This window comes from Pseudomonas sp. B10(2017), assembly GCF_002113295.1.
Lineage (GTDB): Bacteria > Pseudomonadota > Gammaproteobacteria > Pseudomonadales > Pseudomonadaceae > Aquipseudomonas > Aquipseudomonas pudica.
This window is the reverse complement of sequence record NZ_NEJU01000009.1, coordinates 56848-112610: the sequence shown is the minus strand read 5'-3', so window position 1 is coordinate 112610 and position 55763 is coordinate 56848. Positions and strand designations below refer to the sequence as shown.

Below are 55763 nucleotides of genomic sequence, written 5' to 3'. Positions count from 1 at the left end.
GCTGCACCGCGTGGCGCCGCAAATGCCGCTGTACATCGAAGAGAACTTCACCCACGTACTGCGCGAAAAACTGCGCAACGGCGAACTGGACGCGGTGATCATAGCCCTGCCGTTCAACGAAGCCGACGTGCTCACCTTGCCGCTTTACGATGAACCGTTCTGCGCCCTGATGCCGGCCGACCACCCGTGGACCGCGAAAAAGACCATCGACACCGCCATGCTCAACGACAAGAGCCTGTTGCTGCTCGGTGAAGGCCACTGCTTCCGCGACCAGGTACTGGAAGCCTGCCCTACGCTGAACAAGGGCGGTGAAGGCTCCAAGCACACCACGGTGGAGTCCAGCTCGCTGGAAACCATCCGCCACATGGTGGCCTCGGGCCTGGGCGTGTCGATTTTGCCGCTGTCGGCGGTGCACAGCCACCACTATGCCCCCGGCGTCATCGAGGTCCGCCCACTGACTGCACCGGCACCATTCCGCACCGTGGCCATCGCCTGGCGCGCCAGCTTCCCGCGGCCGAAGGCCATCGAGATCCTCGCCGACTCGATCCGCCTGTGCTCGGTCGCCAAAGCCCCTGCGGAACAATCGGCCTGAGTCATGAGTGAGCTGTCGAAGGTCCCGGTCACGGTACTCAAGGGGGTAGGCGAGGCCATGGCGGAGAAACTCGCCAAGGTCGGCCTGGAGAACCTGCAGGACGTGCTGTTCCACCTGCCCCTGCGCTACCAGGACCGCACCCGCGTGGTGCCGATAGGCCAACTGCGCCCTGGCCAGGACGCGGTGATCGAGGGCGTGGTCAGCGGCGCCGACGTAACCATGGGCAAGCGCCGTAGCCTGGTGGTGCGCCTGGGTGACGGCAGTGGCGTGCTGAGCCTGCGCTTCTACCACTTCAGCAACGCGCAGAAGGAAGGCCTCAAGCGCGGTACCCACCTGCGCTGCTACGGCGAAGCCCGCCCCGGCGCTTCGGGCCTGGAAATCTACCACCCGGAATACCGTGCGCTGAACGGCGACGAGCCGCCGCCACCGGTCGAGCAGACCCTGACGCCGATCTACCCGTCCACCGAAGGCCTTACCCAGCAACGCCTGCGCCTGCTGTGCCAGCAGAGCCTGGGCCTGCTCGGCCCGCGCAGCCTGCCGGACTGGCTGCCCGAAGAGCTGGCCCGGGACTACCAGCTGGCGCCGCTGGACGATGCCATACGCTACCTGCACAACCCGCCGGCCGACGCCGACCTCGACGAACTTGCCGAAGGCCAGCACTGGGCCCAGCACCGCCTGGCCTTCGAAGAACTGCTGACCCACCAGCTGTCGCAGCAACGCCTGCGCGAAAGCCTGCGCAGCCTGCGCGCGCCGGTGCTGCCCAAGGCCCAGCGCCTGCAGGCGCAGTACCTGGCCAATCTGGGCTTCCAGCCGACCGGCGCGCAGCAGCGGGTGGCCAACGAAATTGCCTACGACCTCAGCCAGCACGAGCCGATGATGCGCCTGGTGCAGGGCGACGTGGGTGCCGGCAAGACCGTGGTCGCCGCCCTGGCTGCGCTGCAGGCGCTGGAAGCCGGCTACCAGGTGGCCTTGATGGCACCCACCGAGATCCTCGCCGAACAGCACTACATCACCTTCAAGCGCTGGCTCGAACCGTTGGGCATCGAAGTGGCCTGGCTGGCCGGCAAGCTCAAGGGCAAGGCCCGGGCAGGCGCGTTGGAGCAGATCGCCAACGGTGCGCCAATGGTAGTCGGCACCCACGCGCTGTTTCAGGAGGAGGTGAAGTTCAAGCACCTGGCTCTGGCGATCATCGATGAACAGCACCGTTTTGGCGTGCAGCAACGCCTGGCCCTGCGCAAGAAGGGCGTGGCCGGGGAATTATGCCCGCACCAGCTGATCATGACCGCCACGCCAATTCCTCGAACCCTGGCCATGAGCGCCTACGCCGACCTGGACACCTCGGTGCTCGACGAGCTGCCACCCGGGCGTACCCCGGTGAACACCGTGCTGGTGGCCGACAGCCGTCGCTTCGAAGTGGTCGAGCGGGTACGCGCCGCCTGCGCCGAAGGGCGCCAGGCCTATTGGGTGTGCACCCTGATCGAAGAATCCGAAGAGCTGACCTGCCAAGCCGCCGAAAGCACATACGAGGAGCTGGGCAGTGCCCTGGGTGAGCTGCGGGTGGGGTTGATCCACGGGCGCATGAAACCGGCGGAAAAGGCCGAGATCATGGCCGAATTCAAGGCTGGCAACCTGCAGTTGCTGGTCGCCACCACGGTCATCGAGGTGGGCGTGGATGTGCCCAACGCCAGTCTGATGATCATCGAGAACCCCGAGCGCCTGGGCCTGGCCCAGTTGCACCAGCTGCGCGGCCGCGTTGGCCGTGGCAGCGCCGTCAGCCATTGCGTGCTGCTGTACCATCCGCCGCTGTCGCAGATTGGCCGCGAGCGGCTAGGGATCATGCGGGAAACCAACGACGGCTTCATCATCGCCGAGAAAGACCTGGAACTGCGTGGCCCGGGCGAGATGCTCGGCACCCGCCAGACCGGCCTGTTGCAGTTCAAGGTCGCCGACCTGATGCGCGACGCCGACCTGCTGCCGGCCGTGCGCGACGCCGCCCAGGCCCTGATCGCTCGCTGGCCGGAACACGTCAGCCCACTGCTCGATCGCTGGCTGCGCCATGGCCAGCAATATGGCCAAGTGTGACGCTAGTCCCATAATGGATCCAGTTCTGCGCCCAGGCTGGTTATACTTCGCGTTTAAAAGAATCAGTGGATACGGACCATGACTGAAGTTGCCCTGGACACCGCAACCCCACACGCTCCCTCGGTCATCCGGCTACTGCTCGACAAACTCGGCGTGGCCTACCGCGAGGTGGTCGAACATCCGCACCTGCCGGCAACGTCGCGGGTACAGGCCGTGCTGCTCGACGACGAGGTCGGCGCCCTGATGGTGCTGTTCCCGCAGAGCCAGCTGCTGGACCTCAACCGCCTGGCCGAACTGACCGGGCGCAAGCTCACCGCGGTTTCGGTGCCACGCCTGAAGCAGATGCTGGACAAACACCAGCTCAAGGCCCTGCCAGGCATCCCGGCGCTGACCAGCTCGCCGTGCCAGTACGAAAAGAGCCTGCTCGACGATGAAACCGTGTTTATCCAGTCTGGCGAAGCCGGTCTGCTGCTGGAAATCGAGCGCGCGCACTTCAAGCGCATGCTGGCCAAGGCCAGCGCCAGCAGCTTCGGCCAGGAAGTGGAGGCCATCAGCCCCAACCTCGACCGCCCCGATGATGACACCCGTGAAATCACCAACGCCGTCCAGGCCTTCACTGCACGGCGCATCCAGAAGCGCCTGGAAGAAACCATCGAAATCCCGCCGCTGGCCGATACCGCGCAAAAGATCATCAAGCTGCGGGTAGACCCCAACGCCAGCATCGATGATATCACCGGCGTGGTCGAAACCGACCCGGCGCTGGCAGCACAGGTGGTGAGCTGGGCGGCATCGCCCTACTACGCCTCACCTGGCAAGATCCGCTCGGTGGAAGATGCCATCGTGCGTGTGCTGGGCTTCGACCTGGTGATCAACCTGGCCCTGGGGCTGGCGCTTGGCAAGACCCTGAGCCTGCCGAAGGACCACCCGCAACAGGCCACGCCGTACTGGCAGCAGTCGATCTACACTGCCGCGATCATCGAAGGCCTGACCCGCGCCATGCCACGGGCCGAGCGCCCCGAGGCCGGCCTGACCTACCTGGCCGGGCTGCTGCACAACTTTGGCTACCTGCTGTTGGCGCACGTTTTCCCGCCGCACTTCTCGCTGATCTGCCGCCACCTGGAGGTCAACCCGCACCTGTGTCACACCTACGTGGAGCAACACCTGCTGGGCATCAGCCGCGAGCAGATCGGTGCCTGGTTGATGAAGCTGTGGGACATGCCGGAAGAACTATCCACCGCGCTGCGCTTCCAGCACGACCCGGCCTATGAAGGCGAGTTTTCAGCGTTCCCCAACCTGGTGTGCCTGGCTACCCGCCTGCTGCGCTCGCGGGGGATTGGCTCGGGGCCGCAGCAAGAGATTCCAGACGAATTGCTGGAGCGGCTGGGGATTACCCGGGACAAGGCCGAGGATGTAGTGAACAAGGTGCTCGAGGCAGAGAGCCTGCTGCGTGAGCTGGCTTCGCAGTTCCACGCACCGCACTGATATCAAAAGGGGCCGCTTTGCAGCCCCTACAATTTCAGCCCTTCTTCTTCGGTTTCAGGTACTTCATCAACCCCTGGAACCACATCACCAGCGCCGGGTTGCCCTTGATCTGGATGTGCTTGTCCTGAATCCCCTGCATGAACGCCAACTGCTTGTTACCTGCCTGCATGGTGGCAAAGCCATAGGCGGCGTCCTTGAAAGCAATGGCGAACGCCGGCTGCGGGTGCGCGCCGCCCTTGCTGCTGATGCGTTCGTTGCTGACGATGAAGTGCCGGGCAACCTTGCCGTCCAGGGTCTGCATCTGGAACACCAGGTTCTTGCCCTTGAGCTGCTGCTGGAACGCCGGGTTGTTGCGGCTTGCCCTGGCCATCAACAGCCCCATGGCCCAGAGAAGAAAGCGGAACTTCATCAACGCGCCTCGAATTAAAAGTGACTAAAGCGCGCAGTCTATCCTTTTCCAGGACTATTTATGCAAGCTCGAAACATTTTGCCTGCAGAAAGCACAACGGGCGCCCTGGGGCGCCCGCTTGGCTGACACTGGTGTTGTCAGGGCGCGATCACTTGCCTTTCTTGGCCGGCTTGACGGGGGCGTTGACGCTGTCGCGCAGGTTCTTGCCTGGCTTGAAGGCCACGGTATTACTGGCCTTGATCTTGACCGGTTCACCGGTTTGCGGGTTCTTGCCGGTACGAGCACCGCGATGACGTTTTTCGAAAGTGCCGAATCCGACCAGGGTCACGGTGTCCTTGTCCAGGGCACCCGTGATGCTGTCGAGAATCGCGTTCAAAACCTGATTGGCCTTTTCCTTGGTCAGATCGGCCTTTTCGGCGATGACGGCGGCGAGTTCTGGTTTGCGCATAGTGAAGCCTCTTTGACGGAATTCTTGTTGTTATGCCGTGCTGCCCTGGGAGCAGCGCTCAAGGCACCGCAGGCTCTAATCTGCGGCAGACGGAAGTGAGGATGGCACGTGCACAGGGGCCGCGCCAGTATCTGGGCGGCCATTGTGCAAGCAACAACAGGATAAATCCGACAGAACACCAGCTATTTACGCCATCACGGCCGGCAGCTGGCGATTCAAGGCCAGCTTCTCCATCACGGCCGCACCTGTGAGGGCATAGCCCAGCAGCTTGCCCTCTGCATCAAGGCAGAGCACCTTGAGGTCACTGCCCTGCCCCTCTACCTGCCAGGTGCCTTCATGACCCTGGGGCGGCGGCGAGACCACCAGTGGGCAGGCCGGGGTTTTCACGGTGATCGGCATCGGCCCGTATGCGACCGTTGTCGGCTTGCCGGCCAGGGTTTGCGCCAGGGCCCGGGCACAACTCATCAGCGGCATTACATAGAGCAGGTTGATGCCATCGACTTCGGCACAGTCGCCAAGGGCAAAGATGTTGGCGTGGGACGTGCGCAACTGGCGGTCCACGCAAACGCCGCGGTTGGTCTGCAGCCCAGCGGCGGCGGCCAGGTCGGTACGCGGGCGCAGGCCAATGGCCGAAACCACCAGATCGCAGGCGATCATGCTGCCGTCGGACAGGTGCGCCTCCAGGCCCAGGGGCACCTGCTGCAGGCGGGTCAGTACCGGGCCAAGGTGAAAGCGCACGCCCAGACCTTCCAGCCCGGCCTGCACGGCAGTGGCAGCGGCCGGGTGCAGCAGGGTCGGCATGACTTGCTCGCACGGCGCCACCACATCGACCTCGAAGCCGCCCAGGCTCATGTCGTTGGCGAATTCGCAGCCGATCAGGCCGGCACCGAGGATCAACACACGCTGTTTGCCGACGGCGGCGGCACGGAAGCGCGCGTAGTCTTCCAGGTCGTTGATCGGGAACACCCGATCACCGCCATCACCTTCGATCGGCACCTGCACCGTCTGCGCGCCCCAGGCCAGCACCAGATCGCGGTATTCCACCGCCTCTTCACCTATCCACAAACGCTTGTGGCCCGGGTCGATGCCGCTGATGCGGGTATGGGTGCGAATCTCGGCATTCAGTTGCTCGGCCATGGCACCCGGCTCGGCCATGCACAGGCCGTCGGCGTCCTTCTGCTTGGCAAAGCCGGTGGACAGCATGGGCTTGGAGTAGGAACGACCGTCATCAGCGGTGATCAGCAGCAGCGGCGCCTGCGCATCGAGCTTGCGAAATTCACGGGCCAGGTTGTAGCCCGCAAGGCCGGTACCGATGATTACCACAGGGGACGTCATGTCGTGCTTTCCTCGATTAGCCGATGGAGATCATTTCAAAGTCGCTCTTGCCCACGCCACAGTCGGGGCACAGCCAGTCTTCAGGCACATCTTCCCAGCGGGTGCCGGGGGCGATGCCGTCGTCGGGCCAGCCTTCGGCTTCGTCGTAGATCAGGCCGCAGACTATACATTGCCACTTTTTCATGGGGGGTGGTTTCCTCGGTTCAGGCTGGGGCTTTGTGTTGCTGCTGATGGCCCTTTCGCGGCTGAAGCCGCGAAGAAGCCGGCGCGCAATGCGTGGGGCTTTGTAGCGGCCCTGTCGGCAGTATGCAAGCAGTTGGGGCAATCATGCTAAGCTCGCCGCCTCTCTGGTTGTAACAAGCAGACCGACGTGTCGTACGAATCCCCGCAAGCAGCCGCTGTCGCGTGGCTGCCGTATTCACAGCTGGCGACCGACATCGACCAGCCCACCCTTGACTGGCTGTTCGACGAAGGCTCGCTGACCCGCCGCCTGACCCGCCTGTCCGACGACCACTTCTCCGTCACCCCGCTGTTCGAAGGCTGGCAACCGCTGCGCGATGACGAATGCCAGGCACTGGGCATCGCCGCCGGTGCCGAAGGCTGGGTGCGCGAGGTGTACCTGCGCGGCCATGGCCAACCCTGGGTATTCGCCCGCAGCGTCGCCAGCCGCAGCGCCCTGGAGCGCGGCGGGCTGGACCTCGAAACCCTCGGCAGCCGCTCGCTGGGCGAGTTGCTGTTCTGCGACCAGGCGTTCATCCGCCACCCCATCGAGGTGTGCAGTTATCCACAGGCCTGGCTGCCCGACGAAGCCGCCCACGCATCGCTGTGGGGCCGCCGTTCGCGCTTCGAACGTGGCGGCCTGGACCTGCTGGTGGCGGAGGTGTTTCTGCCAGCATTGTGGCAAGCGGCCAAGGAGGAAAACCGCTGATGTACCTGCAACTGCTCAAGTCGCTCAACCGCCTGCACCCACGGGCTTGGGACTTCGTCCAGCTCAGCCGCATGGACCGGCCGATTGGAATCTACCTGCTGCTGTGGCCGACCTTGTCGGCGGTGTGGATTGCCGGCAACGGTTCACCAACCCTGGCCAACGTGCTGATCTTCGGCCTCGGTGTGGTGCTGATGCGCGCTGCAGGTTGCTGCATCAATGACTTTGCCGACCGCAAGGTGGACGGCCACGTCAAACGCACCGCCGACCGCCCCCTGGCCAGCGGCCGGGTCCGCCCGCGCGAAGCACTGGCGCTGTTCGCCATCCTGGTCGGAGTGAGCTTCCTGCTGGTGCTGTGTACCAACAGCCGCACGGTTTGGCTGTCGTTCGGTGCGGTGGCACTGGCGTTCTGCTACCCGTTCATGAAGCGCTACACCTATTACCCCCAGGTGGTGCTGGGGGCGGCGTATTCCTGGGGCATTCCCATGGCCTTCACCGCAGCGGGTGGCGAGCTGCCGGCCAGCGCCTGGCTGCTGTATATCGCCAACCTGCTGTGGACGGTGGGCTACGACACCTACTACGCCATGGTTGACCGTGATGACGACCTCAAGATAGGCGTGAAGTCGACCGCTATCCTGTTCGGCGACGCCGACCGCACCATCATCCTGACCTTGCAGCTGCTGTCGCTGGGGTGCCTGTTGCTGGCCGGCAGCCGCTTCGAGCTGGGTGGCTGGTTCCATCTGGGGCTGCTGGGCGCGGCGGCGTGCTTTGCCTGGGAATACTGGTCGACGCGCAAGCTGGACCGGGAGTCGTGCTTCAAGGCGTTTCTGCACAACCACTGGGCGGGGATGCTGGTGTTCATTGGTGTGGTGCTGGATTACGCATTGCGTTAAGGCTGATTGCCCTATCGCCGACAAGCCAGCTTCCACACGTACAGCGCTGCCTTTACAGCCTGCACATAACCTGTGGGAGCTGGCTTGCCGGCGATGGGCCGCAAAGCGGCCCCGGGACCTCAAGGCTTGGCAACGTGCCAGACATCCTTCACACCATCGCCGGTCTTGTCCCCGGCCTTCTTGTCCTTGATGAAGGTGTACAGCGGCTTGCCGTCATAGGCCCACTGCTTGCTGCCATCATCGCGCATCACCACTGTCCACTTATCCTTGGCCGGTTCGTCATTGGCCTTGACCATCAGCGGCGGCCAATTGGTGGCGCATTCGCCATTGCACATCGACTTGCCGCCCGCATCCTTGTCGAAGGTGTACAGGGTCATGCCGGCATGATCGACCAACATGCCGCCCTTCTCCATCGCATGGTCGGCCAAGGCCACCCCCGGGAGCGCCAGCGCAGTGAAAAGGGCCATCCAGCTCAGCGTTTGTCGTGTCATTGGATTCACCATTGTTTCGGGGGGTTTAAGTTCTGATTGCCACAACTACGGCCCTTTCAAGCCTAGTTCAGTCATGGAATGTCGCCAGAACGGCCAACACCCTGTCACACAGCTGCAATAATTCCGTTATCTAATGCGGGCCAAGACACCGTATCCAGGAGAGGTTTTGAGCATGGTTGGCAGGAACATTCTGATCGTCGACGACGAAGCACCGATTCGCGAGATGATCGCCGTTGCCCTGGAAATGGCCGGCTATGACTGCCTGGAAGCGGAAAACTCCCAACAGGCCCACGCGATCATCGTCGACCGCAAACCGGACCTGATCCTGCTCGACTGGATGCTGCCGGGCACCTCTGGCATCGAGTTGGCCCGCCGCCTCAAGCGCGACGAGTTGACCGGCGACATCCCGATCATCATGCTCACCGCCAAGGGTGAAGAGGACAACAAGATCCAAGGGCTGGAAGTGGGGGCCGACGACTACATCACCAAGCCGTTCTCGCCGCGTGAACTGGTCGCCCGTTTGAAAGCCGTTCTGCGCCGCACCGGCCCAAGCGATAGCGAGGCACCGATCGAAGTCGGCGGCCTGCTGCTCGACCCGATCAGCCACCGCGTGACCATCGACGGCAAGCCAGCCGAAATGGGCCCTACCGAATACCGCCTGCTGCAGTTCTTCATGACCCACCAGGAGCGCGCCTACACCCGTGGCCAGCTGCTGGACCAGGTGTGGGGCGGTAACGTCTATGTCGAAGAGCGCACCGTCGACGTACACATCCGCCGCCTGCGCAAGGCGCTGGGTGAAGCCTACGAAAATCTGGTACAAACCGTCCGGGGCACCGGCTACCGCTTCTCGACCAAGAGCTGATCGAGCTGAAAAGCGCCAAGCTGCACGTCGTTGTACAAGGACCGTCAATTGAACCAGAACTGGCACGCGACCCTGATTCGCCACCTGCTGCTGCTGATAACCGTCTGCCTGATCGGCGGGCTGGTCAGCGGCTACTATGGCTGGAGCCTGGCCATCGGCCTGGCGCTCTACCTGGGCTGGACCCTCAAGCAACTGCTGCGCCTGCATGACTGGCTGCGCAACCACCAACCCGACGAAGCACCGCCCGATGGCTACGGCCTGTGGGGCGAGGTGTTCGACAGCATCTACCACCTGCAACGCCGCGACCAGCGCGTGCGCGGCCGCCTGCAGGCGGTGATCGACCGGGTGCAGGAGTCTACCGCCGCGCTGCGTGACGCGGTGATCATGCTGGACAGCGACGGCAACCTGGAATGGTGGAACCGCGCCGCCGAAACCCTCTTGGGCTTCAAGACCCCACAGGACGGCGGCCAGCAGGTGACCAACCTGGTGCGCCACCCGCGCTTCAAGGAATATTTCGAGGCAGGGAACTACCTTGAGCCGCTGGAAATCCCCTCGCCGATCAACGACCGCATGCGCGTACAGCTGCACATCACCCGCTACGGCAACAACGAGCACCTGATGCTGGTGCGCGATGTGACACGCATCCACCAGCTGGAGCAGATGCGCAAGGACTTCGTCGCCAACGTATCCCACGAGCTGCGCACACCACTGACGGTGATCACCGGCTATCTGGAAACCTTGCTGGACAACGTCGAAGACGTGAACCCGCGCTGGAGCCGAGCCCTGCAGCAGATGAGCCAGCAAGGTTCGCGCATGCAGACGCTGCTAAACGACCTGCTGCTGCTGGCCAAGCTGGAGGCCACCGACTACCCGTCGGACAACCAGCCAGTGGCGGTCGATGCCTTGCTCGCCGCGATCAAGAACGACGCCCAGGCGCTGTCCGGGCCCCGCAACCAGCGCATCACCCTGGAAGCCGCGCCCGGCGTACAGCTGAAAGGCAGCGAGTCGGAGCTGCGCAGTGCTTTTTCCAACCTGGTGTTCAACGCGGTCAAGTACACCCAGGACGAAGGCAGCATCCGTATTCGCTGGTGGGCCGATGCTCAGGGCGCGCACCTGTCGGTGCAGGACTCGGGGGTGGGCATCGATGCCAAGCACCTGCCACGCCTGACCGAGCGCTTCTACCGGGTCGACTCCAGCCGTGCCTCGAATACCGGCGGCACCGGGCTGGGGCTGGCGATCGTCAAACATGTGCTTATGCGCCACCGCGGCAAGCTGGAGATCAGCAGCGTGCCGGGGCATGGCAGTACCTTTACCTGTCACTTCGCGCCGGCACAATTGGCTAACGGCAAGGCTTGAGATCGGGGCTGCTGCGCAGCCCTTCGCGGGCACGACCGCTCCCACAAGGACCGCAATAAGTCCGCCACCCTTTGCTTTTACGGCCCCAGCCGCTACATTGGACCCCCTGTGCCAGCAAGAGCTGGCACTTTTTTTCTCTCTATCTCGAAGACGGACCCCGTAAAAACTCCATCATGGACCCTTCCCCTGGTATCAGCCTCACCTCGTTATTCGCCGATTTCGGCATGATCATCTTTGCCTTGCTTCTTGTGCTGCTCAACGGCTTCTTTGTTGCCGCCGAGTTCGCCATGGTCAAGCTGCGCGCCACCCGCGTCGAGTCCATCGCCGAGCTGCATGGCTGGCGTGGCAGCATCCTGCGCAAGGTACACAACCAGCTCGACGCCTACCTGTCGGCCTGCCAGCTGGGCATCACCCTCGCCTCGCTGGGCCTGGGCTGGGTCGGTGAACCGGCGTTCGCCCACCTGCTCGAGCCGCTGCTGGCCTACCTGGGCGTGGACACGCCCGAGCTGATCAAGGCCATCTCGTTCTTCGTCGCCTTCTTCGTCATCTCGTACCTGCATATCGTGGTCGGCGAGCTGGCGCCTAAGTCCTGGGCCATCCGCAAGCCCGAACTGCTGTCGCTGTGGACCGCCGTGCCGCTGTACCTGTTCTACTGGGTGATGTACCCGGCCATCTACCTGCTCAATGCCAGCGCCAACACCATCCTGCGCATTGCCGGCCAGGGCGAGCCCGGCCCACACCACGAGCACCACTACAGCCGTGAAGAGCTCAAGCTGATCCTGCACTCCAGCCGTGGCCAGGACCCGAGCGACCAAGGCATGCGCGTGCTGGCCTCGGCCGTGGAAATGGGCGAGTTGGAAGTAGTCGACTGGGCCAACTCGCGCGAGGACATGGTCAGCATCGATGCCCATGCGCCGTTGAAGCAGATCCTGGCCCTGGTGCGCCGTCACAAATTCAGCCGCTACCCGGTGTACGACGCCGAGCGTGAGGAGTTCACCGGCCTGCTGCACATCAAGGACCTGCTGCTGGAGCTGGCCGAACTCGAGCACCTGCCCGAAACCATCGACCTCGACGACCTGGCTCGGCCACTGGAGCGCGTGTCGCGGCACATGCCGCTGGCGCAGTTGCTGGAGCAGTTCCGCAAGGGCGGTGCGCACTTCGTACTGGTGGAGGAAGCCGATGGCAAGGTGATTGGCTACCTGACCATGGAAGACGTGCTGGAAGTGCTGGTAGGCGACATCCAGGACGAACACCGCAAGACCGAGCGCGGCATCCTTGCCTACCAGCCGGGCAAGCTGCTGGTGCGCGGCGACACGCCGCTGTTCAAGGTCGAGCGTCTGCTGGGCGTCGACCTAGACCATATCGAGGCGGAAACCCTCGCCGGGCTGGTCTACGAGACCCTCAAGCGCGTGCCTGAAGAAGAGGAAGTGCTCGAGGTCGAAGGTCTGCGCATCATCATCAAGAAGATGAAAGGGCCGAAGATCGTGCTGGCCAAGGTACTCAAGCTGGATTGAGGATCCATGGGGCTGCTTTGCAGCCCCGGCAACCTCAAGGGTTACCCGCAGTGAAATCAGGCAACCCACTGATCGGTCTGTCGAACCGATAAGGTATCGACTCCAGCGCCAACCCCACGTTGCGCTGTACCACGAAATGCAGGTGCGGCCCGGTGCTGTTGCCGGTATTGCCCGACTTGGCCAGCATCTGCCCCTGCCGCACCCGTTGCCCCTCCGCCACCACCACCGAACCGCGCATCAGGTGCAGGTATACGCCCATGGTGCCGTCCGGGTGCAGGATCCTGACGAAATTGCCCGACGGGTTGGGGCCGCGCCCGCTCTGGCTGTTCTCCGTCTTCACCACCACCCCTTCCCGCGCCGCAACGATTGTGGTGCCTTCGGGCATGGCGATATCCATGGCATAACGCCCTTTGGGCCCAAAATGGCTGATCCGGCCATTGGGGCCCTGGGTCACGCGGAACGGCCCGCCGATCCAGGGGAATGCATAGCGGAAGCCTTGAGGCCGCTTGCCCGGGTCGCCCATGGCCTGCAGCAGGGTCGAGCGGTAGTTCAGCAGCATCCCGGGCCGCCCCCTGAGCACGCTTAGCATTTGCGTGGTGCGCGGCGGCAGTACCCGGCGCACGGTACGCGGGGCATTGCCACCTTGAGCGTTCACCAGGTTGTCCAGGCGCAGTTCCACCTCCACCGGCACATGCATCTGGTTGCGGGCCGAAAAGCTCACGCCGCCGTTGAAGGTTATCGCGTTCAGCAGCACCTGGCCTTCGGGCACCTCGACCATGGGCACGCGCCGCACAAAGGTTTTGGCACCGGGGCCGGGCCGATCGGAATAGGAGGTCACACGGCCGTCATCGGTGATCTCGTAGATGGTCATGCCCAGGCTCGACGCCGAGGCCATGAGCAATGCACAGAACAGCAGCAGGCGGGCGGGCATGATAGTGGCTTTTTGACAGTTATGATTTGTCGAAGCCTAGCAGGGGGATTTGTGGCGGGTATGACAGTTGGTCGGATGGCGTCAACAGGACTGGCCCCATCGCCGGCAAGCCAGCTCCCACAGGAAATGCACAAGGCCAAAGATTGACGCTGTACCTGTGGGTGCTGGCTTGCCGACGCTGGGGCCAGTAGTCATTACTCAGGCGCCCGGGGTGAAATGCTTCTGCGCCGTCCCGCGGGCAATCAGCCGCGACAGGTAGTCGAGCTTCTGGGCATCCTGGTCGACGAACTTGAAGGTCAGTTGCAACCAGTCACTGTCGGGTTTGGGTTCCAATGCCGCTACGGCATGCAGGTAGCCGTTCAGCCGCGCGACTTCGGCGTTCTCGCCCTGCTCCAGGTCCAGCACCGCGCCTTCCAGCACCTGGGGCAGCGCTTCGCCACGGCGCACCACCAGCAAGGCCTCTTTCAAGCTCAGCGCCTTGATCACGCACGGCTGCATGCCGCCGGCCAGCCGCAACTGGCCCTGGCCACGGCCGGTCGGCGCTGGAGCGGCGGGCCGGGGGGCACTGGCCACTGGCCTGGCGGGTGCAGGCGCCGGCGCTGGAGCCGTGACTTTCACCGCTTCAGGCTTGCCGGCTGTCAGCGCATTCAGCGAGTCATTGGCGAACGCCGAGTTGACCCGTGCCGGGCCGCTGGCCATCAGGCTGTCGAGCTTGCCGATCTTGGTCAGGGCCTTTTTCACCTTGGTCAGCAATTGCTCGTTGGTGAACGGCTTGCCGACAAAATCGGAAACGCCCGCCTGAATCGCCTGGATGACGTTTTCCTTGTCGCCTCGGCTGGTCACCATGATGAACTGCAGGCTCTTCAACTCCGGCTGCTGGCGGCACCAGGTGAGCAGCTCCAGACCGGACATTTCCGGCATTTCCCAGTCGCACAGGACCAGGTCGAACGCTTCCTTGCCCAGCATGGCCATGGCCTTGCGACCGTTGACGGCGTCGTCGATGGTCATGCCCGGGAAGGCATTGCGCAGGCATTTGCGGACCAGGTCACGGATAAACGGGGCGTCATCCACGACCAGCACATTCACTTTACTCATCGATACTCCTTCTGAATCCCGACTAGCCTACCGCCGAATAATGGCCACTTGCTACAACCTGGTCACGCCGGGACTTCTTCACATCGTTCGCGGGTGCCTGCCGGCTCCTCGACCGCAAACGAAAACGCCCGGCCAAGGCCGGGCGTCGATGCTCGGGAGCAACCTTACTTATCGTCAGGTTCGGCCGGAACATTAGCGTTTTCGCCGGCGGAAACAGCAGTGCCCTGCACTTCTGCCGTCATGCGCTTGAGGCCCATGTGACGCACGTCGGTGCCGCGCACCAGGTAGATCACCAGCTCGGAGATGTTGCGCGCATGGTCGCCGATACGCTCCAGTGAACGCAGCACCCAGATCACGCTCAGTACCCGCGAGATCGAGCGCGGGTCTTCCATCATGTAGGTCACCAGCTCACGCAGGGCGGTCTTGTATTCACGGTCGATGGTCTTGTCGTACTGGGCCACCGACAGCGCCAGGTCGGCGTCGAAGCGGGCAAAGGCGTCCAACGCGTCGCGGACCATGTTGCGCACCTGATCGCCGATGTGACGCACCTCGACATAGCCGCGCGGCGACTCGCCTTCCTCGCACAGCTGGATGGCGCGACGGGCGATCTTGGTCGACTCGTCACCGATACGCTCCAGGTCGATCACCGACTTGGAGATGCTGATGATCAGGCGCAGGTCGGAGGCCGCCGGCTGACGGCGGGCGAGGATGCGCAGGCACTCCTCGTCGATGTTGCGCTCCATCTGGTTGATCTGCTCGTCGACTTCGCGCACTTGCTGGGCCAGGCCCGAGTCGGCTTCGATCAGCGCAGTGACTGCGTCGTTGACCTGCTTTTCGACCAGGCCGCCCATGGCCAGCAGGTGGCTACGCACCTCTTCGAGCTCGGCGTTGAACTGCTGGGAAATGTGATGCGTAAGGCTTTCTTTGTTGATCATCGTTCGCTCCGCGAAGAAGCTGCAAGCTTCAAGTAGTTCGTGTCGTGCCCTGGCTGGCCAGGCTTAGCCGTAGCGACCGGTGATGTAGTCTTCGGTCTGTTTCTTCGCCGGGTTGGTGAACAGGGTGTCGGTATCCCCGAATTCGACCAGTTTGCCCATGTACATGAATGCGGTGTAGTCCGAAACACGGGCCGCCTGCTGCATGTTGTGGGTCACGATGACGATGGTGTACTTGGATTTCAGTTCGTAGATCAGTTCCTCGACTTTCAGGGTCGAGATCGGGTCCAGTGCCGAGCACGGCTCGTCGAGCAGCAGCACTTCCGGCTCCACGGCGATGGTGCGGGCAATGACCAGACGCTGCTGCTGGCCACCGGACAGGCCCAGTGCCGAGTCGTGCAGGCGGTCCTTGACCTCGTCCCACAGGGCCGCGCCCTTCAGCGCCCATTCGACCGCTTCGTCCAGCACGCGCTTCTTGTTGATGCCTTGGATGCGCAGGCCGTATACCACGTTTTCGTAAATGGTCTTGGGGAACGGGTTGGGCTTCTGGAACACCATGCCCACACGGCGGCGCAGCTCGGCCACATCCTCGCCCTTGCGGTAGATATTGTTGCCGTACAGGTTGATGGCACCCTCCACGCGGCAGCCGTCAACCAGGTCGTTCATGCGGTTGAAGGTGCGCAGCAGGGTCGACTTGCCGCAGCCGGACGGTCCGATGAAGGCGGTCACACGCTGCTTGGGGATGTTCATCTGCACATCGAACAGCGCTTGTTTTTCGCCGTAGAACAGGCTCAGGCCCGGCACTTCGATGGCTACGGTTTCTTCGGCCAGGCGCAGGCTCTGCTTGTCGCGGCCCAGGGCAGACATGTCGATGCCGTGGGCATGGGATTCTTGCTGCATGGTCAACTCCATACGCTAACAATTCGTTTCAAAGGGCCACCCGGCTCACGGGCGGCACGCTTGCAATCAGGATCAACTGTCGAGAGCCTTGTACTTCTCGCGCAAGTGGTTGCGGATCCACACGGCCGAGAGATTGAGGGCCGCGATCACCAGCACCAGCAGCAACGCGGTGGCGTATACCAACGGCCGCGCGGCTTCGACGTTGGGGCTCTGGAAGCCGACGTCATAGATGTGGAAGCCCAGGTGCATGATCTTCTGGTCCAGGTGCAGGTACGGGTAGTTCCCATCCACCGGCAGCGACGGGGCCAGCTTCACCACACCTACCAGCATCAGCGGTGCCACTTCACCGGCGGCGCGGGCCACGGCGAGGATCATGCCGGTCATCATCGCCGGGCTGGCCATCGGCAGAACGATCTTCCACAGGGTTTCGGCTTTGGTCGCGCCCAGGGCCAGCGAGCCTTCGCGCACGGTACGCGGGATACGCGCCAGGCCTTCCTCGGTTGCCACGATCACCACCGGCACGGCCAGCAGCGCCAGGGTCAGCGATGCCCACAGCAGGCCAGGAGTACCCAGGGTTGGAGCCGGCAGCGCTTCAGGGAAGAACAGGCGGTCGATCGAGCCACCCAGCACATAGACGAAGAAGCCCAGGCCGAACACGCCGTAGACGATCGCCGGTACACCGGCCAGGTTGTTCACCGCGATGCGGATCAGGCGGGTCACCGGGCCCTGTCTGGCGTATTCGCGCAGGTACACGGCAGCCAGTACACCGAACGGGGTGACGATAACAGCCATGATCAGGGTCATCATCACGGTACCGAAGATGGCCGGGAAGATACCGCCCTCGGTGTTGGCTTCACGCGGATCGTCGCTTAGGAACTCCCAGACCTTGGTGAAGTAGGTACCCAGCTTGGTGAACCCCGACATGGCGTTCGGCTGGATGGCGTGCACCACCTTGCTAAGGTTGATTTCCACTTCACGGCCGTTGCCATCGCGGGCCACCAGGCTGTCGCGGGCGAAGGCCTGGTGCAGGCCGGTCAGGCGGTCTTCAATGGCCTTGTAGCGGCTGTTCAGCTCGGCGCGTTCGGCGTCCATGTCAGCCTGAGCGGCGGCGTCCAGCTTGCCGTCAAGTTCCAGCTTGCGCGCCTGCAGGCGCAGGCGCTCGAGGCCATGGTTGATAGCACCGATGTCTTTCTTTTCGAGGCTTTGCAGCTCACTGTTGAGCTGGTTGGCACGCTTGAGGCGGGCCTGCAGTTCGGTCCAGGCGGCAGCACCTTCGGCGACCACGTGGCCTTCTTCCTTGACGCTGACCAGGTAGCCGTAGAAGTTGCCCCACTCGCGGCGCTCCAGGGCGATCAGGTCGGTCGGGTGCTTTTCGTCGACCAGCCAGTCGCCGACCACCCAGGTGAAGTCGCTGCCGTTGAGGTCGCGGTTGCCCACCTTGATCAGCTCACGGGTCATGAACTCCGGGCCTTGATCAGGCACTGGCAGGCCGGCGCCCTTCAGGCGGGCACGGGGTACTTCTTCCTTTTGCACCACTTCGCCAATGACGACGTGGTCGGCCTGGCCCGGCACCTTGTAGGTGGCCTGGACAAGATCGGCCGGCCAGAAGTGGCCCAGGCCGCGCACGGCAATTACCGCCAGCAGGCCAACGGTCATGATCACTGCCATGGCCACCGCGCCGCCGCTCATCCAGACGCCTGGGGCGCCGCTCTTGAACCAGCCTTTGAGGGAATCCTTTTTCACGGATCTCTACCTTTCTATCAAAGCGACGAGTATTTCTTGCGCAGACGCTGGCGAATCAGCTCGGCCAAGGTGTTCATGATGAAGGTGAACATCAGCAGCACCAGCGCGGCCAGGAACAGCACGCGATAGTGGCTGCCGCCGACTTCCGATTCCGGCATTTCCACGGCCACGTTGGCGGCCAGGGTGCGCATGCCCTCGAACAGGTTCAACTCCATCACCGGGGTGTTGCCGGTGGCCATAAGCACGATCATGGTCTCGCCCACCGCACGGCCCATGCCGATCATCAGCGCCGAGAAGATACCCGGGCTGGCGGTGAGGATGACCACGCGGGTCAGGGTCTGCCAGGGCGTCGCCCCCAAGGCCAGGGAACCCAAGGTAAGGCTGCGCGGTACGCTGAACACGGCGTCTTCGGCGATGGAGTAGATGTTCGGGATGACCGCGAAGCCCATGGCGATACCCACGACCAGGGCGTTGCGCTGGTCGTAGGTTATCCCCAGGTCATTGGTGATCCACAGGCGCATGTCGCCGCCGAAGAACCAGCTTTCGAGGTGCGGGCTCATGGTCAGGGCGAACCAGCCGGTGAACAGGATGACCGGGATCAGGATCGCCGCCTCCCAGCCATCCGGGATACGCAGGCGAATCGACTCGGGCAGGCGGGTCCAGGCGAAGCCGGCCAGCAGGATACCGAGCGGCATCAGCAGGAACAGGCTGAACACGCCCGGCAGGTGGCCTTCCAGGTACGGGGCGAGGAACAGACCGGCGAAGAAGCCGAGGATCACCGTCGGCATCGCTTCCATCAGTTCGATCACCGGCTTGACCTTGCGGCGCATGCCCGGGGCCATGAAATAGGCGGTGTAGATGGCCGCGGCAATCGCCAGCGGGGCCGCCAGGATCATGGCGTAGAACGCGGCCTTCAGGGTACCGAAGGTCAGCGGCGACAGGCTCAGCTTGGGCTCGAAGTCGGTGTTCGATGCGGTCGATTGCCAGACGTATTTCGGCTCGTCGTAGTTCTCGTACCACACCTTGCCCCACAGCGCGCTGAAGGAAATTTCCGGGTGCGGGTTGCGCAGGCTCAGCGGCAGCAGCTTGCCGCCTTCTTCGATGATGATTCGGTTGGCACGTGGCGACAGGGCCAGGATGCCAGGGCCTTCGGCGGCCGGCTCGACCAGCAAGGTACGGTGTGCGGTGCTGTGGAACACGCCCAGCTCGCCTGCGGCGTCGAGGGCGACGAAGCCCTTGCGGCGCTCTTCGGCGTCAATCTGCACGACCGCTGCCTTGCCCATCTGGAAGGTGCGGATCAGCTTGAAGCGCGATTCGCCATCCGGGTCACGGGCCATGAACCACTGGGCCAGGCCGCCCTTGGAATCGCCGATGATCAGCGAGATGCCGCCGACCAACTGGGCAGTGGCGGTAATTTCGGTGTCGGCGCTATCAGAAAGCTTGTAGCGGCCGTTCAGGCTCTTGTCGCGCAGGTTGAACACGTCCGCGGTGGCGCGACCGTTGATCACGTACAACCAATGCTGACGAGGGTCGATGAAGATGTTCTTCACCGTTTCGGTCATCTGCGGCAGTTCGATGCGGTTCTGCTCGGTGGTGACCTCTTCGGTCATCATGTTTTCGGTGCGGGTCAGCTCGACCACCTGCAGGTGCGCGCCGGTGGAACCGGCCATCAGCAGGGTGTCGCCATTGACGTTGACGCTGACATGTTCCAGGGCACGCCCCTGCTCGTCGAGCACGAACGGCTGCTCGCCGTACGGGTAGTCGATGCCGGGGGCGATGGTTTTCTTGTTGTCCGGGTAGGTGATCTTGTAAGTGTGGTGGAACACCAGCGCCTGGCCATTGGACAAGCCCAGCACCACCAGTGGACTGCCCGGCTGGTCGGCACTGATCGAAGTGACCTGGGTGCCTGCCGGCAGTGGCAGGTCGACACGCTTTAGCTCGTTACCAGTCTTGGTATCGAAGAACAGTGCCTGGCCCTTGTCCGAAACGCGCATGCCCACCAGGTTCTGCTCTTCAAGCGCGATCATCAGCGGCTTGCCGGCATCCTGTTGCAGCCAGGTCGGCTCCAGGGCTTTCTTGCTGGTCAGCTCGGCGCCCTGGAACAGCGGCAGCACCACATAGGCCAGATAGAAGAAGATCAGGGTGATCGCCGCCAATACGGCAAGCCCGCCCACCAGTACATACCAGCGGGTCAGGCGGTCCTTGAGCGCGCGCATGCGGCGCTTGCGTTGCAACTCCGGCGTATTGAAATCAATCCGCACGGGCTGGGAGTTTTGGGTCATGTTGGAGTTGGCCAGATCATTCATGCGCACACCCTAGCGGTCCCGTGTGACAAAAACATTACAAAGTGATGACGCACGAAAGCCCGCCGCACAGGAAACCTGGCTTCGGACTGGAAATTCGTGGAGGAGGCCGGGCATCAGCACCGGCCTCCCCTCAGTTACTTACTTTTTTGCAACGTTACCTGCGTGGGACAGACCCAGGTCAGCCAGCGTCTTGTCGACGACTTTGGCCGGCAGCGGGATGTAGCCATCCTTCACCACGACCTGCTGGCCGGCTTGCGACAGCACCAGCTTGACGAACTCGGCTTCCAGCGGGGCCAGAGGCTTGTTCGGGGCCTTGTTGACGTAAACGTACAGGAAGCGCGACAGCGGGTAGGTGCCGTTCAGGGCGTTGGCTTCGTTGTCTTCAACGAACTCGCCACCTTCCTTCTTGGCCAGGGCAACGGTCTTGACGCTGGCGGTCTTGTAACCTATGCCCGAGTAACCGATGCCGTTCAGCGAGGAGCTGATCGACTGCACGACCGAAGCCGAGCCAGGTTGTTCGTTGACGTTAGGCTTGAAGTCGCCTTTGCACAGGGCTTCTTCCTTGAAGTAGCCGTAGGTGCCGGATACCGAGTTCCGGCCGAACAATTGTACTGGCTTGTTGGCCAGGTCGCCGGTCACGCCCAGGTCACCCCAGGTCTTGACGTCGGCCTTGCCACCGCACAGGCGGGTGGAAGAGAAGATGGCGTCGACCTGGGCCATGGTCAGGCCTTTGATCGGGTTGTCTTTGTGCACGAACACAGCCAGGGCGTCTACGGCGACCGGGATGGCGGTCGGTTTGTAGCCGTACTTCTGCTCGAAGGCCTGCAGCTCGACGTCCTTCATCTTGCGGCTCATCGGGCCGAGGTTGGCGGTGCCTTCGGTCAGCGCGGGTGGCGCGGTGGAGGAGCCGGCAGCCTGGATCTGGATGTTTACGTTCGGATATTCCTTCTTGTAGGCCTCGGCCCACAGAGTCATCAGGTTGGCGAGGGTGTCCGAACCGACGCTGGAGAGGTTGCCCGAAACACCGGTGGTCTTGGTGTAGGTCGGGATCGCAGGATCGACAGCGGCTACCGCGTTGGCGGTTGCAACGCCAGCGGCGGCAAAGGTGAGGGCCGCCATCAAACGCTTCAGTTTCATGCCTTGCTCCTAGCAGGAATATTGGGGTGTTGGATGGAACGGGCCCAAGTATCTGCAGGCCGCATGAATACGATATGACTCGAATATGACAATTGGATGAAAGGCCATCATCAAAAGCAGGTCTGGCCTCTTCGCGGTTAAAGCCGCTCCAACGGGTGCGGCATTGCCTTGGAACCGATGCGATTCCTGTGGGAGCGGCTTTAGCCGCGAAGAGGCAGCAGCCTTAACGCTTGTTGGCCAGGAGGTACACGCCCACGACCAGACCAACGGCACACAACCCCGCCACATAGTAGGCAGGCGCCATTGGGCTCACTTTCAGCAGCGCAGTCACCACCATCGGCGTCAGCCCGCCGAAGATCGCGTAGGCCACGTTGTACGAGAACGACAGCCCACTGAAGCGCACCACCGCAGGGAATGCCTTGACCATCACATAAGGCACCGCACCGATGACTCCCACGCACAGGCCGGTCACCGCATACAGCGGGAACAGCAGCTCGGGTCGCGCAGGCAGGCTGTGGTAGAAGGTCCAGGAAGTCGCCAGCAGCAACAGGCTACCGATCACGAACACCCGGCCCGCGCCAAAACGATCGGCCAGGCTGCCAGCGCCGATGCAGCCGAAGCTGAGCAGCACGATGGCAAGGCTGTTGGCCTTGAGCGAGTCGGTGGGGCTGATGTGGTAGATGCTCTGCAGCAGCGCCGGGGTCATCAGGATGAGTACCACGATGGCGGCCGACAGCATCCAGGTCAGCAGCATCGACAGGATGATCGCGCCACGATGGTCACGCAGCACCGCGCGCAACGGCAGCTCTTCGGCCAGAGCCTTGCGCTGCTGCATCTCGGCGAACACCGGGGTTTCGTGCAGCCAGCGGCGCAGGTACACCGAAAACAGGCCGAACACACCGCCAAGCAGGAACGGGATACGCCACGCGTAATCAGCCACTTCCTGTGCGCTGTAGACGCTGTTGATCAGGGTCGCCACCAGCGATCCGAGCAGGATGCCCGCGGTCAGGCCTGCGGTGAGGGTGCCACAGGCATAGCCGGTGTTGCGCTCTGGCACGTGCTCGGACACGAACACCCAGGCGCCCGGTACCTCGCCACCGATGGCCGCGCCCTGGATCACGCGCATCAGCAGCAACAGGATCGGTGCCCACATGCCGATCTGTGCATAGGTGGGCAGCAGGCCCATGATCAGCGTTGGCAGGGCCATCATGAAGATGCTCAGGGTGAACATCTTCTTGCGCCCGAGCAGGTCACCGAAGTGGGCCATGATGATGCCGCCCAGCGGCCGCGCCAGGTAGCCGGCGGCAAAAATGCCGAAGGTTTGCATCAGGCGCAGCCATTCGGGCATGTCGGCGGGGAAGAACAGCTTGCCGACCACCGTGGCGAAGAACACGAAGATGATGAAGTCGTAGAACTCCAGCGCGCCGCCCAGGGCGGACAGTGAAAGGGTCTTGTAGTCACTGCGGGTCAGCGGCCGCGAGGGCTGCTCGATACTGCTCGGCACGGAAGTCATCGCTGATTGTTCTCTTTGTAGGCATTCAGGCCGCTTGGCACGCGGCTTCTGGATTGGGAGACAGGCGAAGATAGCAAATTGCTGAGCTGCGCCGGAAGCGATACAAAATCCCTACACATATTCATGAATGCGCGGTCGTCGCTGGCCGTTATGCTCTATATACTGGCAGTTCGTAGGAAATGGTTGCTGCTAGCGTGGGATGTTGTGCGAAAACGCCGGTCATTATGTCAGGCGGTTTCGCAGAGTTTCCCTACGGCCGCTCAGTGAAACGAAATCGGCGTAGTATGTTTCAAGCTGAATCGTTTACCCGGCATTTGCGCCACATCAACGAAAGCGTCACGGGTCAGAGGCCCCATCGCATGATTGAGCTCGAACAAGAAGATCCTATCCCGCAAGGTGACCTTGCCTTGCAGATCACCGCATTGCCGCGCGAGACCAACGGTTTTGGCGACATCTTCGGCGGCTGGCTGGTCGCCCAGATGGACCTGGCCGGTACCGCCATGGCCAGCCGTGTCGCCGGCGGCCGCGTGGCCACCGTAGCCATCGACCGCATGGCCTTTCTGGTCCCGGTCGCCGTCGGGGCGCAGCTGTCGTTCTATACCCAGACCCTGGAAATCGGCCGCAGCTCGATTCAGATGATGGTCGAAGTGTGGAGCGACGACCCGCTGTCCAGCGAATGGCGCAAGGTCACCGAAGCAGTCTTCGTCTTCGTCGCCATCGACGGCAGTGGCCGCACCCGCTCCGTACCTCGTCGCTGAGCCAAGCCGGCGGTAAACTCATTGCATGTGCCCGGGTCCAAGGCCCACTGGCAATCAATGAGATGAATGCAATGGCTACCTTCCAGGTCGTAACCGAGCAACATGGCGAACTCAACTGCTGGCGTATCAGCAGCGACCGAGCCGAACTACTGATCGCCCAGCAGGGCGCGCAGATCCTCAGCTACCAGCGCGTTGGCCAGCCACCGCTGCTGTGGCTGAGCGACCAGGCCATCTTCCGTCAGGGCAAGTCGGTACGCGCCGGTGTGCCGGTGTGCTGGCCGTGGTTCGGCAACCTGCAGCGCAACCCACAGGCCGTGCAGGCCATGTACCATGGCGAACAGCCACCAGCCCACGGCCTGGCGCGCGCGCGCGACTGGCAATTGCTGGGTATCGAGGAAGCGGGCGAAGGCCTGCGCATCGAATTCGAACTGCCGGAAGCGCAGGGTGACCTGCCTGGCTGGCCTCATGACGTCGAGCTGAAGCTGGTAGTGAAGCTGGGCGAGGACCTGCAGCTGAACCTGACCAGCCGCAACATGGGCAATACCCCCGTCACCATCAGCCAGGCTCTGCACAGCTACTTCGCGGTCAGTGATGTGCGCCAGGCGCGGGTCGAAGGGGTGGAGGGGCTGAGCTATATCGAGACCCTGGCTGACTGGGAGCAGCGCCAGCAACAGGGGCCCCTGGCGTTTACAGGGGAGACTGACCGGATCTACCTGGCGACCCCGCAAACCCTTAGCATCGTCGACCCGCATTGGGAGCGGCGCATTACCTTGACCAGCAGCGGGTCGCGCTCGGCAGTGATCTGGAACCCATGGACTGAACGGGCCAGGGAACTGCCGGACATGGCCGACGATGGGTGGCAGCGGATGCTGTGCATCGAGACGGCAAATGTGTGGGATGACCTGGTGGAATTGAAACCTGGGGGCAGCAGCTCGCTGGGGGTCAGGATTGGCTGTGAAATGATCTGAGTTTTGCAGGGCCTGTTCAGGCCCCTTCGCGGGTAAACCCGCTCCCACAGGGCCTCCACAACCTTGAATATTGTGGAGACCCTGTGGGAGCGGTTTTACCGCGAAGGGGCCGGTGCAGGCAATCAGAGGTCTGCATCCTCCACCACCCTCACCTTCTCGGCATCCAGCGCATAGGCCGCATCGGCCAGGTCATTGCTCACCTTCTCCACCTTCAGCTTGCCGCTGACCCACAGTGGTGTGTAGATATCATCGATCTTCAGACCTTTCGGGTAGCGCACCAGCACCAGCTGGTTCGGTGGTGGTGGCGGCACATGAATGCACGCGCCCGGGTAAGGAACCAGGAAGAACAACGTGCTGTTACCCTTGGCATCGCTCTCCAGAGGCACCGGGTAGCCGCCCAGGCGAATATCCTTGCCATTCATGGCCGCCACGGTCTTGGTCGAGTACATCACCGCCGGCAGGCCCTTGCTCTGCTTCAGGCCGCCCTTGTCGGTAAAGGTGCCCATGGCTTCCGGCGAGTTGTGGTCGATATCAGGCATTTGCTCGAGCGCCTGCTGGTCCGACTTGGGCATCAGCTCCAGCCAGTCGGTTTCAGGCAGTTCGGCATGGGCAAGGGCGCTGGCCAACAACAGTGGGGCGAGGAAAAAGGCACGCATGAAAATGCTCGGCAACTCGAATGAATTGCCGTGCATTCTAACCAGTATTCAGCGTTTCTTGATGAATCCGTAGATTACCAACAGGATCACCGCGCCGATCAGCGCGCCAAGGAAACCGGCAGCCTGCCCGGCCTGGTAGATACCCAGCGCCTGGCCGCCGTAGGTGGCGAGCAGCGAGCCGGCAATCCCCAGCAAGATGGTCATTATCCAGCCCATGCTGTCGTCGCCCGGCTTGATGAAGCGGGCCAGCAGGCCGACGATAAGGCCGATGAAGATGGTTCCGATGATACCCATGGCAATCCCTCTGCAGTGAAGATGGAACAAGCCAAAGCCTAGACAGCGCTTTGGCTCGTTGCCATTTCAGAGGGCAAGCCGCTGGTAGAAGTTCGATCAGTTGTCGATCAGGGCTTCTACTTCGGCAATCTTGCGCTCGAGGGTGGCCATGTCGTGGCAGCGCAGGGTGGCGTGGCCAACCTTGCGACCGACCTTGAAGGCCTTGCCATAGTGGTGCAGGTGGCAGTCACCGATGGCAATCACCTTGTCCACCGCCGGCACTTCACCGATGAAGTTGAGCATCGCGCTCTCGCCGACCTTGGCAGTCGAGCCCAGCGGCAGGCCGGCGACGGCACGCAGGTGGTTCTCGAACTGGCTGCACTCGGCGCCTTCGATGGTCCAGTGCCCGGAGTTGTGCACGCGCGGGGCGATCTCGTTGGCCTTCAGGCCGCCGTCGACTTCGAAGAACTCGAAGGCCATCACGCCTACGTAGTCCAATTGCTTGAGCACACGGCCCACGTAGTCTTCGGCCAGGGCCTGCAGCGGGTGCGCCTGGCTGGCGACCGACAGGCGCAGGATGCCGCTTTCGTGGGTGTTGTGCACCAGCGGGTAGAAACGGGTTTCGCCATCACGGGCACGCACGGCCACCAGCGACACTTCGCCGGTGAACGGCACGAAGCCTTCCAGCAGGCAAGGTACGCTGCCCAGCTCGGCAAAGGTACCGACCACGTCCTCAGGTGTACGTAGCACCTTCTGACCCTTGCCGTCGTAACCCAGGGTGCGGGTTTTCAGCACAGCCGGCAGGCCGATACTGGCCACCGCGGCATCCAGGTCAGCCTGCGAGAGGATGTCGGCAAAAGCAGGGGTAGGAATACCCAGGTCGCGGAACATGCTCTTCTCGAACAGGCGGTCACGGGCGATGCGCAGCGCTTCGGCGCTGGGGTACACCGGCACGAACTGCGAGAGGAAGGCCACGGTCTCGGCCGGGACGCTTTCGAACTCGAAGGTGACCAGGTCGACTTCGTCAGCCAGCTGGCGCAGGTGATCCTGGTCGCCGTAGTCAGCACGCAGGTGCTCGCCCAGCGGCGCGGCGCAGGCGTCCGGCGCCGGGTCGAGGAAGGCGAAGTTCATGCCCAGCGGGGTTCCCGCCAGGGCCAGCATGCGGCCCAGCTGGCCGCCACCGATTACACCGATCTTCATGGGTTGAGCCTCAAGCCTGGCGCGGGTCTGGGTTGTCCAGCACGGTGTCGGTCTGCTCTGTGCGGAACTGCTTGAGCGCCGCGTGGTACTGCGGGTACTTGGCGCCGAGGATGCTGGCCGACAGCAGCGCGGCGTTGACCGCACCGGCACGACCGATGGCCAGGGTGGCAACCGGCACGCCGGCCGGCATCTGCACGATCGACAGCAGCGAATCGACACCCGACAGCATCGACGATTGCACGGGCACGCCCAGCACCGGCAGGTGAGTCTTGGCGGCGCACATGCCTGGCAGGTGGGCTGCGCCACCGGCACCGGCGATGATCACCTCGATGCCACGGCCCTCAGCCTCCTCGGCATACTGGAACAGCAGATCCGGCGTACGGTGGGCGGAAACCACCTTCACCTCGTAGGGAATGCCGAGTTTTTCCAGCATATCGGCGGTGTGGCTAAGGGTGGACCAATCGGACTTGGAGCCCATGATCACGCCAACCAGTGCACTCATCGTCGAGCCTCTTCGCTTGTGCGCCCTTGGGCGCGTCAAAAAACAACAAGCCACGCGGGACGACCGGCGTGGCTTGTTTGCTGATCAGGACCGGACGCATCCGGTCGAAAGGCTGCGCAGTATACCGTAAGGTGGTGCGTTTAAGGCACCCCGGCGACCAACTGTCGCCCCTTATTTTTCGGGGCTTTGACTGACTTTTGGGTCAACCATCGCCGCCCCCTCGAGCTTGCGCCATAACAGCCTTACATTGGCCTTGCGCACCAGAGCGCAGCGGTACAGGCGGATTTCCAGTGGCACGTGCCACTGGCTGCCGCCGCAGATCGCCAGCTCGCCCCGTTCCAGTTCGCCACGCATCGACAGGCGCGGCACCCAAGCGATGCCCATGCCCTCCAGCGCCATGCTCTTCAGACTGTCGGCCATGGCGGTTTCATAGACGGTGGTATAGCGCAGGTTGCGCTGACGCAGCAGCAAGTTGACCGAGCGACCGAGGAATGCGCCTGCGGTATAGGCCAGCAGCGGCACGCTGCCCTCGCCTTCCAGGTCGAACAACGGCTTGCCGTCAGCATCCACGGCGCATACCGGCAACATCTCAGTGGTGCCCATGTGCAGCGACGGAAAGATTTCGGCATCCATCTGCAGAGCGGCATCCGGGTCATAGAAGGCCAGCATCAGGTCGCAGCCACCTTCGCGTAATGCATGCACGGCATCTCCGACGTTGGTCGCAACCAGGCGGGTGGCGATGTTCAACCCATCGTTGCGCAACTGGGCCACCCAACGCGGGAAAAAGCCCGATGCCAGGGAATGTGCCGCAGCCACTTGCACCACTTCACCCTGCCCGCCTTCCAGATGATGCAAGTGGCGGAGAATTTCGCTCAACTGGTCGACAACAGTGCGTGCCGTGACGAGAAACAGTTGGCCGGCCTCTGTCAGCTCGATAGGCGTGCGGGAACGATTCACCAATTGCAGGCCCAAGGCTGCTTCCAGGCTGCGAATGCGCCGGCTGAAGGCCGGTTGGGTGACGAAACGCCGCTCTGCCGCCTGGGAAAAACTGCGGGTGGCGGCCAGCGCGCTAAAGTCTTCCAGCCATTTGCTTTCAAGGTTCACGAAGCACATCTCCTGGCGTGCACCAAAATGGAACACGCTCGAATGTCAATTGGCGTCACATGAAACACTATGCCGTTTGTGCATAGGTTAGCGTGCAACAGCATTGGCCGCAAAATCACCTTCAGGCCTAGGATTGGCGCCATTCCGGCATGTGCCGGGTCAAAATCGAGATGATATACATCATGTCCTCCGCTGCATCGTTCCGCGTCGAAAAAGATTTGTTGGGTACCCTTGAAGTTCCTGCAGATGCCTACTACGGCATCCAGACCCTGCGCGCTGCCAACAACTTCCACCTCTCCGGTGTTCCGCTGTCGCACTACCCGAAGCTGGTCGTGGCCCTGGCCATGGTCAAGCAGGCTGCTGCCGACGCCAACCGTGAGCTAGGTCACCTGAGCGATGCCAAGCACGCTGCCATCACCGCAGCCTGCGCCCGCCTGATCAAAGGCGATTACCACGACCAGTTCGTGGTGGACATGATCCAGGGCGGTGCTGGTACTTCTACCAACATGAACGCCAACGAAGTCATCGCCAACGTCGCGCTGGAGGCCATGGGCCACCAGAAGGGTGAGTACCAGTACCTGCACCCGAACAACGATGTGAACATGGCGCAGTCGACCAACGACGCTTACCCGACGGCCATCCGTCTGGGCCTGCTGCTGGGCCATGACGCCCTGCTGGCCAGCCTCGACAGCCTGATCCAGGCCTTTGCTGCCAAGGGTAAAGAGTTCGACCACGTACTGAAGATGGGCCGTACCCAGCTGCAGGACGCCGTACCGATGACCCTGGGCCAGGAATTCCGCGCCTTCGCCACCACCATGACCGAAGACCTGCAGCGCCTGCGCTCGCTGGCTCCGGAACTGCTGACCGAAATCAACCTGGGTGGTACCGCCATCGGCACCGGCATCAACGCCGACCCTGGCTACCAGGCCCTGGCCGTGCAGCGTCTGGCTGCCATCAGCGGCCAGCCGCTGGTACCGGCTGCCGACCTGATCGAAGCCACCTCTGACATGGGCGCCTTCGTGCTGTTCTCCGGCATGCTCAAGCGTACCGCCGTCAAGCTGTCGAAGATCTGCAACGACCTGCGCCTGCTGTCCAGCGGCCCGCGCACCGGCATCAACGAGATCAACCTGCCAGCGCGTCAGCCAGGCAGCTCGATCATGCCAGGCAAGGTCAACCCGGTTATCCCGGAAGCCGTCAACCAGGTGGCCTTCGCCATCATGGGCAACGACCTGGCCCTGACCGTCGCCGCCGAAGGTGGCCAGCTGCAGTTGAACGTTATGGAGCCGCTGATCGCCTACAAGATCTTCGACTCGATCCGCCTGCTGCAACGCGCCATGGACATGCTGCGCGAGCACTGCATCGTCGGCATCACCGCCAACGAACAGCGCTGCCGTGAACTGGTCGAGCACTCGATCGGCCTGGTCACCGCCCTGAACCCGTACATCGGCTACGAAAACGCCACCCGTATCGCCCGCGTTGCCCTGGAAACCGGCCGCGGCGTACTGGAACTGGTGCGCGAAGAGAAGCTGCTGGACGACGCGATGCTCGACGACATCCTGCGTCCGGAAAACATGATCGCTCCACGTCTGGTTCCGCTGAAGGCGTAACCAGGCCGCTGTAAACAGTCTCACCAGGTCGAGGGACTAGACACCTCTCAACCTTTCCAAGGCCCGAGCCTATGCTTCGGGCCTTTTTTTTGCCTGAGGATTTTGGGGCTGCGTTGCAGCCCATCGCGACGCAAGGCCGCTCCTACAGGGACCGCGGCTTGCCTGGCCCTCCGTACTCCGGCACACAACTTGCTCCATAATGCGTCCCAGCCCAACGGGATTACCCAGCATGCTGCACAGCCACCTGACCACCCTCAACGCGGTTTCGCTGATCCTCAACGTCTTCCAGGCAGATGGTTGCGAGGCGTCGGCGCTGCTGGCCGGCAGCGGCATCGGCCCGGCAGACCTGGGCCATGCCGACGCACGCATCACCACCCAGCAGGAACTGCAAGTGTGCGCCAACGCCGTTGCCCGACGCGAGGATATCGGCCTGGAACTGGGCCGGCGCATGCATGTGTCGTGCTACGGCATGCTCGGTTACGCCCTGCTCTCCAGTGCCACTTTGGGTGACGCCTTGCGCCTGGCACTGCAGTATCCGGCACTGCTGGGAACAGTCTTCAAGCTGCGTTTGCTCGACGACGGCCAGCGCGTCTGGTTCAGCGCCAGCGACTACCACGACAGCCCGACGCTGACCGCCTTCAACGCCGAGTTCTGTCTGGTGTCGCTGAAGGTGATCTGCGACGACCTGCTTGGCCGCCCGCTGCCCCTGCTGGCAGCCCGTTTCGAACACCCACGGCCCGGCTACCACGCACTCTATGCCGGGGCATTCCAGTGCCCGGTCGGTTTCGACGACGAGGACAATGCCTTTGCCTTCGAACGGCGCTGGCTGGACACGCCGCTGCCGCTGGCAGACCCGATTACCCACAAGGCCATGAGCGAACGCTGCCGGCGCCTGAACCTGGAGTTCACTGGCCGCCAGGCTTGGCTGGGGAGGATTCGCCAACTGCTGGCCCAGCAACTGGATGCAGCGCCCGGGCTGGAAGGGCTGGCGCGGCAGATGAACTGCTCATCGCGCACTCTGCGCCGGCATTTGCAGGCGCTGGGCAGCAGTTATCAACAGCTGCTGGATGAACTGAGGTTCGAGCGGGCCAAGCAGTTGCTGGCTGATGAGCAAATGCCGATCTATCGGATTGCCGAGTGCCTGGGGTTCAGCGAGACCGCCAGTTTTCGGCATGCCTTCCAGCGTTGGAGCGGTGTAGCGCCCAGCCATTTTCGCGGTTGACCTGTACTGGCCCTTTCGCGGGTGAACCCGCTCCCACAAGTACAGTGTTGCACATGAGTGTGTGCAATCGCTGTGGAAGCGGGTTCACCCGCGAAGGGGCCAGTACAGGCCACCAACAAATTCAGCCAATGAGCTTGGCCACATCAATCCCCTTTTGGCCACTTGCGTCGTTCTCCCCCACTGGCCCGCCCATGAAAATGGGCCCACGCCAGTACCCACCGGAGAACAACAATGCTGACGATCTATTCCGATGACCACCGCCTGCACCACGGCCGCTGCGAGCTGATCGACGGCAAGCTGATGCCGTGTTTCGAAATGCCGTCACGCGCCGACCATGTGCTCGACCAGGTAAAGAAGCGCAACCTTGGCGACATCCAGGGCCCCAGCGACTTCGGCCGCGCACCGTTGCTGCGCATCCACAGCGCCGGCTACCTGGATTTCTTCGAAGGCGCCTGGGCGCGCTGGGCCGCACTGGGCCAGGAAGGCGACCTGCTGCCGTTCACCTGGCCCGCACGCACCCTGCGCCAGGTAAAACCCACCGGCCTGCATGGTGAGCTGGGCTACTACAGCTTCGATGCCGGCGCACCGATCACCGCCGGCACCTGGCAGGCCGCCTACAGCGCTGCTCAGGTCGCCCTGACCGCCCAGGCGGCGATCCAGCAAGGCGCACATTCCGCCTTCGCCCTGTGTCGCCCGCCAGGGCACCATGCCGCCGGCGAAGTCATGGGTGGCTATTGCTACCTGAACAACGCCGCTATCGCCGCCCAGGCCTTCCTCGACCAGGGCCGGCGCAAGGTCGCCATCCTCGACGTCGACTACCACCACGGCAACGGCACCCAGGACATCTTCTACAACCGCAACGATGTGTTCTTCGCCTCGATCCATGGCGACCCGCGCGATGAGTTCCCGTTTTTCCTCGGCCATGCCGATGAAACCGGCGAGGGTGCCGGTGAAGGCTGCAACATCAACTACCCACTGCCGGCCGGGAGCGACTGGGCCGCCTGGAGCGCTGCCCTGGAGGACGCCTGCCAGCGCATCGCTGCCTATGACGCCGATGTGCTGGTGATCTCGCTGGGCGTGGATACTTTCAAGGACGACCCGATCTCGCAATTCAAGCTGGATAGCCCGGACTACCTGGAAATGGGCAAGCGCATCGCCCAGCTCGGCAAGCCGACCCTGTTCGTGATGGAAGGCGGCTACGCTGTGGAAGAAATCGGTATCAACGCGGTCAATGTGCTGGAAGGCTTTCAGCACGCCCAGCCAGGAGCCCGGTAATGGTCCGACTCAAGCGTCTGCTCGCCCCGTTCATCGCCGCTACCCTGTTCTCCTGTGCCCTGCACGCCCAGGCCGAACAGCGCACCCTGCGGGTGTACAACTGGTTCGACTACATCACGCCGCAAACCCTCACCGAGTTCCAGAAAAAAAGCGGTGTGAAGCTGGTCTACGACATCTTCGACACCAACGAGGCGCTGGAAGCCAAGCTGCTGACCGGCAACTCCGGGTATGACGTGGTAGTGCCGTCCAACGTGTTCCTCGCCAAGCAGATCGAAGCGGGAGTGTTTCAGCCGCTGGACCGCAGCAAGCTGCCGAACTGGCAGCACCTGGACCCGGCACTGATGAAGCTGATCGAGGCCAACGACCCCGGCAACAAATTTGCCGTGCCCTACATGTACGGCACCGTGCTGATCGGCTTCAACCCGGCCAAGGTCAAGGCTGCGCTCGGCGACAACGCGCCGGTGGACAGCTGGGACCTGATCTTCAAGGAAGAGAACATCGCCAAGCTCAAGCAGTGCGGCGTGGCCCTGCTCGACTCGCCGTCGGAGATCATGCCGCTGGCGTTGCAGTACCTGGGCTTGCCACCGAACAGCGACAAACCGGCTGATTACAAGAAAGCCGAAGCGCTGATGTTGAAGATTCGCCCGCACATCACCTACTTCCATTCCTCGAAATACATGGCCGACATCGCCAACGGCGATATCTGCGTGGCAGTGGGCTACAGCGGCAGCTTCTCGCAGGCTGCCAACCGCGCCGTCGAGGCTAAGAATGGCGTGGTAGTGGACATGCGCCTACCCAAGGAAGGCGCACCGATCTGGTTCGACATGTTGGCGATTCCGAAGAACGCGGCCAACCCGGAAGATGCCCACGCGTTCATCAACTACCTGCTGCGGGCCGAAGTGATTGCGCCGATCAGTGACTTTGTCGGGTACCCGAACCCGAACAAGGATGCGACCGACAAGGTGAGCCCGGCGATTCGCAACAACCCCAACCTGTATCCGACAGCGGAGGCGATGGCCAAGCTTTATACCCTCAAGCCCCTGACGCGGGATGCCGAGCGGGCTCGGACCAGGGCTTGGACGCGGATCAAGTCCGGTACCTGATTTAGAGCCGGGGGCTGCTTTGCAGCCCAATCGCCGGCAAGCCAGCTCCCACAAGAGCTCCACTGTTTCGAAGCAGATGCAGTACCTGTGGGAGCTGGCTGCTTGCCGGCGATCGGGGCGCACAGGGGCCCTATTCACTTCCTCCAGGCCTTGCGCAAGCGCATCAAAGCCTCGGCAATCTCCCCCTCCGGCACCGCAGCAAACCCCAGCACCAGCCCCGCGCGCTTATCCACAGGCTGCTCGCTGTCCACCAGCCAGAAATTGCTCAGCGGCGTCACCTCCACCCCCACCGCTTCAGCCTTGGCCACCAGCTCCTGCTCCCGCGCAAAGTTATCCACATCGACCTTCACATGCAGCCCGGCCGCCACCTCCGGCATGCCGCCCAAACCCGGAATATCCAAAGGCCAGCCAGCCTTCAGCACATTGCGCCGGCTCAACGCCGCCTTGCGCATGCGCCGGATATGCCGCTGGAAGTGCCCCCGGGCCATGAACTCGGCCATCACGCACTGGCTGCTGACCTCCGAATGCCGCACCGCCAGCGCCCTGGCCTGGCTGAACGCCTGTGCCAGTTGCGGCGGCAATACCAGGTAGCCCAGGCGCAACGCCGGAAAGGCGATCTTGCCGAAGGTTCCGACGTACAGCACCCGTCCGTGCCGATCGAGCGCCGCAAGCGGGGCCAAGGGCGCACCGCTGTAACGGTACTCGCCGTCGTAGTCGTCTTCGATGATCCAGCCATCGCTGTGCTCGGCCCAGGCCAGTAGCTCCAGGCGGCGCGCCAGGCTCATGGTCACCCCGGTCGGGTACTGGTGAGCTGGCGTGACATAGGCCAGCCGGCAATCCATCAGTTGCCCGAGCCGGTGACAGTCCATGCCATCCTCGTCCACCGGCACGCCACACAACCTGCCACCGGCCAGCGCAAAGGCATGCCCGGCTGCGCGGTAACCCGGGTTTTCCACAGCCACACCGTCGCCGGGCTGCAACAGCAACTGTGCACAAAGGCTGATGGCCTGCTGCGCACCACTGGTGATCACAATTTGTTCAGCCGTACAACTCAGCCCACGGGAGCGACGCAGGTAGGCCGCGATCAGTTCGCGCAACAACGGCTCGCCTGCCGGGTCACCATAACCCAATTGCGCCGGAGCCGGGTTGCGCCAGAAACCCGCCTGCAGCTTGGCCCAGACGTCGAACGGGAACAGATCGAACGCCGGAATACCGACACGAAAAGCACGCGGGGCACCGCTTCTCGGGGGCTGAAGATGGTTACTTTTCAGGCGCTCCAAAGGCTCGCTGGAACAGCGCTTGCTGGATAAATCCTCAGTATTCTCTGAGGAAAATGTGGATAAGTCTGTTGATAACCACTGGGATAACCCTGTGGATACTTGTGTGGATAGTTTTGCAGTGGAGAGTTTCGGTAACTGGCTGACATAGGTGCCGTCGCCTACCCGGCTTTCGATGTAGCCCTCGGCATATAGCTGGTCATAAGCCCGGACCACGCTGTTGCGTGACAGCGCCAGCATGGCGGCCAAGTCACGAGTGGCCGGTAGCCGCGTGCCACTGCTCAGGCGCCCGTCCAGCACCCGCGCACGTAGCGCCTGGTATAGCTGCTGGCTGAGCCCGCGACGGCGATCGAGGGCGATCCCGGCAGGGTCGAAAGGCAATACGAAGGGGCGCTCGCTCACGGTATTGGACCTATAAAAACAGCTGTCAATGGCTCTTACTATGAACCAATAGCCTGCCTAGGATGGAGCCATATCACAAGGAAACCGAGCATGTACAACAGCAAACCCCATCAGGAACACGACCTCGGGCGCCTGCACCAGCACATGCTCGACACCCGCCTGGCCATCCTGGTCAGCCAGGGCGAACAAGGCCTGCTGGCCACGCACCTGCCAGTGCTGGTCGATATCGCCGAAGGCAAATTCGGCACCATCTATGCCCACCTCGCGCGGGCCAACCCCCAGTGGCACGACCTGAAGCAAGGTGGCGAAGCCCTGCTGGTGTTCCCCGGTGCCGATGCCTATGTCAGCCCCGGTTACTACCCGAGCAAGGCCGACAACCCCAAGGTGGTGCCAACCTGGAACTACCTGGCCGTGCACGCCTATGGTCCTGCCGAAGTGATCCACGAAGCCGAACCATTGCTGGCCATTGTCAGCCGCCTGACCGAGCGCCACGAGCAAGGCCGCGGCGAACCGTGGAACGTCACCGATGCCCCGCGTGACTACCTCGATGGCATGCTCCGAGCCATCGTCGGCATCCGCTTGCCCATCGCCCGCCTGCAAGGCGCGCGCAAGCTCAGCCAGAACCGCTCCGAGCAAGACATTGCCGGCGTGCGCGAAGGCCTGAGCGCCAGCCCCGATTACCTGGATAACCAACTCGCGGCGCACATGCGCCAACTCTGAAGGAATAGCTCATGTCCAGCGTTACCCTGCGCCCTGTCACCACCCAAGACCATGCTGCCTGGCAGGCCCTGTGGCAGGCCTACTTGCACTTCTATGAGTCCGAATTGACCGAGGAGGTCAGCCTCAGCACATGGCAACGCCTGCTCGACCCGAACGAACCGACCCATTCGGCCTTGGCCTGGGTCGATGGCAAGGCAGTGGGCATGGTCAACTTCATCTACCATCGTACCAACTGGAGTATCGGCAACGCCTGTTACCTGCAGGACCTGTACGTAGACAGCATGCAACGTGGCCTGGGTATCGGTCGCCAGCTAATCGAGCATGTCTACGCTGCAGCCAAGGCCGAAAACTGCAGCAAGGTGCACTGGCTGACCCATGAGACCAACGCCACCGCCATCAGCCTGTACCAACAGGTTGCCGAGCGCTCGGGCTTCATCCAATTCCGCAAAGAGTTCTGAACCGAACATGACCGACGCATTGAACTGGAAACCCGCCGCAGCCCCCCAGGCCGAGCCCATCGACGGCCGCTTCATCCGCCTGGAAAAGCTCGACCCGGCGCGCCATGGCGAAGACCTCTGGGAGGTGCTGCAAGGCCCGGCGGCCGACCCGGTGCTGTGGGACTACCTCCCTTATGGCCCATTCACCGAACGTGCCGCCTTCGACCGTTGGCTGGAAGGTAACGCCGCTGGCCGCGACCCGCTGTTCTACACCGTCATCGACCGCCCCAGCGGCCAGGCCCAAGGCATCCTGAGCCTGATGTCGATCGTGCCCGACCACGGCCGCATCGAAATCGGGCACGTCGCCTTCGGCGCCGCCATGCAGCGTACGCCCAAGGGCACCGAGGCGGTGTACCTGCTGGGCAAGCTGGGCTTCGAGCTGGGCAACCGCCGGCTGGAGTGGAAGTGCAACAACGCCAACGCACGCTCCAAGCGTGCGGCTGAGCGGTTTGGCTTTGTCCATGAAGGAGTGTTCCGCAAGCACCTGGTGGTGAAGGACCACAATCGAGATACGGCGTGGTATTCGATTACCGATGAGGAGTGGCCGGCGCTGGCGACCGCGTTCGAGCGCTGGTTGAGTGAAGAGAACCAGCGGCCGCAAGGCCAGGTGCGGACACTTGAGGACTGCCGTAGGGGGTGAACGGCATAACCGATCACGGGCCGGCAGGCCCGCGGTCGGTGCAAGCCCGGTTATCTGATCGGGCTCGCACGCCTGACGACGCCCATCTGCAAACCGAACGGTTTGAATACCGCGTTCAACGATTTGAGCGTGGGGTTACCGTCCCCCTGCTCGATCTGAATGAGCGTTCGCACGGAAATCTTGCACATCAGCGCAAACTGGGTCTGCTGCATCTTTGCAACTTCTACACGCAGGCGGCGAACGGCAGCACCCAGCTCGATTGTGCCGTCGGCAATACCTTCGCGCACGCCATCGATCATCAGACCTCGGGCATCGATGGAAACCGTCATGCCAACCCCCACTCCGCCATTCGGCGCTCAAGCTTGCCCAGCGCAATCGCCGGGTGATTCATCACTACCTCCGGGAGCCCAAGGCCGGACAAGATATTAGGCAATGCCAATAGGTGCCGGGCCTCCTGACGCAGACGCTGGTAAGCCTCATCCGGATCGATGAATTCGGCCAGCGCAACACAGGCTGCCTGCCAGTCGATTTCGCCTGCTCTTTCGATCAAAGCGGGCCACTTCGTCTGTTCACTGGCCACCGTCTCGATGCCAAGCTGCTGCAACGCCCTGTAATAGAGGTACTCGGCCCGCAGGATCTCCTGATCATCGGCCAAGGCCTGTTGCCTGGCGAACTTGATGAACCAATGGCGACAGGCCCTCTCATCCGCAAGCACCGCGTCCGGGTACAGGTGGCCGTTTTTATCTTCGGTCATCAGCAGCTTTGGCGCCTCTCCACCGGCGCCTGTCGCGCCACCTATGGCCGCGCCCTGCTCGTAGGCGTACTCCAGAGTCATGTAATTGGAGCGTGAGTCGGTACATAAAAAAAGGGGAGCATCCGCTCCCCCGAGGTAAACCGCCAGTAGATGAGGGCTTATCTCAGCCTTCGATCTCGATCAGGATCTCGCCCGGTGTCACGCGGTCGCCCTTGGCCACGTGGATGGCCACGATCTTGCCAGCGATACCCGCCTGCACTTCGGTCTCCATCTTCATCGCTTCGGTGATCAGCACAGCCTGCCCGGTCTTGACCATGTCGCCTTCCTTGACCAGCACATCGACGATGTTGCCCGGCATGGTGGTGCTGACGTGGCCCGGGGCGCTGGCCTGCTTGCGCTTGCTGCTGCCGCCACCGACGAATTCGTTGAGCGGCTCGAACACCACTTCTTCCGGCATGCCGTCGATCGACAGGTAGAAGTGGCGCTTGCCTTCGGCCTTCACGCCCACACCGGTGATGTCGACGCGGTAGGTTTCGCCGTGCACGTCGATGACGAACTCGGTCGGTACGCCTTCACCGCTATGAGACGCCACTGCGCCCGCTTCAGGAATTGGCAGCAGGACTTCAGGGGTCAGAGTGCCGGCTTCGCGTTCTTCGAGGAACTTACGGCCAATGTCCGGGAACATGGCGAAAGTCAGCACGTCTTCTTCGCAACGGGCCAGGGCGCCAATATCGGCACGCAGCTTGGCCATTTCCGGCTTCAGCAGGTCGGCCGGGCGCACATCGATCACTTCTTCACTGCCGATCGCCTGACGGCGCAGCTGCTCGTTGACCACGCCCGGAGCCTTGCCGTAACCGCCTTGCAGGTACAGCTTCACCTCGTTGGTGATGGTCTTGTAGCGCTCGCCGGCCAGCACGTTGAAGAACGCCTGGGTACCGACGATCTGCGAGGTCGGGGTTACCAGTGGCGGGAAGCCGAGGTCTTCACGCACGCGCGGGATCTCTGCCAGCACCTCGTTCATGCGGTTTAGGGCGCCCTGCTCCTTGAGCTGGTTGGCCAGGTTGGAAATCATGCCGCCCGGTACCTGGTTGACCTGCACGCGGGTATCCACAGCGGTGAACTCGCTTTCGAACTGGTGGTACTTCTTGCGCACGGCATAGAAGTACAGGCCGATTTCCTGCAGCAGTTCCAGGTCCAGGCCGGTATCGAATTCGCTGCCCTTGAGCGCGGCAACCATCGACTCGGTGCCTGGGTGGCTGGTGCCCCAGGCGAAGCTGGAGATGGCGGTGTCGATGTGATCGGCGCCGTTTTCCACAGCCTTCAGCTGGCACATGGCGGCCAGGCCGGCAGTGTCATGGGAGTGGATGAACACCGGCAGCGACTGCTCTGCCTTCAGTGCCTTGACCAGTTCGCCGGTGGCGAACGGGGTCAGCAGGCCGGCCATGTCCTTGATCGCGACCGAGTCGCAACCCATGGCTTCCATCTGTTTGGCCTGGTTCACGAAAGCTTCGATGGTGTGTACGGGGCTGGTGGTGTACGCGATGGTGCCCTGGGCGTGCTTGCCGGCAGCCTTGACCGCTTCAATGGCCACGCGCAGGTTACGTACGTCGTTCATGGCATCGAAGATGCGGAACACGTCGATACCGTTGACCGCTGCCTTGGCGACGAACGCCTTGACCACGTCGTCGCTGTAGTGGCGGTAGCCCAGCAGGTTCTGGCCGCGCAGCAGCATTTGCAGGCGGGTGTTGGGCAGCGCCGCGCGCAGCTTGCGCAGGCGCTCCCACGGGTCTTCCTTGAGGAAGCGCACGCAGGCGTCGAAGGTGGCGCCACCCCAGACTTCCAGCGACCAGTAGCCGACCTTGTCGAGCTTGTCGCAGATCGGCAGCATGTCTTCGGTACGCATGCGGGTGGCCAACAGGGACTGGTGGGCGTCGCGCAGGATCGTGTCGGTTACGTGAATTTTCTTGGACATTATGGGGTTCCTCACAGGCCTGCGTGGGCGGCGATGGCGGCAGCGATGGCCAGGGCCAGCTCTTCGGGTTTGCGCTTGATCGAGTAGTTGGTCAGTTCAGGGTGGCTTTCGACGAAGCTGGTGTTGAACTGGCCGCTACGGAATTCCGGATTGCGCAGGATTTCCTGGTAGTACGCGGCGGTGGTCTTCACCCCTTGCACGCGCATGTCGTCCAGGGCCCGCAGGCCGCGGTCCATGGCTTCTTCCCAGGTCAACGCCCACACCACCAGTTTCAGGCACATGGAGTCGTAGAACGGCGGAATGGTGTAGCCGGTGTAGATCGCCGTGTCGGTACGCACGCCCGGGCCGCCGGGGGCGTAGTAACGGGTGATCTTGCCGAAGCTGGGCAGGAAGTTGTTCTTCGGGTCTTCGGCGTTGATGCGGAACTGCAACGCGTAACCGCGGTGCTGGATGTCTTCCTGCTTGACCGAGAGCGGCAGGCCCGAGGCAATGCGGATCTGCTCACGGACGATGTCGATACCGGTGATTTCCTCGGTGATGGTGTGCTCCACCTGCACTCGGGTGTTCATTTCCATGAAGTACACCTCGCCATCGGCGAGCAGGAACTCCACGGTACCGGCGTTCTCGTAGTTGACCGCCTTGGCCGCACGCACCGCCAGGTCGCCGATGTAGGCGCGCTGCTCGGGGGTGAGCTGGGGGCTCGGGGCAATTTCGATGAGTTTCTGGTTGCGGCGCTGGATCGAGCAGTCGCGCTCGAACAGGTGCACGACGTTGCCAAAGCTGTCACCGAGGATCTGCGCCTCGATGTGCTTGGGGTTGACGATGCACTTTTCCAGGAACACTTCCGCGGAACCAAAGGCCTTGGTAGCCTCGGAGATGACGCGAGGGAAGTTCTGTTCCAGTTCTTCACGGCTGTTGCAACGGCGAATACCACGGCCGCCACCACCAGAGGTGGCCTTGAGCATGACCGGGTAACCGATGCGGTCACCTTCGCTCAGGGCTTCGTGAATATCGGCAACGTTGCCTTCGGTCCCCGGAGTTACCGGTACACCGGCGGCGATCATGGTGCGACGCGCTTCGGTCTTGTCGCCCATGCGGCGAATGACCTCGGCGGCCGGGCCGATGAACTTGATACCGCGCTCGGCGCAGATCTCTGCCAGTTCAGCGTTTTCCGACAGGAAGCCATAGCCCGGGTGCAGGGCATCACAGCCGGTTTCCACAGCCAGGTTCACCAGCTTGCGCGGGTTCAGGTAACCGGCCAGCGGCTCGGCACCAATGCTGTGGGCTTCGTCGGCGCGCTTGACGTGCAAGGCATGACGGTCGGCATCGGAATAGATCGCGACAGAGCGAATGCCCATTTCGGCGCAGGCACGGACAATCCGAACTGCGATTTCACCCCGGTTGGCGATCAGGATTTTTTTTATCACTGGAGTCTTCCCAAAGCCGTAGGAACAGTCGAGCCGGTTCTACCGGTCGGCGCGTGACCAGACGTTGCTGGCCAGTCGCACATTCACCCTAGCGCTGTAGGTTGATAAACAAAAATCAATATTTGTTAGGGGCTGTATTAGCAAAAGCTTATAGTGCGGTAACAAGGTGTTGCCGAAGGGCGGATAAAAATGCGTAAGTCCTTGATGCGTATGACTTTGCGTCAATTACAGATCTTCAACGAGGTGTGCGATTTGCGTTCGTACAGCCGTGCGGCGGAAGAGATGGCGCTGACGCAACCCGCCGTAAGTCTACAGATCCGCCAGCTCGAAGAGCTGATCGGCCAGCCGCTGTTCGAGTACGTGGGCAAAAAACTCTACCTGACTGAAGCTGCCGAGGCCCTGCAACGCGCCAGCCGCGATATCTTCGGGCGCCTGGAGAGCCTGGACATGCAGTTGTCGGACATGCAGGGCTCATTGCAGGGGCAGTTGAAACTGGCTATCGAATCCAGTGCCAAGTACTTCGTGCCACACCTGTTCGCGGCCTTCAAGCAGCGTCACCCGGAGGTCAACCTGACCCTGACGGTGGTCAATCGCGCCCAGGCCATCCGCCGCCTTTCGGACAACCGCGATGATCTGATCATCATGTCCATGGTGCCGCAGGACATGGGCCTGGAGTTTCTGCCATTCCTCAACAACCCGATCGTCGCGGTGGCGCCGCCCGAGCACCCGTTGTGCAAGCTGGAACAACTGCGCCTGCAGGACCTGGAGCCTCATACCCTGCTGGTCCGCGAACAGGGTTCGGGCACGCGCAAGGCTTGCGAGGAATACTTCAAGGACAAGCGCGTGCATTTCACCCAGACCTTGGAGGTGGCTTCGGCCGACGCCCAGCGCGAGTGCGTGATTGCCGGCCTTGGCATTGCCCTGCTTACCCGCCATGCGGTCAACCTGGAGCTGGCCACCGGGGTGCTGAGGGAGCTGCCTGTGGAGGAACTACCGCTGTACCGCAGCTGGTGCGTGGTGCAGTCCAAGGCCAAACGGCAGTCGCCGGTGGCCTTGGCCTTCCTGGCGTTCATCCGTAGCGAACGTGCACTGATCAGCGCACTGGTTGAGCGTTTTTCGGGGAAGCTGCTGCCGACGCCTGCCAGACCGTGAGCTCTCGCAGCTCGGGGTAGTCCACGAGTTCGCGAAGCAGTTGACGTTGGTCGCAATAGCTCTCGATCGCGCGGCGGTATTCCATGCGGCGCTGATCCTTTTCCTGCTGCTTGCGAGCCTTGGCGCTGGGTTGGTACGTACCGTCGAAGTCACGAGCCATTGCCTGTCTCCCTGATAGGATGCGGGGAGTTTCAGACTGGCTTTGATGGTTTACGGTTTGGCTGTGGAATGGTGACAAAACCGTGAATTTTTACTGCCTGTGCTGGCCCATTCGCGGGCTCGCCCGCTCCCACAGGTACTGTGCACCTGTTGAAATTGGCGCAATCCCTGTGGGAGCGGGCAAGCCCGCGAAGAGGCCAGTGCAGGAAGAATTCAGTCGTCGGTAGCCTTGATCGACTTGGGCGACAAGCGCAGGCTGCGCAAGCTGCGCTTCACGCTCTTCAGGTGGTTGACCAGGCTCGGCCCGCGCGCCATGGCCACGCCCATGGCCAGCACGTCGATCACCACCAGGTGGGCAATACGCGAAGTCAGCGGGGTGTAGATTTCGGTGTCTTCATGCACGTCGATCGCCAGGTTGACCGTCGACAGCTCCGCCAGCGGGGTCTGGCTGGGGCACAGGGTAATCAGGTTGGCGCCGCTCTCACGGACCAGGTTGGCAGTGATCAGCAGGTCCTTGGAACGGCCCGACTGGGAAATGCATACCGCCACATCACCCGGCTTCAGGGTCACCGCCGACATCGCCTGCATGTGCGGGTCGGAATAGGCTGCCGCGCTGAGCAGCAGCCGGAAGAACTTGTGCTGGGCATCGGCCGCTACCGCACCGGAGGCGCCAAAGCCATAGAACTCCACACGCTGCGCCTGGGCCATGGCGGTCACTGCCTGCTGCAGCGCCTGCGGGTCCAGGTGCTCGCGCACTTCCATAAGGGTGTGCAGCGTGGTGTCGAAGATCTTCAGGCTGTAGTCGGCGACCGAGTCGTCTTCATGGATAGCGAACTGGCCGAAACTGGCTCCCGCAGCCAGGCTTTGCGCCAGCTTCAGCTTCAGGTCCTGGAAGCCCGAGCAACCGATCGCGCGGCAGAAACGCACGATGGTCGGTTCGCTGATACCCACGCTGTGCGCCAGGTCGGCCATGGAGCTGTGCATGACGGCAGCCGGGTCGAGCAGCACGTGGTCGGCTACTTTGAGTTCCGATTTGCGCAGCAGGTGGCGCGATTGGGCGATATGTTGCAACAGATTCACAGGCTGGACTCGGTTATGATCGGCTGGCCGGGTTGTAGCTTTCTTGTAGTTATACTACATGGACGCCAACCCGCCCAGTTAAACGAACGTGGAGAGTGGTGGTTTGACTATTCCTTGCGACATTCTGGTCTTCGGCGGCACCGGCGATCTGGCCCTGCACAAATTGCTTCCGGCGCTCTACCACCTGTTTCGCGAGGCCCGTTTGAACAACGCCGTGCGGATCATCGCGCTGGCACGACGCAACTTGCCACGTAACGATTATCTCAAGCTTGCCGAGCGCCATTGCCGGGCACAGATTGCCCGCAACGACTTCGACGAAGAGGTCTGGCAGCGGTTTTCAGCACGAGTCGACTATTTCGCCATGGATGCTTCGCAAAGCGCCGATTTCGGCCGCCTGGCGCGCTACCTGGGCGAGCCCGGCGGCTTGACGCGCATCTTCTACCTGGCCACCGCTCCCAACCTGTTCGTGCCTATTGCCAAGCACCTGCATAACGCCGGCCTGGCCGACGCCGAAGCGCGCATCGTGCTGGAAAAGCCGATCGGCCACTCGCTGGAATCGGCTACCGCCATCAACGAAGCGATTGGCGCAGTGCTGGAGGAAAACCAGGTATTTCGCATCGACCACTACCTGGGCAAGGAAACCGTGCAGAACCTCATGGCCCTGCGTTTTGCCAACGCCCTGCTGGAGCCGGTGTGGCGCAACAACCAGGTCGACCACGTGCAGATCAGCGTATGCGAGACCTTGGGGGTAGAGAACCGCGGCGCCTACTACGACCGCGCCGGGGCGACCCGCGACATGCTGCAGAACCACTTGCTACAGCTGCTATGCCTGGTGGCCATGGAGCCCCCCGCGCAGTTTGAAGCCGAAGCGGTGCGTGACGAGAAGGTGAAGATTCTGCGGGCTCTCAAGCCCATCACTGGCCAGGATGTGCAGGACAAGACCGTACGCGGCCAGTATGGCGCCGGGCGCATCGGCGGCCAGGAAGTGCCGGCCTATTATTTCGAAAAGGACGTCGACAACGACAGTGACACCGAGACCTTCATCGCCATCGAGGCGCACATCGACAATTGGCGCTGGGCGGGCGTGCCCTTCTACCTGCGTACGGGCAAGCGCATGGCACGGCGCTCATCGCAGATCGTCATCCAGTTCAGGCCGGTGCCCCACGAGCTGTTCAACGGTGGCCAGGTCAACCAGCTGCTGATCCAGTTGCAACCGGACGAACGCATCAGCCTGCGCATGATGACCAAGAGCCCGGGCAAGGGCATGCGCCTGGAACCTGTAGACCTGGATCTGAACCTGGCCCAGGTGTTCAGCCAGACCCGCCGCTGGGACGCCTACGAGCGCCTGCTGCTGGATGTACTGGAGGGTGACTCGACGCTGTTCATGCGCCGCGATGAAGTGGAAGCGGCCTGGGCCTGGATCGACCCGATCATCAAGGGCTGTGAAGAGCACTTCCAGGCACCGCGCCCGTACCCGGCAGGCAGTAACGGGCCGGAGCAAGCCAACAGCCTGCTGGCCAGGCACGGCAGGCACTGGCATAGCTGAAGCACTGCCCTGCTCCCGTGTCAGGCGAAAGGGCAGAAAGTAGCCCCAGCGCGCTGGCGCTACTTTCAACCCTAGACAGGAGCAGACAATGGCTACTATCACCAACCTCGTTGCAATCAACGACATCGCCCACGGCAAGCAGGTTTTCAGGGTTCATGGCACGGTTACGGTCGCCTCCCCGGCCATCGAACCGGTACTGGTCGAGCCCAAGGTGCGCCACAGGGGTGGCTGGGAAGTGCTGGAGCTTCAACTGCTGGATAGCGGCGCAATCACACCGCAGGTGCTGACGGAAAAAACCGTGGTCTTCGAACGTGCAGGCGGCACTGGCTGGAAAACCGTGGAGATAATCCATGCCGACAGTTCGCAGCGCTGCGAAATTCGCACCATCGAGGCGATTGACTGAGCCGCTGCCGGCCAGGTCGCCCGAGCGGTGGCCTGGCACCTGCCATCAGCTCGATGAACGGGCATGCGGCAGGTGAATATTTATACAGTGGAGGTTTGCCCCATTTCCTGCCGCGCCCTAGAATGGCCCGATGCGCACAGACGACCTCTCCCTCCTGCTGAATTCCCTCAACGATGCCCAACGCCAGGCCGTAGCGGCCACGCTCGGGCGTCAACTGGTGCTTGCTGGCGCCGGTTCCGGTAAAACCCGCGTGCTGGTGCACCGCATTGCCTGGTTGATCCAGGTGGAGCAGGCATCGCCGCACTCGATCCTGTCGGTGACCTTCACCAACAAGGCTGCGGCAGAAATGCGCCAGCGGATCGAGCAACTGCTGGGCATCAACCCGGCAGGCATGTGGGTCGGCACCTTCCACGGCCTGGCCCATCGCCTGCTGCGGGCCCACTGGCAGGAAGCACGGCTGGTGCAGAACTTCCAGATCCTCGACAGCGACGACCAGCAGCGCCTGATCAAACGGGTGATGCGCGAGCTGGGCCTGGACGAGCAGAAATGGCCGGCACGCCAGGCCCAGTGGTTCATCAACGGGCAGAAGGACGAAGGTCTGCGCCCACAGCATATCCAGGCCGGGGGCGACCTGTTCCTGTCGACCATGCGCGACGTCTATACCGCCTACGAGCAAGCCTGCGAGCGCGCCGGGGTCATCGACTTCTCCGAGCTGCTGCTGCGCGGCCTGGACCTGTGGCGCGACCATCCGGGCCTGCTGGAGCACTACCAACGGCGCTTCCGCCACGTGCTGGTGGACGAGTTCCAGGATACCAACGCCGTGCAGTACGCCTGGCTGCGCCTGCTGGCGCGCGGCGGTGACAGCCTGATGGCGGTGGGCGATGACGACCAGTCGATCTACGGCTGGCGCGGTGCCAAGATCGAGAACATTCACCAGTACACTGCCGACTTCCCCGACGCCGAAATGATCCGCCTGGAGCAGAATTACCGCTCCACCGGCGGCATCCTCAAGGCTGCAAATGCGCTGATCGCCAATAACAGCGGGCGCCTGGGCAAAGAGCTGTGGACCGACATGGGTGAAGGCGAACCGCTGACCCTGTATGCGGCCTACAACGAGCATGACGAAGCGCGCTACGTGGTAGAAACCATCGAGAGCCTGGTCAAGCAGGGCAATGCACGCAACGAGATCGCCATTCTGTACCGTTCCAACGCCCAGTCACGGGTGCTGGAAGAAGCACTGCTGCGCGAACGCATCCCCTACCGCATCTACGGTGGCCAGCGCTTCTTCGAGCGCGCGGAAATCAAGAACGCCATGGCTTACCTGCGGCTGATCGAAGGCCGTGGCAACGATGCCGCCCTGGAGCGGGTGATCAATGTGCCGCCACGTGGCATTGGCGAAAAAACCGTCGAAGCCATCCGCGAGCACGCCCGCCACAGCCAGCTGTCGATGTGGGAGGCCATGTGCCAGCTGCTCGCCGCCAAAGCCCTGAAAGGCCGCGCCGCCAGTGCCCTGGGTGCGTTCATCGAGCTGATCGAGGGGTTGGCTGCCAAGGTCGTGGACATGCCACTGCATACCATGACCCAGACCACCATCGAGCAGTCCGGGCTGATCATCTATCACCAGGAAGAAAAAGGTGAGAAGGGCCAGGCACGGGTAGAAAACCTTGAGGAACTGGTCAGCGCAGCGCGCAACTTCGAGTCCACCGACGAAGACGCCGACCTCTCGCCACTCTCGGCATTCCTCGGCCACGCCTCGCTCGAGGCAGGCGATGCCCAAGCCGACGAGCATGAAGACAGCGTCCAACTGATGACCTTGCACAGCGCCAAGGGCCTGGAGTTCCCGTATGTGTTCTTGGTGGGCATGGAAGAAGGCCTGTTCCCGCACAAGATGAGCCTGGAAGAGCCTGGCCGTTTGGAAGAGGAACGCCGCCTGGCTTATGTGGGCATCACCCGCGCCATGCGCCAGCTGGTCATGACCTACGCCGAAACGCGTCGCCTGTATGGCAGCGAGACCTACAACAAGGTTTCACGTTTCGTACGCGAAATTCCGGCGGGCCTGGTTCAGGAAGTGCGCCTGTCCAACAGTGTCAGCCGCCCGTTCGGCGGTGCAAAGACGGCCACGAACAGCAACCTGTTCGCAAATGCCAGCATTCCGCAGACCGCCTTTACCCTGGGCCAGCGTGTGCAGCATGCGGTGTTTGGCGAGGGTGTGATCCTGAACTTCGAAGGCTCCGGCGCCCAGGCGCGGGTGCAAGTGAATTTTGCCGAAGGCAGCAAGTGGCTGATGCTGGGGTATGCCAAGCTCGAGGCTATCTAAAAGCCTGCGCAGGTCCTTGTAGGAGCGGCCTTGTGTCGCGATAGGGCCGCAAAGCGGCCCCACCATAGTGGCGTTGACGCTGATATCTTGGGGCTGCTTCGCAGCCCTTTCGTGACACAAGGCCGCTCCTACAAGTCCGTCAAAAGCACGTTGGAACACTCAGGCAAAAGCTAGAAACATTATGTCGCTGGTCATGTGCCCGGGAACCTGTGCACCATGACGCGCGTGCAATCCACAACAGGGGATATCCCATTTATGCAACGTTTTCTTAGCATCGCTCTGGCGCTCTGCGTCGGCCTGACGCTGAGCCTGGACGCCAACGCCAAGCGTTTTGGCGGCGGCAAGAGCTCGGGCTCCGCGCCTATTCACCAGACCCGCCAGGCCACGCCAACCACGCCTGCCGCCGCGCCGACCGCACCTGGCCGTGCCGCTCCGGCCGCCAGCGGTGCTTCGCGCTGGTTGGGCCCTCTGGCCGGCCTCGCCGCAGGCGGCCTGCTGGCTTCCATGTTCATGGGCGACGGTTTCGAAGGTTTCCAGATCATGGACTTCCTGATCGTGGCGCTCATCGCCTTCCTGGTGTTCCGCTTCATCGCAGCGCGCCGTCGCCAGCAGCAGCCACAAATGGCCATGCCGGGCCATGCGCCGATGCAGCGTGAAGCTCACGCACAGCCTGCCCAGCCATCGATCTTCGGTGGTTCGGCTGCACCTGCTGCCGCAGCCGCACCGGTGATCAACGCCCCGGCCTGGTTCAACGAGCAGAACTTCCTGGCTGCTGCCCGTAACCACTTCCAGGCGCTGCAGCAGCACTGGGACGCTAACGAGATGGACAAGATCGCCGAGTTCGTCACCCCTCAGATGCTCGAGTTCCTCAAGCGCGAGCGCGCTGAACTGGGTGATGGCTTCCAGTCCACCTATATCGACAACCTCGAGGTGCAGCTGGACGGTGTCGACGACCGTGCCGACCGTACTGACGCCACCCTGACCTTCCGTGGCGTGTCGAAGAACTCGCGCTTCGACCAGGGCGAAGTGTTCAGCGAAAGCTGGCACATGGTCCGCGCCCAGGGCGAAAACCAGCCTTGGCTGGTGGCCGGTATCCGTCAAAACGGCTAACCGCTGCGTGCTGCACAAAAAACCCCGGGCCTGCCCCGGGGTTTTTGCTTTTGCCAGAGTGGCCTACTAGGGTATAACGCGCAGCGTTGTCATCTAGGTCAGAGGAAGTGAACCGTGGAAGAAGTGATCGAGCAACTCCGTGAAGCCAATGAGCCAGTGCCGGTGCCCCTTGAGCTTCCCGATGAGGACCAGCTGGTCGAGATCGAAGAAGAGCTGTTCATCAACATTCCGTTCGTGTTCAAAGAGTTCCTGCTGACCGTCAGTGACGTGGTTTATGGCTCACTGGAGCCGGTGACCGTTACCGACCCACAGTCGCATACCTACCTGCCAGAAGTCGCCGCCAACGCCTGGGATGCCGGCGTACCACGTGACCTGATTCCACTATGCCAGGACGGCGACAACTACTACTGCGTCGAAGAGGATGGCACCGTGGTGCTGTGGGATGCCGAAGAGCAAATCGTCGGTGAAGACAGCTGGGAATCGGTGTGGCACTGGGCGCGGGATGTCTGGTTGGAGAGCTGATTTCGATCTCTGATCTGGTGCTGCTTGTGCCGGCCTCTTCGCGGGTTTACCTGCGTAGAGGCCGGCACAGAAATGGGAATTTATGGCCTAATGCCACTGGTATAGTTAAGATCGCCAGGCTTTCTGCGCATGACGACATCGCTACCGCTCCATCCCCTCGGACGACGGTGAAATCTTGCGCAGGGAGCATTGCCCCTTCAGTGCGTATTCTCGCGGCTGTTCTCCAGCGTCTCCAGCAAGGCAATCTGCATGCGCGTATGCACGCGGATAAACCAGCGCCACAGCAAGGCCACCACCACCGCAGCCACCACGGCAATCACCAACAGCAGCTCGCTGGTCGGCAGAATGCTCGCCGACAGCGCCGACAGCAGCAGGAAAATTACCAGCAGCGACAAAAGCGGGATTACCTCGGCAATCACACGGCGCACCCGCTGGGTATGCCGCCCGGCCGTTTCCGGCTTGACGCCCATCTCTGCCAGTAGCATCGACAGCGCCTTGAGCTTGCGATAGGCAGCAATCAGGAATGGCAACGACAGCAATAACGCTGCGCCCCAGATCAGTGCTTTCTGTTGGCTGACATCGCTGACCCACTCGCTGAGCCAGTTACCGATACGCCCGGCGAAATAGCCACCACTGAAGAAGATGGCGATCACCAGCGCCAGGTTCACCCCAACCTGCAACAGGATGCGCCGGATCATCGCCGCGAGCATAGCGCCCTCGCCCTGCGGCTGGATGCTGCGCAACCATTCGCCATACAACGACAGCACCCGCGCCAGACGGCTGGGCACTACCTTGCCCAGCTTGAGCGACAGCGGGTCGGCGGCACGGATCAGGTAGGGTGTCAGCAGCGTGGTGATTGCGGATACAGCCACCGCCACCGGGTAGAGGAAGTCGCTGGTCACCTGCAGGGTCATGCCCAGCGCGGCGATGATGAAGGAAAACTCGCCAATCTGCGAAAGCCCCATGCCCACTCGCAGCGATGTACGCCCGTCATTGCCGGCAATGAACGCGCCCATACCGCACGAGAGCATCTTGCCCATCACCACCGCCAGGGTAATGACCACGATCGGCCAGGCATAGTCGATCAGCACCTGGGGGTCGATCATCAGGCCGATGGCGACGAAGAAGATGGCGCTGAACAGGTCGCGTACCGGTTCGATCAGGCTCTCGATCTTCAGCAACTGGCGCGACTCGGCCATGATCGCGCCAATCAGGAAGGCGCCAAGCACCATGCTGTACTCGAGCTTCACCACCAGCAGGCAGAAGCCGAAGCACAGGCCCAATACGGTTATCAGCAGCATCTCGTTGCTTTCGAACTTGGCCACGTAGGCCAGCAGCCGCGGCACCAACAGGATGCCGACGACCAGCGCGACGATCATGAACAGCGACAGCTTGCCGACAGTGGAGAACACCTCGCCCGAGCTGACCGTACCGCTGACGGCGATGCCCGACAGCAGGGCAATGATGCCGATACCGAGGATGTCCTCGACGATCAGCACGCCGAATATCAGCTGGGCGAAACGCTCGTTCTTCATTTTAAGGTCATTGAGCGCCTTGACGATGATGGTGGTCGAGGAAATCGCCAGGATGGCGCCGAGGAACAGCGAATCCATGGTGTTCCAGCCGAACCAGCGGCCAATCTCGAAGCCGATCCAGATCATCAGCACGATTTCCAGAAACGCCGCGATGAACGCCGTGGCGCCTACCTTGAACAGCTTGCGCAGGCTGAATTCGAGCCCCAGGCAGAACATCAGGAAAATCACCCCCAGCTCGGCGAGGGTCTTGATGGTGTCTTCGTCGTGGATCAGGCCGAACGGTGGAGTGTGCGGGCCGATGATGAAGCCGGCGACGATGTAGCCCAGCACCACAGGCTGCTTGAGGCGGTGAAAGAGAATGGTGACCACGCCAGCAACCAGCATAATGACTGCCAGGTCCTGGATAAAGCTGATGGCATGCATGGCGTGATACTCCTTTTCTCGTCCGTTGCCGGGTGCCTGGGCAGACCGCTCCTCCGCCAAGGCAACCCTGAGCGAGCAGCAAGTACATACTGTTTTAATGCAGGAAAAGCCCATGTTGCATGGGTGTAGTCAGGTTAACATCGCACCCCGCCGCAAAAAGGCGGTGCAATATGCAGAAACAGATCGGCTGGAAAAGCGCCGGTGATGGCATGATCGGCGTGACGATGGAGCGTCAGCCAACGTCCCGTACCAGGAAGGCAAATTTCAAAAGAGGGGAACAGAAGTGTCTGCAGATAATGCCCCCCATTCGCCCGATTCAGCGCAACCTCACCGTGAGCACACTATGGAACCTGGAAACGCCCAGCTGAGCATGACCGTCCTGATGACCCCGGACATGGCCAACTTTTCTGGCAACGTACATGGCGGCACACTGCTCAAGTACCTCGACGAAGTGGCCTATGCGTGCGCCAGCCGCTATGCCGGCAGCTATGTAGTCACCCTGTCGGTCGACCAGGTGATCTTCCGCGAGCCCGTGCACGTGGGTGAACTTGTGACCTTCCTGGCATCAGTAAACTACACCGGCAACACCTCGATGGAGGTGGGCATCAAGGTGGTGACCGAGAACATCCGCGAGCGCTCGGTGCGCCATTCCAACAGTTGCTTCTTCACCATGGTCGCGGTCGACGACAACCGTCGCCCGGTGCAGGTGCCGCCGCGCCAGCCGCAAAGCAGTGAAGAAAAGCGCCGCTTCTTGCAGGGCCAGCAGCGCCGACAGATCCGCCAGGAGCTGGAAAAACGCTACCAGGATCTGAAAACCGACGCGATTTAAAGCGCCAGCAGCTGTGCCTCGAAGCGCACCCTTGGGTGCGCGATGCGGTCCTGGGCCCGCACCAGCTGCAGTTCATAGCTGGCACAGGCCTGGGTTTCCAGCAGCACTTCGTGTACCGCCGCAGCGGTGAATTCGAACGCCTGCACCCAGCTGTCGCCAAGCAGGGCTCGGGCCAGGAACAGGCCTGAAGTCAGGTCCCCCACCCCTACCGGCTGCCGCGGGAACGCCAGCAGCGGGCGGCGCAGGTGCCAGCTTTGCTCGGCGGTCACCAGCAGCATCTCGAACTGATCTTCGGCGCGTCCGGGGTAGGCCAGGTGCTTGACCAGCACCACCTGCGGCCCGCGCTGCAGCAGGCTGCGCGCCATGTTCACGCAGTCCTCCAGCGACTGCGCTCGGCGGCCACAGAAGCTGTCCAGCTCCAGCTGGTTGGGGCACAGGATGTCAGCCCTGGCGGCCGCCTCGTCGAGCAGGAACTCGCTGACTTCTGCTGGCACGATGCAGCCCTTCTCCGGGTGCCCCATGACCGGGTCACACAGGTACAAAGCCTTTGGGTTCACCGCCTTTATCCGCTCGACGCCGGCCAGAATCGCCCGACCTTGTTCGGCACTGCCCAGGTAACCGGACAACACCGCGTCGCAATGTCCCAGCTCGCCGATGTTGTAAATACCTTCCACCAACGCAGGAATTTGCGCAGGGGCAAGCACTTCACCCGCCCACTGGCCATACTGTGTGTGATTGGAGAACTGCACGGTATTGAGCGGCCACACGTTGACCCCGATGCGCTGCATGGGAAACACCGCGGCGCTGTTGCCGGCGTGGCCGAACACCACGTGGGACTGAATGGCGAGCAAGTGCGGGGTACGTTTCATGCGGGAGGTTTCCAAAGCTGTTTCAGGGATTGTGCGCAACGCAGTATGAACTTGATTGCCACCTGTACGACAGGCCAGGGACGCAGTTAAGCTGGATCGACCTGTTTGGAGCATATGCAAATGTTGACCCTGGAAAACCTCTTCGTCCTGATGCTGGTCGCCACTGCAGGCGCCTGGTTGTGGCACAACCATGGGTTGCGCGAGAAAGCCCTCGAACGGGTCAAACAGCATTGCGCCAAGCTCGACCTCGAACTCCTCGACGACGCGGTCGCGCTCAAGCGAATCGCCTTTGTCCGTGACGCCAACGGCCGCAAGCGCCTGGCGCGCGTCTACGCCTTCGAGTTCACCGTCACGGGCGAACAGCGCCACCCCGGTACCGTGACCCAGTTCGGCGCCCACAGCGTGCAGATAGAACTGGCGCCCTACCCGTTCGAGATCAAGACCCCACCGCGCACCGACAATGTCATCGAGATGCAGCAGTGGCGCCAGGAGCACAACCGCTGGCGCAATTGATCAGCTGACACGACATTCGCTCAACCCGGCCTGCAGCACTGATTGCGATTGCGGCTGGTCGAAAATCAGCTCGATACGCGTATCCCTGCGCCAGTCGCTGGGCTGCCAGGCGGGCATGCCCCCATTCAGGCCATTGAACGACTGCCAGCCCTCCACGCTGTGGATAACCCCCTTGGCGCGCCGCCATGGCCAAGTGCGCAAGAATGCCTGCAGCCGTTGTGGATAAAACTGCTGGCCAGGGTGCCATCGCCAGCCAATGCTCCAACCCCCATCTCCCTGCTGGGCAAGACAGATAGGCTGGCCGGGATCAGCCCATAGCGCCGGTGGACTTAGAAGATTGTCGGTAATCCTGTTATCCACAACCAAGCTGTCGACCATGCCATGGGTTACATCGGGAAGGTCCGACAAGGGCAGCTTCCCTTGTACGGTCCAGAATATTTTCTTCCCGGATAATTTATTATTTATCAATGACTTATATTTTTCATCCACAACCTCGGATTTGTTCAAGACAATCCAATCAGCAGCATCGAACGCCTGCCGTTGAGCCTTCGGAAGCTGCTCGTTCCGGACCATGGACTGTGCGTCCACGACCATCAGTAATGGCTGTATTTTCAGCACGCCAGCCCAAGGAGGTTGTTGCAACTGAGCAAGCAACTGCAAAGGATGACCCAGCCCGGACGGCTCGATGAACAGCCGGTCAGGGCGGGACTTGCGCAGCAGTCGACCCAGGCCCACCTGGAACGGCATACCATTGACGCAGCACAGGCAGCCACCTGCGACCTCACCGATGGCGATGCCGTCCTCGTCACGGCTTAGCAAGGCCGCATCCAGGCCTACCAGGCCGAATTCGTTGATCAATACAGCCCAGCGCTCATTGGCCGGGCGCTGGGCCAGCAAATGACGGATCAGGGTGGTTTTGCCGGCCCCCAGCGGGCCGGCAATCACGTGAGTTGGAATGTTCTGCAACATGGGGCGGCTTCGGGCGATGTTGATGCCTCACTATGCGCCGTCAGGCCAGCCAGTCAAGGCTGAGCAGCAGGCGCCCCAGCTGCCCCGAGGGCGAACGATGCACCAGGCCCGCACCTTCGTTGCCCTGCCACTTTTCACCTTTGAGCACCGCCACGTCGCCAGATTGCAAGTGCTGTACGTTATCCACAGGCGGCACTGCTGTGTGTAAGTCACCCCGAGGGCTCGCGTCCTCTTTCAACCACTCGCTACCTGGGCCAGCGTAGGTGGTGAGCAGGCGCAGCGGAACGTTATCCACATGGAAGCGCGGGCACATGGGACCTGTCAGTACCCGCAGGCGCAGACCGACCCGCTGCGCACCCACCAGGCAGGTATAGGCCGCCACCAGCCAGGCAACATCCGACACGAATGCCTCATAGCCGTGCAAGTCGGCCGCTTCGCGCAAGAGTTCGGTGAATACCGGCATGCGCTGCTCGTCCACATCGATGATGCGGTGGTCAGCCAAGGGCTGGCCAAGGCTGACCACCAGCGCGGCAAAGTCCTCCAGTTGTGGCGGCAGACGTCGTCGCCATACCGCCAGGTTCACGCCATCCTGCAGCACATCGGTCAGTACCTGCGGTGTCTCGCCAAATACCTGGAAAATATCCACAGGCTTGCGTGCAGGGTTCATGCTGCGGCCTCCTCATGCCATGGACCAAACGGATCGGGCAGGCGCAACCAGCCCATGTGCCCCAGCTCCATTTCCTGATCGGTCAAAAGGCATGCATCGAGTTCTGTGGATAATTTTTCGAAGTCGATATTCTGTCCGATGAACACCAGTTCCTGCCGGCAATCACCGCTCTCGGCAACCCAGTTCTTCAAGATTGCGGCAGTGTTATCCACGTCCTGTGGCCACTGCTCGCGCGGCACGAAACGCCACCAGCGGCCCGCCAGGCCATGGCGCATCATGCCGCCTGCCTGCGACCAGCTTCCGGCTTCCTGGTATTTGCTGGCCAGCCAGAAAAAACCTTTCGAACGCAACAGTCGGCCATTGCTC

55 protein-coding genes and 1 pseudogene (2 of these 56 only partly in view) are annotated in these 55763 nt (G+C 62.4%); 26 read left to right on the top strand and 30 right to left on the bottom strand.

The window, feature by feature from the left end; genetic code table 11:
- The 3 genes from CAF92_RS13375 to CAF92_RS13365 all read left to right on the top strand — a co-directional run.
- On the top strand, window positions 1-592 hold the 3' portion of the coding sequence (locus CAF92_RS13375) for a hydrogen peroxide-inducible genes activator (RefSeq protein ID WP_051096444.1). Its footprint begins 335 nt before the window's first position; the window shows 592 of its 927 coding nt (coding positions 336-927); the start codon falls outside the window, past its left edge; it ends in the stop codon at window positions 590-592.
- A gap of 3 nt (window positions 593-595) precedes the next feature.
- On the top strand, window positions 596-2674 hold the full coding sequence (gene recG / locus CAF92_RS13370; RefSeq protein WP_085601101.1) for an ATP-dependent DNA helicase RecG: 2079 nt from the start codon (window positions 596-598) through the stop codon (window positions 2672-2674).
- A 78-nt stretch (window positions 2675-2752) separates the two neighbouring features.
- A complete protein-coding gene (locus CAF92_RS13365) occupies window positions 2753-4156 on the top strand; it encodes an aminoacyl-tRNA deacylase and HDOD domain-containing protein (protein ID WP_085601100.1) in 1404 nt (467 codons plus the stop codon).
- Window positions 4157-4190: 34 nt separating this feature from the next.
- Here CAF92_RS13365 and CAF92_RS13360 read toward each other — a convergent pair whose 3' ends face one another.
- The 4 genes from CAF92_RS13360 to CAF92_RS13345 form a co-directional block, all read right to left on the bottom strand.
- Window positions 4191-4565: an SCP2 sterol-binding domain-containing protein gene (locus CAF92_RS13360; protein ID WP_085601099.1), complete on the bottom strand. Its 375-nt coding sequence runs from the start codon at window positions 4563-4565 to the stop codon at window positions 4191-4193.
- 148 nt (window positions 4566-4713) lie between these two features.
- Window positions 4714-5013, bottom strand: coding sequence for an HU family DNA-binding protein (locus CAF92_RS13355; protein WP_013974808.1), 300 nt, complete (start codon window positions 5011-5013; stop codon window positions 4714-4716).
- A gap of 186 nt (window positions 5014-5199) precedes the next feature.
- Complete coding sequence (locus CAF92_RS13350) at window positions 5200-6348, bottom strand: NAD(P)/FAD-dependent oxidoreductase (RefSeq protein WP_085601098.1); 1149 nt, start codon at window positions 6346-6348, stop codon at window positions 5200-5202.
- Window positions 6349-6364: 16 nt separating this feature from the next.
- Window positions 6365-6532, bottom strand: a complete 168-nt coding sequence (locus CAF92_RS13345; protein WP_003253349.1) for a rubredoxin — start codon at window positions 6530-6532, stop codon at window positions 6365-6367.
- A gap of 186 nt (window positions 6533-6718) precedes the next feature.
- Here CAF92_RS13345 and CAF92_RS13340 point away from each other — a divergent pair, with 186 nt between their 5' ends.
- Together CAF92_RS13340 and ubiA are read left to right on the top strand one after the other, a co-directional pair.
- Window positions 6719-7276 carry a chorismate lyase gene (locus CAF92_RS13340; RefSeq protein ID WP_085601097.1) on the top strand — a complete coding sequence of 186 codons (558 nt, stop codon included), beginning with the start codon at window positions 6719-6721 and terminating at the stop codon, window positions 7274-7276.
- The gene (gene ubiA / locus CAF92_RS13335) at window positions 7276-8166 is read left to right on the top strand and encodes a 4-hydroxybenzoate octaprenyltransferase (RefSeq protein WP_015272345.1); all 891 of its coding nucleotides are present in this window, start codon (window positions 7276-7278) and stop codon (window positions 8164-8166) included. The genes CAF92_RS13340 and ubiA overlap by 1 nt, the downstream gene beginning before the upstream one ends.
- A 119-nt stretch (window positions 8167-8285) precedes the next feature.
- On the opposite strand, the gene CAF92_RS13330 is transcribed toward ubiA, so the two are convergent.
- On the bottom strand, window positions 8286-8657 hold the full coding sequence (locus CAF92_RS13330) for a hypothetical protein (RefSeq protein WP_085601096.1): 372 nt from the start codon (window positions 8655-8657) through the stop codon (window positions 8286-8288).
- 172 nt (window positions 8658-8829) lie between these two features.
- Here CAF92_RS13330 and phoB point away from each other — a divergent pair, with 172 nt between their 5' ends.
- From phoB to CAF92_RS13315, 3 genes are all read left to right on the top strand, one after another.
- A complete protein-coding gene (gene phoB, locus CAF92_RS13325; RefSeq protein WP_003253341.1) occupies window positions 8830-9519 on the top strand; it encodes a phosphate regulon transcriptional regulator PhoB in 690 nt (229 codons plus the stop codon).
- A 48-nt stretch (window positions 9520-9567) separates the two neighbouring features.
- The gene (gene phoR / locus CAF92_RS13320) at window positions 9568-10875 is read left to right on the top strand and encodes a phosphate regulon sensor histidine kinase PhoR (protein WP_046613709.1); all 1308 of its coding nucleotides are present in this window, start codon (window positions 9568-9570) and stop codon (window positions 10873-10875) included.
- Window positions 10876-11048: 173 nt separating this feature from the next.
- A complete protein-coding gene (locus CAF92_RS13315; protein ID WP_013974815.1) occupies window positions 11049-12389 on the top strand; it encodes a hemolysin family protein in 1341 nt (446 codons plus the stop codon).
- Window positions 12390-12423: 34 nt separating this feature from the next.
- On the opposite strand, the gene CAF92_RS13310 is transcribed toward CAF92_RS13315, so the two are convergent.
- From CAF92_RS13310 to CAF92_RS13275, 8 genes are all read right to left on the bottom strand, one after another.
- A complete protein-coding gene (locus tag CAF92_RS13310) occupies window positions 12424-13320 on the bottom strand; it encodes a M23 family metallopeptidase (protein ID WP_046613710.1) in 897 nt (298 codons plus the stop codon).
- 198 nt (window positions 13321-13518) lie between these two features.
- The gene (locus CAF92_RS13305; protein WP_085601095.1) at window positions 13519-14415 is read right to left on the bottom strand and encodes a response regulator; all 897 of its coding nucleotides are present in this window, start codon (window positions 14413-14415) and stop codon (window positions 13519-13521) included.
- A gap of 164 nt (window positions 14416-14579) precedes the next feature.
- Window positions 14580-15350 carry a phosphate signaling complex protein PhoU gene (gene phoU / locus CAF92_RS13300; RefSeq protein ID WP_085601094.1) on the bottom strand — a complete coding sequence of 257 codons (771 nt, stop codon included), beginning with the start codon at window positions 15348-15350 and terminating at the stop codon, window positions 14580-14582.
- Between the two features lie 63 nt (window positions 15351-15413).
- The gene (gene pstB, locus CAF92_RS13295) at window positions 15414-16247 is read right to left on the bottom strand and encodes a phosphate ABC transporter ATP-binding protein PstB (RefSeq protein WP_085601148.1); all 834 of its coding nucleotides are present in this window, start codon (window positions 16245-16247) and stop codon (window positions 15414-15416) included.
- A 72-nt stretch (window positions 16248-16319) separates the two neighbouring features.
- A complete protein-coding gene (pstA, locus tag CAF92_RS13290) occupies window positions 16320-17936 on the bottom strand; it encodes a phosphate ABC transporter permease PstA (RefSeq protein WP_178081791.1) in 1617 nt (538 codons plus the stop codon).
- Window positions 17937-18007: 71 nt separating this feature from the next.
- A complete protein-coding gene (locus tag CAF92_RS13285) occupies window positions 18008-20296 on the bottom strand; it encodes an ABC transporter permease subunit (RefSeq protein ID WP_085601092.1) in 2289 nt (762 codons plus the stop codon).
- Between the two features lie 138 nt (window positions 20297-20434).
- Window positions 20435-21433 carry a phosphate ABC transporter substrate-binding protein PstS gene (locus CAF92_RS13280; RefSeq protein ID WP_013974822.1) on the bottom strand — a complete coding sequence of 333 codons (999 nt, stop codon included), beginning with the start codon at window positions 21431-21433 and terminating at the stop codon, window positions 20435-20437.
- A gap of 223 nt (window positions 21434-21656) precedes the next feature.
- Window positions 21657-22946: an MFS transporter gene (locus CAF92_RS13275; RefSeq protein ID WP_046613715.1), complete on the bottom strand. Its 1290-nt coding sequence runs from the start codon at window positions 22944-22946 to the stop codon at window positions 21657-21659.
- A gap of 359 nt (window positions 22947-23305) precedes the next feature.
- Here CAF92_RS13275 and CAF92_RS13270 point away from each other — a divergent pair, with 359 nt between their 5' ends.
- Together CAF92_RS13270 and CAF92_RS13265 are read left to right on the top strand one after the other, a co-directional pair.
- On the top strand, window positions 23306-23704 hold the full coding sequence (locus CAF92_RS13270) for an acyl-CoA thioesterase (protein ID WP_003253317.1): 399 nt from the start codon (window positions 23306-23308) through the stop codon (window positions 23702-23704).
- A 71-nt stretch (window positions 23705-23775) separates the two neighbouring features.
- On the top strand, window positions 23776-24672 hold the full coding sequence (locus CAF92_RS13265; RefSeq protein ID WP_085601091.1) for a D-hexose-6-phosphate mutarotase: 897 nt from the start codon (window positions 23776-23778) through the stop codon (window positions 24670-24672).
- Window positions 24673-24794: 122 nt separating this feature from the next.
- Here the strand turns inward: CAF92_RS13265 and CAF92_RS13260 are convergent, their stop codons facing one another.
- The 5 genes from CAF92_RS13260 to CAF92_RS13240 all read right to left on the bottom strand — a co-directional run bounded on the left by CAF92_RS13260 (window position 24795) and on the right by CAF92_RS13240 (window position 28407).
- The gene (locus CAF92_RS13260) at window positions 24795-25328 is read right to left on the bottom strand and encodes a DUF3299 domain-containing protein (protein ID WP_178081789.1); all 534 of its coding nucleotides are present in this window, start codon (window positions 25326-25328) and stop codon (window positions 24795-24797) included.
- A gap of 48 nt (window positions 25329-25376) precedes the next feature.
- A complete protein-coding gene (locus CAF92_RS13255; RefSeq protein WP_012274863.1) occupies window positions 25377-25622 on the bottom strand; it encodes a GlsB/YeaQ/YmgE family stress response membrane protein in 246 nt (81 codons plus the stop codon).
- Between the two features lie 96 nt (window positions 25623-25718).
- Entirely contained in the window at window positions 25719-26801 is a 1083-nt protein-coding gene (locus CAF92_RS13250) for a 5-(carboxyamino)imidazole ribonucleotide synthase (protein ID WP_085601089.1), read from the bottom strand.
- 10 nt (window positions 26802-26811) lie between these two features.
- Entirely contained in the window at window positions 26812-27303 is a 492-nt protein-coding gene (purE, locus tag CAF92_RS13245; protein WP_003253304.1) for a 5-(carboxyamino)imidazole ribonucleotide mutase, read from the bottom strand.
- A 171-nt stretch (window positions 27304-27474) separates the two neighbouring features.
- Window positions 27475-28407: a LysR substrate-binding domain-containing protein gene (locus tag CAF92_RS13240; protein WP_161797629.1), complete on the bottom strand. Its 933-nt coding sequence runs from the start codon at window positions 28405-28407 to the stop codon at window positions 27475-27477.
- Between the two features lie 182 nt (window positions 28408-28589).
- Between CAF92_RS13240 and aspA the strand changes: the two genes are divergently transcribed.
- The 4 genes from aspA to CAF92_RS13220 all read left to right on the top strand — a co-directional run bounded on the left by aspA (window position 28590) and on the right by CAF92_RS13220 (window position 33614).
- Complete coding sequence (aspA, locus tag CAF92_RS13235; protein ID WP_003260072.1) at window positions 28590-30014, top strand: aspartate ammonia-lyase; 1425 nt, start codon at window positions 28590-28592, stop codon at window positions 30012-30014.
- Window positions 30015-30243: 229 nt separating this feature from the next.
- Window positions 30244-31236 carry an AraC family transcriptional regulator gene (locus CAF92_RS13230; RefSeq protein ID WP_085601088.1) on the top strand — a complete coding sequence of 331 codons (993 nt, stop codon included), beginning with the start codon at window positions 30244-30246 and terminating at the stop codon, window positions 31234-31236.
- Between the two features lie 231 nt (window positions 31237-31467).
- Window positions 31468-32511, top strand: a complete 1044-nt coding sequence (locus tag CAF92_RS13225) for a histone deacetylase family protein (protein WP_085601087.1) — start codon at window positions 31468-31470, stop codon at window positions 32509-32511.
- Entirely contained in the window at window positions 32511-33614 is a 1104-nt protein-coding gene (locus tag CAF92_RS13220; RefSeq protein ID WP_085601086.1) for a polyamine ABC transporter substrate-binding protein, read from the top strand. The genes CAF92_RS13225 and CAF92_RS13220 overlap by 1 nt, the downstream gene beginning before the upstream one ends.
- Window positions 33615-33748: 134 nt before the next feature.
- Here CAF92_RS13220 and CAF92_RS13215 read toward each other — a convergent pair whose 3' ends face one another.
- On the bottom strand, window positions 33749-35293 hold the full coding sequence (locus tag CAF92_RS13215; protein ID WP_085601085.1) for a PLP-dependent aminotransferase family protein: 1545 nt from the start codon (window positions 35291-35293) through the stop codon (window positions 33749-33751).
- Window positions 35294-35383: 90 nt separating this feature from the next.
- Between CAF92_RS13215 and CAF92_RS13210 the strand changes: the two genes are divergently transcribed.
- From CAF92_RS13210 to CAF92_RS13200, 3 genes are read left to right on the top strand one after another with little or no spacing between them, the layout of a single operon-like run.
- Window positions 35384-36013 carry an FMN-binding negative transcriptional regulator gene (locus tag CAF92_RS13210; RefSeq protein WP_085601084.1) on the top strand — a complete coding sequence of 210 codons (630 nt, stop codon included), beginning with the start codon at window positions 35384-35386 and terminating at the stop codon, window positions 36011-36013.
- Window positions 36014-36024: 11 nt separating this feature from the next.
- Window positions 36025-36471 carry a GNAT family N-acetyltransferase gene (locus tag CAF92_RS13205; RefSeq protein WP_046615352.1) on the top strand — a complete coding sequence of 149 codons (447 nt, stop codon included), beginning with the start codon at window positions 36025-36027 and terminating at the stop codon, window positions 36469-36471.
- Between the two features lie 7 nt (window positions 36472-36478).
- Complete coding sequence (locus CAF92_RS13200; protein ID WP_085601083.1) at window positions 36479-37150, top strand: GNAT family N-acetyltransferase; 672 nt, start codon at window positions 36479-36481, stop codon at window positions 37148-37150.
- A gap of 50 nt (window positions 37151-37200) precedes the next feature.
- Here CAF92_RS13200 and CAF92_RS13195 read toward each other — a convergent pair whose 3' ends face one another.
- From CAF92_RS13195 to CAF92_RS13180, 4 genes and pseudogenes are all read right to left on the bottom strand, one after another.
- Entirely contained in the window at window positions 37201-37479 is a 279-nt protein-coding gene (locus tag CAF92_RS13195) for a helix-turn-helix domain-containing protein (RefSeq protein WP_046615350.1), read from the bottom strand.
- Window positions 37476-37979, bottom strand: a pseudogene (locus tag CAF92_RS13190) (type II toxin-antitoxin system HipA family toxin); the annotation flags it as partial. The gene CAF92_RS13195 and the pseudogene CAF92_RS13190, both read right to left, overlap by 4 nt.
- Window positions 37980-38067: 88 nt before the next feature.
- Window positions 38068-39876 carry a sodium-extruding oxaloacetate decarboxylase subunit alpha gene (gene oadA / locus CAF92_RS13185; protein WP_085601082.1) on the bottom strand — a complete coding sequence of 603 codons (1809 nt, stop codon included), beginning with the start codon at window positions 39874-39876 and terminating at the stop codon, window positions 38068-38070.
- A gap of 11 nt (window positions 39877-39887) precedes the next feature.
- Window positions 39888-41303 carry an acetyl-CoA carboxylase biotin carboxylase subunit gene (locus CAF92_RS13180; RefSeq protein ID WP_013974837.1) on the bottom strand — a complete coding sequence of 472 codons (1416 nt, stop codon included), beginning with the start codon at window positions 41301-41303 and terminating at the stop codon, window positions 39888-39890.
- A gap of 189 nt (window positions 41304-41492) precedes the next feature.
- Here CAF92_RS13180 and CAF92_RS13175 point away from each other — a divergent pair, with 189 nt between their 5' ends.
- Window positions 41493-42455, top strand: coding sequence for a LysR family transcriptional regulator (locus CAF92_RS13175; protein ID WP_085601081.1), 963 nt, complete (start codon window positions 41493-41495; stop codon window positions 42453-42455).
- On the opposite strand, the gene CAF92_RS13170 is transcribed toward CAF92_RS13175, so the two are convergent.
- Together CAF92_RS13170 and hexR are read right to left on the bottom strand one after the other, a co-directional pair.
- Window positions 42397-42615: a PA3496 family putative envelope integrity protein gene (locus tag CAF92_RS13170; RefSeq protein WP_080958475.1), complete on the bottom strand. Its 219-nt coding sequence runs from the start codon at window positions 42613-42615 to the stop codon at window positions 42397-42399. The two genes, CAF92_RS13175 and CAF92_RS13170, sit on opposite strands and share 59 nt — an antisense overlap.
- A gap of 212 nt (window positions 42616-42827) precedes the next feature.
- Complete coding sequence (gene hexR / locus CAF92_RS13165) at window positions 42828-43694, bottom strand: transcriptional regulator HexR (protein ID WP_011536461.1); 867 nt, start codon at window positions 43692-43694, stop codon at window positions 42828-42830.
- A gap of 103 nt (window positions 43695-43797) precedes the next feature.
- Here hexR and zwf point away from each other — a divergent pair, with 103 nt between their 5' ends.
- The 5 genes from zwf to CAF92_RS13140 all read left to right on the top strand — a co-directional run bounded on the left by zwf (window position 43798) and on the right by CAF92_RS13140 (window position 49592).
- Window positions 43798-45240 carry a glucose-6-phosphate dehydrogenase gene (gene zwf / locus CAF92_RS13160; RefSeq protein ID WP_085601080.1) on the top strand — a complete coding sequence of 481 codons (1443 nt, stop codon included), beginning with the start codon at window positions 43798-43800 and terminating at the stop codon, window positions 45238-45240.
- A gap of 88 nt (window positions 45241-45328) precedes the next feature.
- Window positions 45329-45643 carry a hypothetical protein gene (locus tag CAF92_RS13155; protein ID WP_046615345.1) on the top strand — a complete coding sequence of 105 codons (315 nt, stop codon included), beginning with the start codon at window positions 45329-45331 and terminating at the stop codon, window positions 45641-45643.
- A gap of 130 nt (window positions 45644-45773) precedes the next feature.
- A complete protein-coding gene (gene uvrD, locus CAF92_RS13150; RefSeq protein WP_085601079.1) occupies window positions 45774-47960 on the top strand; it encodes a DNA helicase II in 2187 nt (728 codons plus the stop codon).
- A gap of 255 nt (window positions 47961-48215) precedes the next feature.
- Window positions 48216-49070 (top strand): Tim44 domain-containing protein, encoded by an 855-nt coding sequence (locus CAF92_RS13145; RefSeq protein ID WP_013974842.1) that lies wholly within the window; start codon window positions 48216-48218, stop codon window positions 49068-49070.
- A gap of 114 nt (window positions 49071-49184) precedes the next feature.
- Window positions 49185-49592, top strand: a complete 408-nt coding sequence (locus CAF92_RS13140; protein WP_085601078.1) for an SMI1/KNR4 family protein — start codon at window positions 49185-49187, stop codon at window positions 49590-49592.
- Between the two features lie 197 nt (window positions 49593-49789).
- Here CAF92_RS13140 and CAF92_RS13135 read toward each other — a convergent pair whose 3' ends face one another.
- A complete protein-coding gene (locus CAF92_RS13135; RefSeq protein ID WP_085601077.1) occupies window positions 49790-51550 on the bottom strand; it encodes a cation:proton antiporter in 1761 nt (586 codons plus the stop codon).
- Window positions 51551-51720: 170 nt separating this feature from the next.
- Here CAF92_RS13135 and CAF92_RS27350 point away from each other — a divergent pair, with 170 nt between their 5' ends.
- Both CAF92_RS27350 and CAF92_RS13130 read left to right on the top strand, forming a co-directional pair.
- Window positions 51721-51918, top strand: coding sequence for a hypothetical protein (locus CAF92_RS27350; protein ID WP_158090601.1), 198 nt, complete (start codon window positions 51721-51723; stop codon window positions 51916-51918).
- The gene (locus tag CAF92_RS13130) at window positions 51894-52379 is read left to right on the top strand and encodes an acyl-CoA thioesterase (RefSeq protein ID WP_003260046.1); all 486 of its coding nucleotides are present in this window, start codon (window positions 51894-51896) and stop codon (window positions 52377-52379) included. Before CAF92_RS27350 ends, CAF92_RS13130 begins: the two co-directional genes overlap by 25 nt.
- Here CAF92_RS13130 and pdxY read toward each other — a convergent pair.
- Window positions 52376-53248: a pyridoxal kinase PdxY gene (gene pdxY, locus CAF92_RS13125; protein WP_085601076.1), complete on the bottom strand. Its 873-nt coding sequence runs from the start codon at window positions 53246-53248 to the stop codon at window positions 52376-52378. The genes CAF92_RS13130 and pdxY overlap by 4 nt on opposite strands.
- A 120-nt stretch (window positions 53249-53368) precedes the next feature.
- On the opposite strand from pdxY, the gene CAF92_RS13120 reads away from it, so the two are divergent.
- Window positions 53369-53761: a DUF3301 domain-containing protein gene (locus CAF92_RS13120; RefSeq protein ID WP_015272369.1), complete on the top strand. Its 393-nt coding sequence runs from the start codon at window positions 53369-53371 to the stop codon at window positions 53759-53761.
- Here CAF92_RS13120 and CAF92_RS13115 read toward each other — a convergent pair whose 3' ends face one another.
- The 3 genes in view from CAF92_RS13115 to zigA are tightly spaced (at most 40 nt apart) and all read right to left on the bottom strand, a layout consistent with a single transcriptional unit that may run on beyond the window.
- The gene (locus CAF92_RS13115) at window positions 53762-54730 is read right to left on the bottom strand and encodes a GTP-binding protein (RefSeq protein ID WP_085601075.1); all 969 of its coding nucleotides are present in this window, start codon (window positions 54728-54730) and stop codon (window positions 53762-53764) included.
- 40 nt (window positions 54731-54770) lie between these two features.
- Window positions 54771-55397 (bottom strand): DUF1826 domain-containing protein, encoded by a 627-nt coding sequence (locus CAF92_RS13110; protein ID WP_085601074.1) that lies wholly within the window; start codon window positions 55395-55397, stop codon window positions 54771-54773.
- Window positions 55394-55763, bottom strand: the 3' portion of a protein-coding gene (gene zigA, locus CAF92_RS13105; protein ID WP_085601073.1) for a zinc metallochaperone GTPase ZigA. Its footprint extends 839 nt past the window's final position; 370 of the gene's 1209 nt are visible here — the last part of the coding sequence; its start codon lies off the right edge, out of view; it ends in the stop codon at window positions 55394-55396. Before zigA ends, CAF92_RS13110 begins: the two co-directional genes overlap by 4 nt.

Coding starts and splice junctions, on each gene's coding strand:
- pdxY (WP_085601076.1), bottom strand. CDS start 53,248: ATGAAACGTACCCCGCACTTGCTCGCCATTCAGTCCCACGTGGTGTTC.
- CAF92_RS27350 (WP_158090601.1), top strand. CDS start 51,721: ATGCAGAAACAGATCGGCTGGAAAAGCGCCGGTGATGGCATGATCGGC.
- CAF92_RS13285 (WP_085601092.1), bottom strand. CDS start 20,296: ATGAATGATCTGGCCAACTCCAACATGACCCAAAACTCCCAGCCCGTG.
- CAF92_RS13365 (WP_085601100.1), top strand. CDS start 2,753: ATGACTGAAGTTGCCCTGGACACCGCAACCCCACACGCTCCCTCGGTC.
- CAF92_RS13130 (WP_003260046.1), top strand. CDS start 51,894: ATGGAACCTGGAAACGCCCAGCTGAGCATGACCGTCCTGATGACCCCG.
- recG (WP_085601101.1), top strand. CDS start 596: ATGAGTGAGCTGTCGAAGGTCCCGGTCACGGTACTCAAGGGGGTAGGC.
- CAF92_RS13260 (WP_178081789.1), bottom strand. CDS start 25,328: ATGCGTGCCTTTTTCCTCGCCCCACTGTTGTTGGCCAGCGCCCTTGCC.
- CAF92_RS13315 (WP_013974815.1), top strand. CDS start 11,049: ATGGACCCTTCCCCTGGTATCAGCCTCACCTCGTTATTCGCCGATTTC.
- phoB (WP_003253341.1), top strand. CDS start 8,830: ATGGTTGGCAGGAACATTCTGATCGTCGACGACGAAGCACCGATTCGC.
- CAF92_RS13265 (WP_085601091.1), top strand. CDS start 23,776: ATGGCTACCTTCCAGGTCGTAACCGAGCAACATGGCGAACTCAACTGC.
- CAF92_RS13250 (WP_085601089.1), bottom strand. CDS start 26,801: ATGAAGATCGGTGTAATCGGTGGCGGCCAGCTGGGCCGCATGCTGGCC.
- oadA (WP_085601082.1), bottom strand. CDS start 39,876: ATGTCCAAGAAAATTCACGTAACCGACACGATCCTGCGCGACGCCCAC.
- CAF92_RS13170 (WP_080958475.1), bottom strand. CDS start 42,615: ATGGCTCGTGACTTCGACGGTACGTACCAACCCAGCGCCAAGGCTCGC.
- CAF92_RS13270 (WP_003253317.1), top strand. CDS start 23,306: ATGATTGAGCTCGAACAAGAAGATCCTATCCCGCAAGGTGACCTTGCC.
- CAF92_RS13360 (WP_085601099.1), bottom strand. CDS start 4,565: ATGAAGTTCCGCTTTCTTCTCTGGGCCATGGGGCTGTTGATGGCCAGG.
- CAF92_RS13120 (WP_015272369.1), top strand. CDS start 53,369: ATGTTGACCCTGGAAAACCTCTTCGTCCTGATGCTGGTCGCCACTGCA.
- CAF92_RS13330 (WP_085601096.1), bottom strand. CDS start 8,657: ATGACACGACAAACGCTGAGCTGGATGGCCCTTTTCACTGCGCTGGCG.
- CAF92_RS13255 (WP_012274863.1), bottom strand. CDS start 25,622: ATGGGTATCATCGGAACCATCTTCATCGGCCTTATCGTCGGCCTGCTG.
- CAF92_RS13200 (WP_085601083.1), top strand. CDS start 36,479: ATGACCGACGCATTGAACTGGAAACCCGCCGCAGCCCCCCAGGCCGAG.
- CAF92_RS13305 (WP_085601095.1), bottom strand. CDS start 14,415: ATGAGTAAAGTGAATGTGCTGGTCGTGGATGACGCCCCGTTTATCCGT.
- uvrD (WP_085601079.1), top strand. CDS start 45,774: ATGCGCACAGACGACCTCTCCCTCCTGCTGAATTCCCTCAACGATGCC.
- CAF92_RS13220 (WP_085601086.1), top strand. CDS start 32,511: ATGGTCCGACTCAAGCGTCTGCTCGCCCCGTTCATCGCCGCTACCCTG.
- CAF92_RS13205 (WP_046615352.1), top strand. CDS start 36,025: ATGTCCAGCGTTACCCTGCGCCCTGTCACCACCCAAGACCATGCTGCC.
- pstB (WP_085601148.1), bottom strand. CDS start 16,247: ATGCAGCAAGAATCCCATGCCCACGGCATCGACATGTCTGCCCTGGGC.
- CAF92_RS13115 (WP_085601075.1), bottom strand. CDS start 54,730: ATGTTGCAGAACATTCCAACTCACGTGATTGCCGGCCCGCTGGGGGCC.
- CAF92_RS13275 (WP_046613715.1), bottom strand. CDS start 22,946: ATGACTTCCGTGCCGAGCAGTATCGAGCAGCCCTCGCGGCCGCTGACC.
- pstA (WP_178081791.1), bottom strand. CDS start 17,936: ATGAGCGGCGGCGCGGTGGCCATGGCAGTGATCATGACCGTTGGCCTG.
- CAF92_RS13355 (WP_013974808.1), bottom strand. CDS start 5,013: ATGCGCAAACCAGAACTCGCCGCCGTCATCGCCGAAAAGGCCGATCTG.
- CAF92_RS13175 (WP_085601081.1), top strand. CDS start 41,493: ATGCGTAAGTCCTTGATGCGTATGACTTTGCGTCAATTACAGATCTTC.
- CAF92_RS13110 (WP_085601074.1), bottom strand. CDS start 55,397: ATGAACCCTGCACGCAAGCCTGTGGATATTTTCCAGGTATTTGGCGAG.
- CAF92_RS13210 (WP_085601084.1), top strand. CDS start 35,384: ATGTACAACAGCAAACCCCATCAGGAACACGACCTCGGGCGCCTGCAC.
- CAF92_RS13280 (WP_013974822.1), bottom strand. CDS start 21,433: ATGAAACTGAAGCGTTTGATGGCGGCCCTCACCTTTGCCGCCGCTGGC.
- CAF92_RS13350 (WP_085601098.1), bottom strand. CDS start 6,348: ATGACGTCCCCTGTGGTAATCATCGGTACCGGCCTTGCGGGCTACAAC.
- CAF92_RS13345 (WP_003253349.1), bottom strand. CDS start 6,532: ATGAAAAAGTGGCAATGTATAGTCTGCGGCCTGATCTACGACGAAGCC.
- aspA (WP_003260072.1), top strand. CDS start 28,590: ATGTCCTCCGCTGCATCGTTCCGCGTCGAAAAAGATTTGTTGGGTACC.
- CAF92_RS13135 (WP_085601077.1), bottom strand. CDS start 51,550: ATGCATGCCATCAGCTTTATCCAGGACCTGGCAGTCATTATGCTGGTT.
- CAF92_RS13230 (WP_085601088.1), top strand. CDS start 30,244: ATGCTGCACAGCCACCTGACCACCCTCAACGCGGTTTCGCTGATCCTC.
- phoU (WP_085601094.1), bottom strand. CDS start 15,350: ATGATCAACAAAGAAAGCCTTACGCATCACATTTCCCAGCAGTTCAAC.
- ubiA (WP_015272345.1), top strand. CDS start 7,276: ATGTACCTGCAACTGCTCAAGTCGCTCAACCGCCTGCACCCACGGGCT.
- CAF92_RS13145 (WP_013974842.1), top strand. CDS start 48,216: ATGCAACGTTTTCTTAGCATCGCTCTGGCGCTCTGCGTCGGCCTGACG.
- CAF92_RS13225 (WP_085601087.1), top strand. CDS start 31,468: ATGCTGACGATCTATTCCGATGACCACCGCCTGCACCACGGCCGCTGC.
- CAF92_RS13155 (WP_046615345.1), top strand. CDS start 45,329: ATGGCTACTATCACCAACCTCGTTGCAATCAACGACATCGCCCACGGC.
- purE (WP_003253304.1), bottom strand. CDS start 27,303: ATGAGTGCACTGGTTGGCGTGATCATGGGCTCCAAGTCCGATTGGTCC.
- CAF92_RS13310 (WP_046613710.1), bottom strand. CDS start 13,320: ATGCCCGCCCGCCTGCTGCTGTTCTGTGCATTGCTCATGGCCTCGGCG.
- CAF92_RS13195 (WP_046615350.1), bottom strand. CDS start 37,479: ATGACGGTTTCCATCGATGCCCGAGGTCTGATGATCGATGGCGTGCGC.